54 protein-coding genes and 1 riboswitch (2 of these 55 cut by a window edge) are annotated in these 57671 nt (G+C 46.1%); of the genes, 6 read left to right on the top strand and 48 right to left on the bottom strand.

Translation table 11 applies throughout. The features are described from left to right. The 47 genes from AC3WJJ_RS20770 to AC3WJJ_RS20540 all read right to left on the bottom strand — a co-directional run. Window positions 1-1736: the 5' end (the start) of an Ig-like domain-containing domain gene (locus AC3WJJ_RS20770; protein ID WP_492543543.1), read on the bottom strand. Its footprint begins 1771 nt before the window's first position; only the first 1736 of its 3507 coding nucleotides appear in the window; the start codon lies at window positions 1734-1736; its stop codon lies beyond the left edge, outside the window. A gap of 382 nt (window positions 1737-2118) precedes the next feature. Next, window positions 2119-2463, bottom strand: a complete 345-nt coding sequence (locus tag AC3WJJ_RS20765; protein ID WP_422658596.1) for a hypothetical protein — start codon at window positions 2461-2463, stop codon at window positions 2119-2121. A gap of 228 nt (window positions 2464-2691) precedes the next feature. Continuing rightward, on the bottom strand, window positions 2692-6573 hold the full coding sequence (locus tag AC3WJJ_RS20760) for an S-layer homology domain-containing protein (RefSeq protein WP_492543542.1): 3882 nt from the start codon (window positions 6571-6573) through the stop codon (window positions 2692-2694). A gap of 202 nt (window positions 6574-6775) precedes the next feature. Then, on the bottom strand, window positions 6776-7900 hold the full coding sequence (locus AC3WJJ_RS20755) for a glycosyltransferase family 4 protein (RefSeq protein ID WP_422661563.1): 1125 nt from the start codon (window positions 7898-7900) through the stop codon (window positions 6776-6778). Between the two features lie 114 nt (window positions 7901-8014). Further along, window positions 8015-8773, bottom strand: a complete 759-nt coding sequence (locus AC3WJJ_RS20750) for a WecB/TagA/CpsF family glycosyltransferase (protein WP_492543541.1) — start codon at window positions 8771-8773, stop codon at window positions 8015-8017. Between the two features lie 4 nt (window positions 8774-8777). Continuing rightward, the gene (csaB, locus tag AC3WJJ_RS20745) at window positions 8778-9917 is read right to left on the bottom strand and encodes a polysaccharide pyruvyl transferase CsaB (RefSeq protein WP_492543625.1); all 1140 of its coding nucleotides are present in this window, start codon (window positions 9915-9917) and stop codon (window positions 8778-8780) included. After that, window positions 9893-11911 (bottom strand): DUF5693 family protein, encoded by a 2019-nt coding sequence (locus AC3WJJ_RS20740; RefSeq protein ID WP_492543540.1) that lies wholly within the window; start codon window positions 11909-11911, stop codon window positions 9893-9895. The genes csaB and AC3WJJ_RS20740 overlap by 25 nt, the downstream gene beginning before the upstream one ends. A 94-nt stretch (window positions 11912-12005) precedes the next feature. Next, window positions 12006-13724 (bottom strand): phospho-sugar mutase, encoded by a 1719-nt coding sequence (locus AC3WJJ_RS20735; protein ID WP_492543539.1) that lies wholly within the window; start codon window positions 13722-13724, stop codon window positions 12006-12008. Window positions 13725-13769: 45 nt separating this feature from the next. Beyond that, complete coding sequence (gene fabZ, locus AC3WJJ_RS20730) at window positions 13770-14201, bottom strand: 3-hydroxyacyl-ACP dehydratase FabZ (RefSeq protein WP_422658602.1); 432 nt, start codon at window positions 14199-14201, stop codon at window positions 13770-13772. 326 nt (window positions 14202-14527) lie between these two features. Then, a complete protein-coding gene (locus tag AC3WJJ_RS20725) occupies window positions 14528-14665 on the bottom strand; it encodes a DNA-directed RNA polymerase subunit beta (protein ID WP_422661564.1) in 138 nt (45 codons plus the stop codon). 75 nt (window positions 14666-14740) lie between these two features. Then, the gene (locus AC3WJJ_RS20720; protein ID WP_492543538.1) at window positions 14741-15559 is read right to left on the bottom strand and encodes a flagellar hook-basal body protein; all 819 of its coding nucleotides are present in this window, start codon (window positions 15557-15559) and stop codon (window positions 14741-14743) included. A gap of 49 nt (window positions 15560-15608) precedes the next feature. Next, entirely contained in the window at window positions 15609-16490 is an 882-nt protein-coding gene (locus AC3WJJ_RS20715) for a flagellar hook-basal body protein (RefSeq protein WP_492543537.1), read from the bottom strand. Window positions 16491-16563: 73 nt separating this feature from the next. Continuing rightward, complete coding sequence (locus AC3WJJ_RS20710; protein ID WP_422661565.1) at window positions 16564-17562, bottom strand: rod shape-determining protein; 999 nt, start codon at window positions 17560-17562, stop codon at window positions 16564-16566. 198 nt (window positions 17563-17760) lie between these two features. Continuing rightward, a complete protein-coding gene (gene spoIIID, locus AC3WJJ_RS20705; protein ID WP_054954622.1) occupies window positions 17761-18048 on the bottom strand; it encodes a sporulation transcriptional regulator SpoIIID in 288 nt (95 codons plus the stop codon). Window positions 18049-18309: 261 nt separating this feature from the next. Next, window positions 18310-19047, bottom strand: coding sequence for a peptidoglycan DD-metalloendopeptidase family protein (locus AC3WJJ_RS20700; protein ID WP_422658605.1), 738 nt, complete (start codon window positions 19045-19047; stop codon window positions 18310-18312). A gap of 59 nt (window positions 19048-19106) precedes the next feature. After that, the gene (spoIID, locus tag AC3WJJ_RS20695) at window positions 19107-20639 is read right to left on the bottom strand and encodes a stage II sporulation protein D (protein WP_492543536.1); all 1533 of its coding nucleotides are present in this window, start codon (window positions 20637-20639) and stop codon (window positions 19107-19109) included. A gap of 293 nt (window positions 20640-20932) precedes the next feature. After that, window positions 20933-22273 (bottom strand): UDP-N-acetylglucosamine 1-carboxyvinyltransferase, encoded by a 1341-nt coding sequence (murA, locus tag AC3WJJ_RS20690; RefSeq protein WP_422658607.1) that lies wholly within the window; start codon window positions 22271-22273, stop codon window positions 20933-20935. A 454-nt stretch (window positions 22274-22727) separates the two neighbouring features. Further along, window positions 22728-22985 carry a DUF1146 family protein gene (locus AC3WJJ_RS20685; protein ID WP_422658608.1) on the bottom strand — a complete coding sequence of 86 codons (258 nt, stop codon included), beginning with the start codon at window positions 22983-22985 and terminating at the stop codon, window positions 22728-22730. A 251-nt stretch (window positions 22986-23236) separates the two neighbouring features. Then, the gene (locus AC3WJJ_RS20680; RefSeq protein ID WP_422658609.1) at window positions 23237-23650 is read right to left on the bottom strand and encodes a F0F1 ATP synthase subunit epsilon; all 414 of its coding nucleotides are present in this window, start codon (window positions 23648-23650) and stop codon (window positions 23237-23239) included. 92 nt (window positions 23651-23742) lie between these two features. After that, complete coding sequence (gene atpD / locus AC3WJJ_RS20675; RefSeq protein ID WP_422658610.1) at window positions 23743-25143, bottom strand: F0F1 ATP synthase subunit beta; 1401 nt, start codon at window positions 25141-25143, stop codon at window positions 23743-23745. Between the two features lie 102 nt (window positions 25144-25245). After that, window positions 25246-26103: an ATP synthase F1 subunit gamma gene (gene atpG, locus AC3WJJ_RS20670; RefSeq protein ID WP_422658611.1), complete on the bottom strand. Its 858-nt coding sequence runs from the start codon at window positions 26101-26103 to the stop codon at window positions 25246-25248. Between the two features lie 274 nt (window positions 26104-26377). Next, window positions 26378-27892, bottom strand: a complete 1515-nt coding sequence (gene atpA, locus AC3WJJ_RS20665) for a F0F1 ATP synthase subunit alpha (protein ID WP_492543535.1) — start codon at window positions 27890-27892, stop codon at window positions 26378-26380. Between the two features lie 18 nt (window positions 27893-27910). Beyond that, the gene (locus AC3WJJ_RS20660; protein ID WP_422658613.1) at window positions 27911-28456 is read right to left on the bottom strand and encodes a F0F1 ATP synthase subunit delta; all 546 of its coding nucleotides are present in this window, start codon (window positions 28454-28456) and stop codon (window positions 27911-27913) included. Beyond that, entirely contained in the window at window positions 28453-28941 is a 489-nt protein-coding gene (gene atpF, locus AC3WJJ_RS20655) for a F0F1 ATP synthase subunit B (RefSeq protein ID WP_492543534.1), read from the bottom strand. Before atpF ends, AC3WJJ_RS20660 begins: the two co-directional genes overlap by 4 nt. Window positions 28942-29036: 95 nt before the next feature. Continuing rightward, window positions 29037-29249 (bottom strand): F0F1 ATP synthase subunit C, encoded by a 213-nt coding sequence (gene atpE, locus AC3WJJ_RS20650; protein ID WP_007128780.1) that lies wholly within the window; start codon window positions 29247-29249, stop codon window positions 29037-29039. A 97-nt stretch (window positions 29250-29346) separates the two neighbouring features. Then, window positions 29347-30093 (bottom strand): F0F1 ATP synthase subunit A, encoded by a 747-nt coding sequence (atpB, locus tag AC3WJJ_RS20645; protein ID WP_492543533.1) that lies wholly within the window; start codon window positions 30091-30093, stop codon window positions 29347-29349. A gap of 34 nt (window positions 30094-30127) precedes the next feature. Beyond that, a complete protein-coding gene (locus tag AC3WJJ_RS20640) occupies window positions 30128-30505 on the bottom strand; it encodes an ATP synthase subunit I (protein ID WP_492543532.1) in 378 nt (125 codons plus the stop codon). Continuing rightward, a complete protein-coding gene (locus AC3WJJ_RS20635) occupies window positions 30498-30731 on the bottom strand; it encodes an AtpZ/AtpI family protein (protein WP_422658618.1) in 234 nt (77 codons plus the stop codon). The genes AC3WJJ_RS20640 and AC3WJJ_RS20635 overlap by 8 nt, the downstream gene beginning before the upstream one ends. A 176-nt stretch (window positions 30732-30907) precedes the next feature. After that, entirely contained in the window at window positions 30908-32065 is a 1158-nt protein-coding gene (gene wecB, locus AC3WJJ_RS20630; RefSeq protein WP_422658619.1) for a non-hydrolyzing UDP-N-acetylglucosamine 2-epimerase, read from the bottom strand. Between the two features lie 46 nt (window positions 32066-32111). Further along, on the bottom strand, window positions 32112-32741 hold the full coding sequence (gene upp / locus AC3WJJ_RS20625; RefSeq protein ID WP_422658620.1) for a uracil phosphoribosyltransferase: 630 nt from the start codon (window positions 32739-32741) through the stop codon (window positions 32112-32114). A 300-nt stretch (window positions 32742-33041) separates the two neighbouring features. Then, complete coding sequence (gene glyA / locus AC3WJJ_RS20620; protein ID WP_492543531.1) at window positions 33042-34292, bottom strand: serine hydroxymethyltransferase; 1251 nt, start codon at window positions 34290-34292, stop codon at window positions 33042-33044. 71 nt (window positions 34293-34363) lie between these two features. Continuing rightward, window positions 34364-34951 (bottom strand): TIGR01440 family protein, encoded by a 588-nt coding sequence (locus AC3WJJ_RS20615; protein WP_492543530.1) that lies wholly within the window; start codon window positions 34949-34951, stop codon window positions 34364-34366. Between the two features lie 87 nt (window positions 34952-35038). Next, complete coding sequence (rpiB, locus tag AC3WJJ_RS20610; RefSeq protein WP_422658623.1) at window positions 35039-35494, bottom strand: ribose 5-phosphate isomerase B; 456 nt, start codon at window positions 35492-35494, stop codon at window positions 35039-35041. A gap of 152 nt (window positions 35495-35646) precedes the next feature. Beyond that, a riboswitch (ZMP/ZTP riboswitch) is annotated at window positions 35647-35729 on the bottom strand. A gap of 74 nt (window positions 35730-35803) precedes the next feature. Beyond that, the gene (locus tag AC3WJJ_RS20605; protein WP_492543529.1) at window positions 35804-36388 is read right to left on the bottom strand and encodes a low molecular weight protein arginine phosphatase; all 585 of its coding nucleotides are present in this window, start codon (window positions 36386-36388) and stop codon (window positions 35804-35806) included. A gap of 37 nt (window positions 36389-36425) precedes the next feature. Further along, on the bottom strand, window positions 36426-36986 hold the full coding sequence (locus AC3WJJ_RS20600) for a manganese efflux pump MntP (RefSeq protein WP_492543528.1): 561 nt from the start codon (window positions 36984-36986) through the stop codon (window positions 36426-36428). 75 nt (window positions 36987-37061) lie between these two features. Continuing rightward, on the bottom strand, window positions 37062-38276 hold the full coding sequence (locus AC3WJJ_RS20595) for an L-threonylcarbamoyladenylate synthase (RefSeq protein ID WP_492543527.1): 1215 nt from the start codon (window positions 38274-38276) through the stop codon (window positions 37062-37064). A gap of 354 nt (window positions 38277-38630) precedes the next feature. Continuing rightward, window positions 38631-39329: a stage II sporulation protein R gene (spoIIR, locus tag AC3WJJ_RS20590; protein ID WP_492543526.1), complete on the bottom strand. Its 699-nt coding sequence runs from the start codon at window positions 39327-39329 to the stop codon at window positions 38631-38633. A gap of 153 nt (window positions 39330-39482) precedes the next feature. Next, window positions 39483-40694, bottom strand: a complete 1212-nt coding sequence (locus AC3WJJ_RS20585; protein WP_492543525.1) for an FtsW/RodA/SpoVE family cell cycle protein — start codon at window positions 40692-40694, stop codon at window positions 39483-39485. A gap of 228 nt (window positions 40695-40922) precedes the next feature. After that, a complete protein-coding gene (locus tag AC3WJJ_RS20580) occupies window positions 40923-42110 on the bottom strand; it encodes an FtsW/RodA/SpoVE family cell cycle protein (RefSeq protein WP_492543524.1) in 1188 nt (395 codons plus the stop codon). Window positions 42111-42220: 110 nt separating this feature from the next. Then, window positions 42221-43096, bottom strand: a complete 876-nt coding sequence (gene prmC, locus AC3WJJ_RS20575) for a peptide chain release factor N(5)-glutamine methyltransferase (protein WP_422658630.1) — start codon at window positions 43094-43096, stop codon at window positions 42221-42223. A 4-nt stretch (window positions 43097-43100) separates the two neighbouring features. Then, window positions 43101-44168: a peptide chain release factor 1 gene (gene prfA, locus AC3WJJ_RS20570; RefSeq protein ID WP_422658631.1), complete on the bottom strand. Its 1068-nt coding sequence runs from the start codon at window positions 44166-44168 to the stop codon at window positions 43101-43103. 274 nt (window positions 44169-44442) lie between these two features. Then, window positions 44443-45543, bottom strand: a complete 1101-nt coding sequence (gene ychF / locus AC3WJJ_RS20565; protein WP_492543523.1) for a redox-regulated ATPase YchF — start codon at window positions 45541-45543, stop codon at window positions 44443-44445. A 96-nt stretch (window positions 45544-45639) separates the two neighbouring features. Beyond that, window positions 45640-46470, bottom strand: a complete 831-nt coding sequence (locus tag AC3WJJ_RS20560; RefSeq protein ID WP_492543522.1) for an energy-coupling factor transporter transmembrane component T family protein — start codon at window positions 46468-46470, stop codon at window positions 45640-45642. Then, window positions 46463-48169 (bottom strand): ABC transporter ATP-binding protein, encoded by a 1707-nt coding sequence (locus AC3WJJ_RS20555; RefSeq protein ID WP_492543521.1) that lies wholly within the window; start codon window positions 48167-48169, stop codon window positions 46463-46465. The genes AC3WJJ_RS20560 and AC3WJJ_RS20555 overlap by 8 nt, the downstream gene beginning before the upstream one ends. 20 nt (window positions 48170-48189) lie before the next feature. Continuing rightward, on the bottom strand, window positions 48190-48750 hold the full coding sequence (locus AC3WJJ_RS20550; protein WP_422658635.1) for an ECF-type riboflavin transporter substrate-binding protein: 561 nt from the start codon (window positions 48748-48750) through the stop codon (window positions 48190-48192). Window positions 48751-49011: 261 nt separating this feature from the next. Then, on the bottom strand, window positions 49012-50055 hold the full coding sequence (gene fni / locus AC3WJJ_RS20545; RefSeq protein ID WP_492543624.1) for a type 2 isopentenyl-diphosphate Delta-isomerase: 1044 nt from the start codon (window positions 50053-50055) through the stop codon (window positions 49012-49014). A 142-nt stretch (window positions 50056-50197) separates the two neighbouring features. After that, window positions 50198-51109 carry a MerR family transcriptional regulator gene (locus AC3WJJ_RS20540; protein ID WP_492543520.1) on the bottom strand — a complete coding sequence of 304 codons (912 nt, stop codon included), beginning with the start codon at window positions 51107-51109 and terminating at the stop codon, window positions 50198-50200. A gap of 226 nt (window positions 51110-51335) precedes the next feature. Here AC3WJJ_RS20540 and AC3WJJ_RS20535 point away from each other — a divergent pair, with 226 nt between their 5' ends. Next, window positions 51336-52802 carry a phospholipase D family protein gene (locus AC3WJJ_RS20535; RefSeq protein WP_492543519.1) on the top strand — a complete coding sequence of 489 codons (1467 nt, stop codon included), beginning with the start codon at window positions 51336-51338 and terminating at the stop codon, window positions 52800-52802. An 84-nt stretch (window positions 52803-52886) separates the two neighbouring features. Here AC3WJJ_RS20535 and cls read toward each other — a convergent pair whose 3' ends face one another. Further along, on the bottom strand, window positions 52887-54389 hold the full coding sequence (gene cls / locus AC3WJJ_RS20530; RefSeq protein ID WP_492543518.1) for a cardiolipin synthase: 1503 nt from the start codon (window positions 54387-54389) through the stop codon (window positions 52887-52889). 256 nt (window positions 54390-54645) lie between these two features. Here cls and AC3WJJ_RS20525 point away from each other — a divergent pair, with 256 nt between their 5' ends. The 5 genes from AC3WJJ_RS20525 to AC3WJJ_RS20505 form a co-directional block, all read left to right on the top strand. Then, a complete protein-coding gene (locus AC3WJJ_RS20525) occupies window positions 54646-55227 on the top strand; it encodes a TetR/AcrR family transcriptional regulator (protein ID WP_492543517.1) in 582 nt (193 codons plus the stop codon). 33 nt (window positions 55228-55260) lie between these two features. Continuing rightward, complete coding sequence (locus AC3WJJ_RS20520; protein ID WP_422658640.1) at window positions 55261-55608, top strand: DMT family transporter; 348 nt, start codon at window positions 55261-55263, stop codon at window positions 55606-55608. A gap of 3 nt (window positions 55609-55611) precedes the next feature. Next, window positions 55612-55926 carry a DMT family transporter gene (locus tag AC3WJJ_RS20515; RefSeq protein ID WP_422658641.1) on the top strand — a complete coding sequence of 105 codons (315 nt, stop codon included), beginning with the start codon at window positions 55612-55614 and terminating at the stop codon, window positions 55924-55926. Between the two features lie 111 nt (window positions 55927-56037). Further along, entirely contained in the window at window positions 56038-56991 is a 954-nt protein-coding gene (locus AC3WJJ_RS20510) for a TetR/AcrR family transcriptional regulator (RefSeq protein ID WP_492543516.1), read from the top strand. Between the two features lie 45 nt (window positions 56992-57036). Further along, window positions 57037-57671, top strand: partial view of an efflux RND transporter permease subunit gene (locus AC3WJJ_RS20505; RefSeq protein WP_492543515.1) — the 5' portion only. 2536 nt of this gene lie beyond the right edge of the window; the window shows 635 of its 3171 coding nt (coding positions 1-635); its start codon is at window positions 57037-57039; its stop codon lies off the right edge, out of view.

The following is a 57671-nucleotide window of genomic DNA, read 5'->3' as shown; positions in this document are numbered from 1 at the left end:
CGAGTTTGATCCAGCACTGGGTTAACTTGAACTTTTGAATCCGCTGCAATTGTATTACCAGAATAGTCTTTAACTCCAGTTACATACAAATCAGTAGCGTATTGAATTTTGTTAGAACCACTGAATGTGAACTTGTAAGTATCATCAGCAAGTTGAACTACAGAACCTGTATCAGCTGTTCTCTTAGTTGTTCCTTGCATCCAATAAACATTAGAAGCAACAACAGTTTCAGGGTCAACTGGCTCACTGAACTTCAATGTTACAGACTCAAACGTAGCATGCTCTACTGAAGCAATAGTAGGAGCAGTTTCATCTTTAACAACATCATAAGACAACTCTTTGCTCAAGGATTTAAATCCAGCAAAGTCCTCAACATTCGTTACTGTAACTTTGTGCGCTCCGTCAGCAAGTGGAGTGTACAATTTAACAATCACTGTGTTTCCTGCAACTTTAGTGTTACCAACCAAAGTGTTTCCATCTACCAAGAAGTTAGAAGCATTTGCTTTTTGGATAGGTTCGCTAAACACTACACGGATAGTGCTGTTACCCAAAGCCTCAACGCTATCAGCCACTGGAAGAGCAGAATCTACTGGAGTAAATTCATAATCAGTTGCACTAATAACTTTATCTCCTGCTTTTACATTATTAAAGGAAATTTTATAAGGCAATTGGTTAACAAACTCATCGGCATCTGCAGTAGCGTTTGGCAAAGCTACGGTTAAAGTAACAGATTTACCATCAGCAGAAAGTACAGCAGATTTTACATTTTTAGCATTTGTAGTATCACGTTCAGTAATAGTGTAGTTGTCTACCAACTCAGCTGTTGATTTATCAACTTCACCATCAAATGTAACAACTACTTGAGCCAGGTTACTAGCTGATACACTTTGAACCTTAGTAGCTGTAGTTACAACCCAAGTTACTTTCTCGCTGTAATCATAGTTACCATGTTTGAAAGTTACTACAGTCTCTACGTTAGCTTTCAAAGCAGTTTCAGGAGTTACTTTCACAACTTCATCATTAGCAAGTTTGAATTCAACTACTTTACCATCTTCTTTAACTTCATAAGAAACTACTTTTGGTTGTTGTTGATCGATCCAGATTGCATATGCAGTGTCAACCATTTGAGCTCTAGTTGCATTTGCTTTTGGAGCAGCATCTTTGGAGATGATGCCAGCGTTAACTGCTGCTTGAACATAACCTTTAGCCCAAGCGGATGCAGCGTTGTCGGTTTCAGCTGGTACTTCAAGTTTCATTGCACGTACCAATACTGCAGCCATTTCTTGAACGGTAATTTTACCGTTGTAGTCGAAGATCATCTTCGTAGTGTTCTTACCTTCCATCAGGCCAGCAGAGTATACTGCTTCGATGTAAGGAACAGCCCAGTTCTTAGCTGTGTAACCTTTGTCTTTGAAAGACAGTTGACCAGTGATTGGCTTAAGGCCCATCAAGCTGGATACAACTTTCGCGAACTCAGCGCGAGTCAAGTCTCTGTCCAGACCAGCGGAACCATCTTGGTAACCAGTTAGGATCTTAGCGTCTTTCAATACGTCAAACTTTTGTTGGGATGTAAGTTTTGCATCGTCACCGAATGCAACAGAAGCAAACATGGAGAATGCCATTGCTGTAGACAGTGCTACGGATAAAATTTTCTTCATAACCTTTTTTTCTCCTCCTTGAATCGTAACCTGATTATTTTCTTTAATTTGTTTAGAATGATAGCTCGTGTTACTCATTCGTCGTACACCTCCTTCCTCGAGTGTGAGCAGAAATCATATAAATGATGTCTGTGACGGGTATCACAGAAACATGTTAACAAAGAGAACATTACAAACTAGCGTAGTTTCCTATAATCCTACCTAGGTATTATACAATGAGTCCCATAGACCGTAAAGAAGATTTTTCTAATTAATAGACAAGTTTCTTCAAGCGGTACATATTGGGTGTTTCATTGTGTTCTACATCTTAAACGTTCTATAGAGGAAAAAGTTGCGGATGTTTCCAAGTTTTTTTGATTTTTTTTAAAAAAACTCAAATAATTCGCTGAAACTTCATCTAACATATCACTTTCGTGGCATTAAAACAAAAAAAGACGCCTTTCGGCGCCTTTGTCATAATCTAGCGGATCTTCATAGCAAGCTGGATAACCCGAGCACGCATTTCTGGATCTTCATTAAGCTTACTATACATCATTTCGATTTCGACTTTATTATCACGATAAGTCTTCTCATGTTTAATGGTAACGTGGGACCACTGGATTAAGGCGTTCTCTGCCAGTGTCAATTCATTAAATGCATCGTGGAAGCCTGTCTCCATTACGAGTCCTTCCATGATTTCTTGTGTAATCTCATCATGAACACCGCGAGCAAGCTCAATCTTCTTCTCCATAACCTTGGCTCTATCTTCGAATTGAGTCTTCGCCTTCATATAGTCCAACTGTGCTTTCGATAAAATCGGCTTCATAAATTCTTCTTCACCCTCTAAAAAATAGTATGTGCTCTGGTTATTGTAGCGCATTCTAAATCAAATTACAAAGAATTGTAAGCTTGATAGGATTATTGTCAATAGATAGCTAGACTTAATATAGAGAAAAATAAGAGGAGAGCCGGACCATACCGCTCTCCTCTTATACTTGATTCTAGCAAGATTTCTGCGCCACTATATAGGGGAAGCTATTCCCTTAACTTCAGCCTAACTCAGGTTCTTAGGGAAGACATTCGTACTCTTCTTCAGAAGCTCAACGGCAATTTTACCAGCTTCTGCACGAGTCAGATTGCCTTTTGGATTGAAGCTATATTGCGGTTTCTTCTGCCCAGCAGGTGTGGACGCCGAACCTTCCATGATCTTAGCTTTGGATACGGCCAGTACTGCAGGACCCGCATATTTATCAATTTTGCCTGAATCGACGAAGGCTTTAGCAAGTGAAGCTTCAAGTTTGGCATCGTTATTAGCTAGCTTGAGTTTCAGTGCACGGGCAATCATGACCGCTGCCTGTTCACGAGTTAGTGGTTGATCTGGAGCAAACACTCCATCCGTAAGACCTGCCACGATCCCTGCTCTTGCTGCTGTCTCGATGCTGTCATAATCCCATGTTGCAGACCGCGAGCCTGGTACGATGTCTACAAATGTACGATTGTCATCAGAGTTAATTGGCAGACTCAAACCTTTTACAAGAAGTGTTGTGAACTCCCCTCTCGTTGTCTGATCGTCTGTACCGAACTGTTCAAAGCGAAGGTTATTCATAAAGCCTTTCGCATAAAGACCATTCAAAATATTACGTGCCCAGTTATGGTTCGTCACGTCATTATAGCTACGACTTAATTTCATGACTTTATAATAACCGAACTCGTCGAATGGAACGCTAATGGTATGGTTCTTCATGTTGACTTCTCCACCAATGTTCTCCCATTGCCGTTTTGCGGTATATCGATAAACGGTAATTGTTGCACCTGCTTCATCTACCACATTCGAATTAAAGGACAACGTCAAAGTTCCTCGTTTCGATGGTGTAATTCTCCGCTCAGCAGGAATCTGTGGATCACCAAACAATCCTTCCACCGAATAAGGCGTCAATCCATTCGTCTTACCCGCATAAGTGGCTGTCCCCAGATCACCTTTCTCCCCGAGTCCTCCACTAATCCAGTAGACTTGTGAAATTCGTCCAAAGTTGCTGGACTGCGATGTCGACCCGAATTTAAGTAAGTATTCATCTGGTATGCTCCATGATGGAGCTCCACTATCCTCACCGGTTCCAGGGAAACCAATGATATTCCCGTAATCATTCTTCCGTTCAACGATTCCCGTTATTGGATCTGCAATACCGAACAAAAGTTTCGTATCTGGATAATATTTTGCAATTCCTCTTGTATCAGTACTCTGCATTACCGTCCCTTTAGGGAGATCAAGCAGCAATTCCTTGTTAAAGACCGTATACTTATTAGCTACTTTCGGAGCCATATATTGTGCATCTACACCAACAGTCCCTGTATAAAACACTTCGATGGTGTCTGAAATCTTGGTGCCTGCCCGATTAATTGTGATCTTGATCTTATTGGATTTATCTTGCTTCAACCCAACATAATCATATACAAAGCGATGCTCGCCTAAATCTGTACGCTTCGCTGCCGGTTCATTACCTATAATGACCTCTGTTGCACCCTCTGCTTCAATATCGAAACGAACAAAGTTCTTATTCACTACAATCTGTTTACCGACGGTAGGTTGTGGAGCAAGAATACGATATGCAGCTACTTCACGAACCAATTCTAGACGCTGGGTTGTCTTCGCCCCAGTTTCATTCAACAATTCTAATGTATACACATTCGTTCCTGGTGCACTTGCCGTAATATCATGAATTCGCATAATAAAGTCATTCTGAGTACCTGCGAAATCATACGTATACCGCTCACCATTAAATATAACTACCTCGTTCGTCGTTGTAACCGCTGGCAGGTCCACGGACAAAATGTTCTTTGTACCCTGGTTCAAGTTCAGCTTGACGGCACCACTTCCACGGAATACAAGGTCGTACGTACCTAAGCTTGTTGTAAACTTATTATCATTGTAAATAAATTCAGGTGTTAAGTTAAAGATCTGTTTCAAGAGCGGATCAGCTGCACTGAAATCTCTTGGTGGGAAGCTAGGACGATCTTTACCAAGTGCTGGCTGGAAATTCGCAATCGTCGATACATTGTTATCTACGATATAAATACGAAGTTCTTTGCGGATTTCTCTCGCTTGTCCTTTACCATCTGTGCCAATTCCCGTAAGGATAATTTTATTCTCCCCGAATACTAGCGGACCATCTTTCATAGAGATGTTCAATTGGATATCGAATTGACCACTACTTTTAGTTAACCACGTAGGGTCAAGACCCTCTGTTGTATTCGTTGATTTGACTTTCTTACCATTCACAAATACTTCAGCAAGGAAATGATTACTGTTAATTGTGTTATCGAACCCAATATATTGACCTTTAACATTCAAGTTAGTTCCATTTGCAGAATCCAGCGTATAAGTCTGTCCATCAATTAAATTCTCTATATAAATATAGTTCTTGGATGCGAATGAAATGGTAGCATCCTTGTACGCTGTTGAACCACTATAGTTAAATCGCACCGTCTGGTTGCCGTTCTTCAGTCCAACAATTCGGTACACATAACTGGTATTCGAAACATTCGTCACATAATCAATCTGAATAGAGCTTGTTCCAAGGGGAAGATAATTAGCTCTTAGACCGTTTTGAGGATCTGCAGGCTTTCCGTTCGTATTCACCAAAATATAGAAATCTCCCGAATCCACCTTAGCTCCGTTCAGTGCTTCCCCTGCCGGAATCGTTCCACTGCCCTCATATCCTTTAAGATATTTCAATCCCGTAATAACCGTCTGTCCTTTCATATACTGAAAGTCCATTCGCTTGTTTATTGTCTTAGTGCCATATGTTACGGATAACACATGCTTCTGATTAAGTAATCTCTCTCCACTCGTATCCTTGTTGAGCGCCAACTTAGGGATTTCGAATGTTACCATCCAGTAAGAAGGAGTGTTCCCCTTAACACTCGGAATGAAGAGTTCCTCCGTAAACGATGGTGTCACCTTATTATCATTGACCAATATCTCTGCACTTTCACTAAACTTTGTATTATTCGCAGTATCCTCAGGAACCAGCATCTGCACTCTTACCATCGCATTGTCTGTATCCTCTGTAAAGATTGGCTGCACTCCAAGAAGACTTTGTGGATTCTCACCTTTCGAATCCAACAAATCAAGGAGTACGATCGGATTCTTCTCATCGTAATAAAACAAAGAGTAGTTGAATGTAAGCGAGTCAGAGCCATTCTGTGCTACCAGCTTCAAGCTATTTAATCCCGGATTCAGCTTAAGCTGTGGTGAGAAGAAGCTACCATCTTGCAGTAATGATGTTGACAAGGCTGATCCATTATTGATGGATACAGTCACCTTGGTTGTATTCATCGCTTTACCCTGCAAAGTAATTTCATCTCGATTTACAACGATCTGAGCGCCTTCATTCAAATCGAGATTGTCTGATCCACCTAGTACCTGTAGCTTTTCAACATAAGGCACTTGATCAAACAAAATATAAAATGTCTCAGAACGTTCAACTTGACCCTGCTGCCCTGTAAAAGTAACTCGGTTCATACCAGGGTACAAGGTAAGGTTCGCCTTGAATCGTTGGTCCGGTCTTTCGTGATCAAGTGTAACCACGGCCGGGGCAATACGACCGGAATCCTCTATCCACTCTTTCTTATTTTGATCCCAGTTAAGTAATTGGACATTGGCTCCGAGTGTGGAGTCCGTGACCATTCTGTATGTCCCTGTAATCTCTTGCTGTGCATCAGTTACTTTGTAAACATTACCTCTGGATAATTGTTTATCTTCAGGTGTCTTTGTCAATGTTAAGTCAACCGTATTTCGTAGATCTGAAATATCCGGAGTAAAATAACTAGTAAGCTTGTCAGCTGCCGATGCCGTCGGTACAAGCCCTGCTGGTATCAACGACACAATCATAGCCACCATCATCAGCCAAACAATCGGCTTCTTCGTACGCTGCATTCGATCATCTCTCCTCAGTTAAGTCAATTACCTCTTATATCGGCACCATCCTCCCCTTATTTTAGAAGAAAACACAAAAAAACCTCACCCTTATTCGGTGAGGTTGCTTGTACACATGCTGTGTAGTGATATGAGAAAAAGTTACGATAACTGAAAACTTCATTTAATAGTAGGGTATTAAAATTATTAATACCTAAACTTGTTATTTCGTGCGGGACTCTGCGTTCGTCTTCACTCGAATCCGGTTGATGAGTCCGAGCAGTGGGCGCTTGGTCTTACCGACCAATCCAATTACCTCTGCACCGATCTGCAGGAAGAACATCATGATACAGATCACGACGAATGTGACCCAGTTCGCTTCATACATCGCAGCTGAGGACTGAATGATAGCCAGCACTCCGAAGAATGCAGCAATACCATAAATAATCAGAACCGACTGGCGATGGCTGAAACCAAGTTCGCGTAAGCAGTGGTGCAAATGCCCTTTATCTGGAGCAAAGATCGGTTTCTTCTGGATCTTCCGGCGGATGATGGCGAAGAGAGTATCCGACAAAGGCACACCGATAATGATCAGTGGCGTGATGAAGGAGACAATCGCAATCTGCTTAAATCCGAGCAAGGACAGCATGGCCAAACTGAACCCAAGGAACAGTGAGCCTGCATCCCCCATAAAGATCTTAGCCGGATGGAAGTTAAAGAATAGAAATCCGATAATTCCGCCGAGCAAGAGCAAGCAGAGCAGTGCTACTGTCGTATTCCCCATCAAGAGGGACATGACAAGAATCGTACTAATGGCAATACCGGATACACCGGCAGCCAGACCATCAAGCCCATCGATCAGGTTAATGGCATTCGTCACACCAACGATCCAGAAAATCGTTAGCGGAATGGAAATCCAGGCTTCAAGCGTCGAGTAACGGTCCTGGAAAGGTATATTAACAAAATCAACTGTAATATTAAATCCAAACACAACAACACAGGCAGCAATAATCTGCGCCAGAAATTTCACCTTAGCAGACAGTTGGAAACGGTCGTCCAATGCTCCGATCAGGACGATCATCGATCCGCCAATAAGAAAAGCTTTCATAAAGTTTGCGTCACGTGGTGACAGACTTTCAGGAATAAAAGGGAGCACGGCAATCAATCCGAGGATAAATGCCAGATAAATTCCTAATCCGCCCAGCCGGGGCATGATTCGTGTATGCACTTTACGGGCATCCGGAACGTCCACAGCGCCAACCTTTACCGCAAATTTTTTCACGAGCGGTGTCAAGAACAGAGCCAGTACCAACGACACGACAAACCCGATGATGTATATCGTTACCATGTAATCATTCAACCCCCAATATTGTCTACCGTGTTGAATTATACTCCCTTCGCTTCCGAAAACCAATGTTAATTTCCGGCGATTTACCGGATTTTACCCACAAAAAAGAGTTAATTAGCTTGTTTTCGTAACTTTTTCTTTCTCACGCAGTACTTTAACTGCGAATTTCGGGAGCGCAAGCATTCTTTTGGCCCGGGATGGCTCACGTAATAAACGATAGAACCACTCCAAACGGAGCTTTTGAAATACTTTGGGTGCCCGTTTGGACTTACCCGAAATAATATCAAAGCTGCCGCCAACACCCATCATGACAGGTACGCCGAGACGTTCTTTATATCGAGCAATCCAAGGCTCCTGCGTGTCTGCCCCACGGGCCACAAACAGCAAGTCTGGAGATACTGCTCTAATCTCTTCAATAACCTCATCATCTTGTTCTGGTCCAAAAAATCCATCACGATATCCGGCAATCACAGCTGCCGGATACTGCATTTGTAACCGCTCGGCTGCTGCCTGAATCACTTCCGGTGTCGTACCCAGCAAATAGAATTTCCATCTATAGCTTTCGCCAACCTTCATTAATTCATGTAGCATATCAAAACCGGTTACACGTTCGTTAAGCGGATCGCCACCTACGTTCGCTGCCCATACGATCCCCGTACCATCAGGAACAATTATATCTGCGTTCTGCATCATGGTCTTGTACTCCGGATTGTCGAGTGCAGTCATAACCATGATTGGATTCGCGGTAATAACCTGATGCGGTCTTCCGGATTTAACGGCTTCTGTTAGGTACGCCACCGTATCATCCATATTCAGCTTCGAGAACGGTATATCAAAAATAGAAACGGTTGGAATCTTGGTTGTCTGGTTCACTTTATCACCTTCTATTACCTAGGAATTCAACAATATGCCGGGCTGGGTTCTGAGATTCCTGCTTAAGCTGTGTGATCTGAGCACTATGCTCTTCCTTCCAAGCTGCTAAGGAGTCCAGCATTGTAATCATATGCCTTGTCAAATCTGCAGGAACCAGTGATTGGCTGCTCCCTATAGGTGCACTGTCCAGCCGCTTCAGAAAATGATCGATCTTCGGATCATACGAAATACCGATGAGAGGTACACGCTGATTGGCTGCATAGATCAAGCTGTGTAGACGCATGCCAAGAATCAAGTCACAGCGGCTTACTTCAAGAAGCATATCTTGAGGTTGCTGTTCCTCCCGGTAGAAGCTTATCTTTCCACCGTATGATGTAATATCACCCATCTTGTCCGCAATATACTGTGAAGCTTGTTCATCTTCGGGCTGATAAAACGGCAGGAACCTTAAATGAACGGGCCGCTTACGAGCTAGTTCTGTCAGTGCATCAGCTATCGCATTCAATTCCCGGCGTTCCTTATCCCAGAAACGGACCGAAATGCCGATTACAGGAAGCTCTTCTTCACCTGAAATTGAAAGATCACCAAGCTCTTCATTATTCTGCTCAGGCAAAGGCATTCCCATCACAGGATCAGGGACAATGTGAATGTCCTCTGAGCGAATGCCCATTGACTGAAGGAGCTCTCCCGATTGTATATCTCGTACCGAGATATAAGAGCATTTGCGGAACACAGACCGAATCATGGGATTAAATATCTTTCGATTCACAGGTCCCACACCTTGTGCATAGATAAAGGTTGGTTTCTTCAGCCACTGTGCAATCTTGATGATCGCCAGATAATACGGGATCGTCTTGGGGCTGGTTGCATCCTGAAGCAAGCTCCCTCCCCCGCTGATCAATCCGTCACTTTCTTGAATCGCACGTCTAACTTCACCAAGCTGCATTCGATGTACCGCACGGACACCATACATGGATGATGTCCACTCCGGATTGATAGAAAGGACAACGGGTTCAATCTTAATACCCGCTGCCTTTCCCTGCTCTTCGAGCGCAGTCAAAATTGATTTCAAAACGGCTTCATCACCGCTATTCTTAAATCCGTAATATCCGGAAATGACTATTGTCTTAGTAGAGGAGACCATCTTTTCCAGATCCTTTCCGCGAGTTGCCATACCAAGATCGCAACCAAGCCAAGAATGAGTCCGAGAACAAGACCAAGCAATCCACGGACCGCCGAAATATAGATTGGTGAATGGATATGCGTAAATGTACCGACGATTGACAATTGACCCATTGCACCGAAAATTAACAGATACGCTGCATGGCGGTATTTAAATGACAGGAACAGACCGAGCAGCATAATCGGATGAGCGAACAGGAATTCTTTATTCCGTGGACGTACACCGAAGGTGTTCTCTAAGAATGAACGGAATGCCATCTCAATCGATGATACCTGACCTGCATTTCCTGTACGGCTTAAGTAGTACATACCAGCGACACCCAGAATACCCGCAGCGATAACCATTGCAATATTAATCGGTGTCTTGAGCAGAGATGTTACGCCACTGCGTGTTGCCTTACCACCGCGATACAAGAGTACATATATCGCCGTCAGTAACATAGGCGCCATAGCCAGCAGGTTAACACCGCGGAATTGATCCAATACCAGCATGTATGTCACATTGTTCAGCAGCGCGATCACAAGCGGTACTGCTGCAAGGGATAGAATCGTTGTCTTCAAGAACAGCACGATCGCGTGCGTTAAGCGTCTTCCCGTACTGATATCTGTGAATGTACGGCTAGCGACATTCACTTTGCGAATAGCCAGAATCATAGCAACCGTAGGACCACTAATCGATGTTCCCAGTGCCAAAGCTTGTTCCATCAATTCGGCGTTCAAGACATACAGCCCCGCACTTCCAATAAGTCCAAGCACGAAGGCTGGAATAGTCAGGAACGGAATGAAGTACGATATCATCAGCGCGATAAGCGCGACCGATCCAATAAGAGCACCAATCTTGAAATAGCGCTGCATGGAGGAGTCCTTAACCTTAAACGGCTCTGCTTGTCCAATTGTAAAGCCATTTTTCTCAATATCCTTAATCGCATTTCCTGGCTCAGTCAAGCTCTCAATGAGATTGTTGATTGGATCTGTGATCGATGCTTTTGTGGAATCTCTAAGCGGTTCTGCATTCAAATAGAACATCCGGATATTCCGGTCTTTGGATGCGAGTACGAAACGATCGCTAATCACATCCACTTTCAAAGATGCATCTCTCTCACTCAGTGAATAAATACGCACAACATTATAGTCGGTGAGATAGGCGAGCTTTTCAAAGCCTTTTTGCGGCTTCTTTATATTCTCAATGGCTGTAAGACCGATGTTGTACTTATTTAGCAGTTCACCAAAGGCCTCCAAGCTCTCCATGTCTTCATTGTCATTAAAACCTTTTACGGATTCACCGTCGAATAGAACCCGTTTGACCCCGTTATCGGCAAAATAAGACATCAAACGCTCCATATATGCCTGATCATACGGTAAGCTGTCGGATAGACGCGGAACAATCGTAAAGCCACGTTCCCGAAGCATAGCAATCGTAATTGGGTCTTGAGTCATCGGCTTCAGGTATGCATTCGCTTTAGGCGTCTCCAGTATTAACCCGTCGTGATCTTTGAACGTCCATGAACGTACTGGAATATCAATTCTCTTGAAAGTTTCTTCAATGATCGGCTTAATCTGATTCTTACTCTCATCTGTATTAAAAGTGATGTACGTATAGTTATCATTCGTTGGGGTAACATTTCCTGTCAGATCGGCTACTTGCTGCCCATCGTATACTGTGATCCGCCGTGACTTGACGAATTCATCCAATGTACTTTCGAATAAAGCCATACTGCTAACACCGGCTTCCTTCAACCGGTCCAACTGTTCTGAAATAAAGTCCTGTGGATGGGCCTGATAAACCGATATATCCACCAAGTCACGATAGTCAAATACAAACTCAACATTCTTAGCCGTTGATTCAGTCTGTAAGCGGTCATAGCCAACAGGCAGAGCGGCCGCAACGCCCAGAACAACTAGAATCCACAGCCACTTACGAGCTGCCACATTCCAGTGTTTCCATTTCTGATGCACGAAAGTTCCTCCTCATTGAACTTACGGGATTCTTCCGCTGAGTAATCAATCGCGAAAGAACCCCGGTCGTTTAAATCTATACCTAATTTATCGATTAAGCATCTACTCTGGTCATGACATGACTTGCGAGCGTCTGCATCTTTTGCTGTGCGTCTTCAAGTGACTGACCCCGAACTGCAAAATACACCTTAATCTTCGGCTCAGTGCCAGATGGACGCAAACAGAACCAAGAACCGTCTGTGAGCATGTACTTCAGTACATTCTCCTTCGGTAGTCCATCAAGACCTTCTGCATAGTCAAGCACGCGCTCAACCGCAATACCGCCAACTTCTGTTGGAGGCGTACTGCGCCAATCGCTCATAATGCCTTGAATCTGAGCAATGCCATCTTTACCTTTGAGCGTACGGGACTCGAGGCTCTCCAGGAAGTACCCAAATTGCTCGTATAGCTCTTGCAATACATCATAAAGGGTCTTACCTTGACCTTTATAATAAGCAGCCGCTTCACAGATCAGCATGCTAGCAAGCACTGCATCTTTGTCGCGTGCATAATCTCCTGCAAGATAGCCGTAGCTTTCCTCATATCCGAACAGATATGTATGCTCACCGGATTGTTTGAACTGGGTCATTTTTTCACCGATATATTTAAAACCTGTGAGTGTGTTCATGACTGTTGCTCCGTAGTGCTCAGCGATAACCGCACCCATCTCACTCGTTACAATCGTCTTCACGACTGCAGCATTATCAGGTAGCTTACCCGCTTCCTTCAATTGACTGAGCAGATAATGAATCATAATCGCACCCGACTGATTACCGGATAGAACCACATATTCGCCTTGGTTGTTCTTCACCACGGCTCCCATACGGTCCGCATCAGGATCTGTTCCGATCAGAATGTCTGCAGAAACTTCTTCACCCAGCTTCATCGCAAGTGTGAATGCTTCACGCTCTTCTGGATTTGGAGACTTCACAGTAGAGAACTCTGCATCTGGCTGTTCCTGCTCAGGAACAATGTATACATGCTTAAAGCCGACAGCCTCAAGCACCTGACGAACTGGAATATTCCCTGTTCCATGCAGTGGAGTATAGACAATCTTAATATCTTCTCCTAGCTTAGAAGAAATCAGATCACGGTTCACACTAATACTTGCTACAGTGTCGATAAACGCTTGATCTTCTTTCTCGCCAAGCCAAACCAGAAGCCCTTCTGCCTCTGCTTGTTCTTGAGATAGCTTCTTCACAGCAGCAAAAGAATCTACCTCCTGGATATTCGAAATAACTTGCTCCGCTTCATCCGGTACCAACTGGCCACCTTCCGAGTTATACACCTTATAGCCGTTATACTCCGGAGGGTTGTGGCTTGCTGTGATCACAATCCCACCTGTAGCATTTAGCTCACGAACACTAAATGATAACTGAGGCGTGGACCGAAGGCGTGGATACAGCTTTGCAACAATGCCATTGCCTGCTAGTACAAGCGCCGCTTCGAGAGCAAACTCTGGTGAGAAATGACGGGAATCATGGGCAATAACGACCGAAGGCTTTCCCTCTGCAGTGCCGTGAGCATCCAGGATATAACGAGCAAGGCCTTGAGTTGCACGACCTACTGTATATTTATTGATCCGATTGCTACCCGCGCCAATGATCCCACGAAGACCACCTGTTCCGAACTCCAAGTCACGGTAGAACCGCTCTTCTAATTCTTTCTCGTCATTTCCGATTGCACGCAGTTCCTGCTTCGTCTCTTCATCTACATAAGGATCATTTAGCCAACGATCTACAGTCTCCACTGTTCTCTGACTCATTACTGCCATGATAATTTCCCCTTCCATATCCAAAAATAGTTATCGAAGTCTCTATTACTTTTTGTCTGATAGTGCGAACATAATCTCGCCTTCTGCGACCGTACGGCCATCAACCGATGCCGTTGCCTTCCCTTTACCAATCATCCCTTTAAGGCGGGTGATTTCAACTTCAAGGCGCAGAGTATCACCAGGTACAACCTGTCCGCGGAAACGGAAGCCATCAACACCTGCCAAGAAACCAAGCTTGCCACGATTGCTCTCCACATTCAGAATCGCTACGGCTCCAACCTGAGCAAGTGCTTCCACAATCAGCACACCCGGCATAACTGCGTATTCTGGAAAATGTCCAACAAAAAAAGGCTCGTTAATAGTTACATTCTTGATTCCTACGGCTCTCTTGCCGTCCTCGATTTCCACGATCTTGTCCACGAGCAGGAACGGTGGGCGATGAGGTATAATCTCTTGAATTTGTCCGATATTCAGCACAAAAAAACTCCTCTCTTATGTAAGTAACCGCTAAGCACTACCTTTGAAAAGCAACAACTCGTTTCTCAGGTGTGTTATTTCATGCCAACTCATGCATAAAATATGGCGGATACGGAAAAACTAAAGATATCCTTCATTACCTGCAGACATGAAGGTTGAGATAAGGGGCTTTCTCTATAGGCGTTCGCCTAGGAGGAGGCCCTTTTTTATTGATATGTCTAAAAAATGCGCTAGTCCATCCCATTATAACGTTTTCGTGAAAAAAAAGAAAACTCCCCCAGGGGGAGTCTTAAACCATTATTCGCTCGTTCTATACCTTACTCCATTTAAGGAGCAAAGACTAAATCGAAAACATGCTTCCAAGTACTCCACTGGAAAGCTTCCCCGATATCCTGTTTACCTAAGACGACATATCCGACTACCATTCCACCGACCAAAGCCAGTAGCAAAAAGATCGGAACCATGATTCTAAGAGCGATCTTCCACCCTGAAGTCTTACGTCGTTTAGGCTCGCTTGCTTCACTCACGGTTCATACCACCTATCCTCGCATAGTGTTGGCAAGGTTCATCATGGTGTCGCTGGAGCTCAGCGCGCGTGCAGCCAGCTGATAAGCTCGCTGGACTTCCATCATCTTCGTCATTTCGTCCGACATACTCACGTTAGACTGTTCCAAAAATCCGGATTGAACTTCAGATTTCAGCTGCGTAGGATCTGCTTGCGGTGCTTCGAATACCTGTGCTTCCGTCAGACCTGCAGCCAGCATGTATAGATTGCCATCCATCTGCACAAGTCCCTCTGGACGCTGCAATTCAGCAAGCTTCAGCGTACCTACTACAGTTCGTCCAGCAGCAGTCTCGGCCAATACCTGCCCAGCACCGTCTACAGCAACTTTGGCGTTCGCAGGTATACGAATCGGGTTATTATTTCGGTCCAGAACCTGATACCCTTGATTGTTAACCAGATTCACATAAGCTGCATTCTGCGGATCAGGTGAGACACGAAACCCACCTTCACGTGTATACGCGATACCGCCATTACCTTGCACCGCAAACATCGCATTCCCTTCAATCGCAAGATCCAGCGGGTTCCCTGTTTCCTTATGGGAGCCTTGTGCTAAATTCTCAACAATGGAGGCAAGCCTAGTACCGAAGCCCATCGTATATCCTGACGGCGTAGATCGTCCAGCCAGCGCGAAATCCTTATGATGTCCCTGCACCTGAGTCAGCACATCTTCAAATGATGTATCCTTGCTCTTATATCCAACCGTATCCACATTCGCAATATTATCAGCAATGACATCCAGTCGCTGCTGCATTGCGTTCATAGACACCATAGCACTAATCATGGAGTTATTCATACCCAAACCTCCTGTGGTGTAGACATATTGTATTGAACATATGCCTTACTTAGACTCTGCCAATCTCATTCACTGCTTTTTCGAGAGACTTATCGTAAAATTGAACGACTTTCTGGTTCGTCTCGTACGCACGAAGAGCTGCAGTTAATTCAACCATGGACTGAGAAGGGTCCACATTGGACGCTTCAATAAACCCTTGGCGAACAATTGCATTATCTCCAGCGGCTAGAAGACGAGAACCATCTCCATTCGCTGCATCTAGACGAAAAACACCATTGCCTTCTCGCACGAGCTGATGAGGCTTGTCCACCACAGTAATTCCTAATGTAACTCCTGTCGGAATACCTGCTTCACTCAAGATTTGCCCTTGCTCATCCACTGTAAGGTTACCAGACTGCCCTGTCAATACAATCGGCGTATTCCGCGCATCCAATACCTGGTATCCCGTCGACGTCAGAACATTCCCCTGATCATCAACCTGAAATTGACCATTCCTTGTGTAACGAACTTCACCATTCTCATCCTGTACTGTAAAAAAAGCTTCAGGACGATACGTAATTTCACCGTTTCCATCTATATATTTACCAGACGCATCAAAATTCACGTTCTCGCCAGTCGCCTGATCCACAAGTCCAAGCTGAGAAACAAGGGCGAAGTCTGTCGATTGGCCTGTCTCGCGAAGTGCTCCTTGCTTATACAGTGACAGACTCTCCTCTGCGAACACACCGGTATTCAGCTTACCGACCGTTCGATTCGGATTCTCTGCATTGCCACCAATCATAGATACAAGCACTTCCGGAAAGGAGCGCTGCACACTGTCTGTCTGCTTATAGCCAGCCGTATTTAAGTTCACAATATTTTGCGTAATCGTATCATGACGCCGCTGCTGTGTAACCATACCTGCTGCTGCGTTATAAAGTCCTCTTAACATGAAGGCACTCTCCTTCTCATGGACCCTTCAAAAAGCTCCACAAATTCTTTCACTACCATTCTATATCGGTAGATTAGAATTTTTTCTTAACCACTTTATCCAAATTGTCCAGCATAATTCCCGTTCCCTTAACGACACAGTGCATTGGGTCCTCTGCTACCAGTACCGGCACTCGCAGCTGTTCGGTTAACAGCTCGTCCACTCCATGAAGAAGTGCGCCGCCGCCTGTCAGAATAACTCCACGATCAATAATATCTGCCGATAGCTCTGGTGGTGTCCGCTCAAGCACTAACTTGGCTGCCAAGACGATGGATGACATCGGATCCCATAGTGCTTCCTGCACCTCCGCAGATGTAACAGTTACCGTGAGCGGAAGTCCCGATACCATATCTCGGCCTCGAATATCCATCTCCGCTTGTCGTCCACCCGGACGAACGGTTCCGATGGCTACCTTGAGGTCTTCAGCTGTACGCTCTCCGATAAGCAATTTATATTTATTCTTAATGTATTTAGTAATGGCCTCGTCGAACTTGTCCCCAGCCATTTTGATAGAAGAGGCGGTTACCACATCGCCCATGGACAGGACGGCTACGTCTGTCGTGCCGCCCCCAATGTCCACGACCATGTTACCACTAGGCTGATAAATATCCATACCGGCGCCAATAGCAGCCGCTTTAGGCTCTTCTTCCAGGAACACATCTTTCGCACCGCTTCGCTCTGCCGCTTCTCGTATCGCCTTCTGCTCCACAGACGTAATATTCGTAGGTGCGCAAATGAGGATGCGAGGACGGCTGTACCAGCTGCGTGCTCCAACGCGGTCAATAAAATACTTAAGCATCGCTTCTGTAATTTCAAAGTCGGCAATAACCCCATCCCTCAGCGGGCGGATAGCCATTATATTACCGGGTGTACGCCCTATCATGCGCCGTGCATCTTCCCCGACGGCAAGGACTCTTTTGGTGTCGCTCTCTATGGTCACTACGGAAGGTTCGTCAAGCACTACCCCCTTCCCTTTGACGTGAATAAGCACGTTCGCTGTCCCGAGATCGATTCCAATATCCTTGCTAAACATCATGAAAAGCCCCCAAAGTGTTATTTTATGGTAAGTGAATGTTGATTCCGAGCATGTCTGCCGAGGTTCGACAAATAGCAGCATAACATGATGTAAATCGGCATACGAAGTCCTTATCATTCAGTCTGATACCATCTTTTAACATATCATACTTTAGGGGAGGGATTCAATCTTCTTCTAGCGACCTAAGAACTATAATTATGATTTCGCTGTTGTGACAGGTTCACGGCTTCCGCTTCCCGTCTTTTTGTATTTGATCTTGGTGGCTTCGCCGCCTCTAAGGTGGCGGATTGACTTGTGGTATTCGAGAATATGCTTAACCTGATCCGCTAAGTCCGGGTTGATCTCCGGCAGACGTTCGGTTAAGTCCTTATGCACCGTGCTCTTCGATACGCCAAATTCTTTGGCTATCGTACGGACTGTATGCCTTGTTTCCACGATACAGCGTCCGATTTTAATGGTCCGCTCTTTGATGTAATCGTGCACGCTCCCGCCTCCCTACTGTGTGGATAGTTTGGTACAGTATATGAATGGCATGGCGGGATATTCGCGGTTTCACGGGGTGACAAGCTCCACTGTACCCATTTATTTTGAGGACATGCTAAGAAGAGACCTAATCTTTAGTGCATCTTACGGGACATCTTCGCGCCATTACCTACCCTTAAAGCCTTGAGGACAAAGAAAAAAGGCAGGATCATGGGATCCTGCCCTAGGTGCCCGAAGGGCACTGTCTATAGACTGAAAAATTTATTTCTTCGGAAGATACTCCGATGGGTTAGCCAAGTTATCGCCCTCGTACACTTCAAAGTGCAAGTGGTTACCCAGCTCTTTTTCGAACTCACTACGTCCAGCCGTTGCGATGGTATCGCCTTGCTTCACTTCTGCACCTTCCTCAACCTTCACACCGCTCAAGCTTTGATAAACGGTCTTCAGATTTCCCGGGTGGGTGATTTCTACCACCGTTCCATTCACTGGATGATCCTCTACTCGACTAACCGTTCCATCCAATGTGGCTTTTACATCAAATGGCTTGTCGTCTTTAGAAGCAAAGTCAATTCCGAGGTTCGGTGTAAAGGTATCATTGTACTGAACCATCGCTTCTTGATTCTCTTCTACTGGAGCTTCTGCATCATAGAACTTCTTCACAACACTTACATCTGCTACGTCGCCTGTTGGTAAGATCATGTTCTGCGCGTTAGCCACAACTTCAACAACATCCTCTTGTTTGCCTTCCGCTCCAGTCTTGGCATCTGTACCTTTCTCGGTACCACTTACAGCCACGTCTGTGTTAAGCGGTTTTTGGCTGGCGTCCTGGTAGACCCACACGAGGGTTAGTATAATTGCCGCTGCTGCCAGATATGCTGCCGGGAACACCCACCGTCTGGAAAACATTTTTTTCCACGAAGACGACGTTACCGCCGTTTCTCCTTGATTGGTTTTAGGAGCTTCTTCGCGGGTTTGACTGTTCTTGTTTTGTTCATTCATTTGTAATCACCTCAGTAATCATTGTTACCGGGCTCTACTCTTTTATACGTGTGTTTCTATTATTTTTTTGGAGAGAGAAGTTTTGAAGTTTCTTCAAATGAAATACCAGTATAGTAGTGTCGCAGAATCTCTTTCGCCTTAGCTCCTTCTCGCGCCATTCCCTCTGCGCCGTACTGGCTCATGCCGACCCCATGCCCGTTGCCGTAGGTCGTGATGATCACTTCCCCGTCTTTCAAACTCCAGCTAAATTGACTAGAACGAAGCGCGAGCTTCTCTCTTATTTCTCTACCTGTAAACTTCTGGCCGCCAATTCTCACTTCCTGAATTCGGTTGCCTTTCGTATAAGAGATTACTTTAATCCACGATGCCGAGTTGCCACCTGAGGAGGATACAGGTATCGCAGCATCTGATAGACCAAGTCGTTTCGAAAACTCAGCGCGCGACATCCGGACCGTAGACTTAAACTTAGGAGAGATTTGCTCATCCCAGGGGCTCTCTACACTTCGAAGATAGGGAATCTCGTTCTTCCAATAGTCCTCTGAATTTTCAGTATAACCATTACTAGTTGAGAAAAAAGAAGCCGTGATCGGCTGACCGTTATAAGTCATGACAATGCCTCTGGTTTCCTTAACGGCTCGCCGCAGCTTATCAAGTTCAGCTTGCTTCCCTTGCGCTGCCCACTCTTGCTTCAGCTTCTCTTGTGATATGTATGCCTGATGGGTAACCGTATCGGTCACATCACTCTTATCGTCCGGCACACCGCTCTTGTCGCCGGACTTCAGCCGCTGCACGATGTAGGTCCGTGCTGCAATGGCTTGGGCCTTAAGTGCCTCAAGCTGGAATTCTGCTGGCATTTCGGCGGCTACGACGCCGATAATGTAGGTTTCCAGCGGGAGGGTCTCCACAGTGTCCGTCTTCGTTAAATAGACGGACACCGTGGGCTCTTCCGCCACCTGCGGAGCGGCGGAAGGGGCGGGCGCTGGCACGGGCGCCGGCGGTGCGGGCTTGTAGTCGCCGGGGGCGACGACAAGCAGCGGCAGCGCAAGCGCGAGGGCCAGCAGGCCCGCAGCGGCCCAGGCGGCAGGGTGCACCCGCACCCGCCGGCCAGGGGCCGCTGGACGCCGCGTGGCGAAGCCGCGGCGCCCGAAGCGAGAGGGCCGCGCGCGGAACGCGCGGGCGTCTCGCGGGTTTTGGTATGGCTTCACACTACCGTTCCATTCACCGCTAAGCCGCACATCATCAGGCTTAGAACTGCCGTGTCCCTCGCTACCATGCTTTACACCGCCTGCCTCGGATGAATTAACGGCTTCTTGAGATGAATGCTCATGTTCAAGCCGTTCTCGCGGCACTTTCATTTTTTTAAAGAATTCTTCAACAACTCCTTCACCGTTCCACTCCTCTAAACCTTCTATATTAGAGTCATTAGATTCACTTTCACTATTCTCACTAGCTGGAAACTTCCACTCAATCACTTTTGCGCTGGAACCTTCTGTTTCAAACTTTTCTTCTTTATAATCTTTTGATATATAACCTTTTGAATTTTTCTTCTCTGGTGTAATGGGGATTTGTATACGAACCTTCGAATCTTTCATTCCGACTCCCTCCTTATGCAGTTTAGAACACCGGAATTAACTTAAAACTTAGTCACTCGGCTTCTATTTTCATTTTTACTAGCTGCTTATAATTATGAGAGCCTTTCATTTGATAGAACCTTTTTGAGAGAGAAAGAAGAATCTACCCCATTTCTATTCTCTAAATATATAGTAACTTAATCGCTTGCGAGCTTTAGACTCCATCGATAGTAAACAAAAAAAGGGCCCTGCCATCTGGCAGGACCCTTCTTCATATGATGTTACGTCTCGTGCAATTGCGCAAGTAGTAACACTTACACCCAAGTTGGCTGTACTTTAAACAATTTACTGTCATCGGTCTTCGAAGCTTTAGGTGCTTTCTCATAATCCTTATCCTCTGTCGAAATACGCCAGATATCTGCACCTAAACCGGATAGCTTCTCAGCCAAATGAACATATCCACGATCGATGTGGTGTGTACCACTAACCTCAGTCGTTCCTTCGGAAACAAGTCCCGCCAAGATCAGTGCAGCTCCTGCGCGCAGGTCGGTTGAACATACCTTCGCTCCAGTCAGACGAGCACCACCTGTCACAATCGCTGAACGACCTTCAACCTTAATCTCAGCATTCATCAACTGAAACTCATCCACATGCATGAAGCGGTTCTCAAACACGGTTTCTGTTACAACACTTGTGCCTTCAGAAACGAGTAGGAGTGCCATCATCTGTGATTGCATATCTGTTGGGAATCCTGGATAAGGTAAGGTCTTAACGTCTACAGCCTTCAGTGGCTTATCCGCAATAACGCGCACACCATTCTCATCAGGCTGAATCGTTACACCCATCTCTTCCATCTTGGAGATGACTGGCCCCAAGTGATCAGCAATGGCGCCTTCCACATATACATCTCCACCCGTAATCGCTGCAGCAGCCATAAAGGTTCCTGCTTCGATACGGTCTGGAATGACATTATGCTTCACACCATGCAACTTCTCAACACCTTCGATACGAATAACGCCCGTACCTGCACCGCGTACAATCGCGCCCATTCCGTTCAGGTAGTTAGCTAAATCGACAATTTCCGGCTCTTTCGCCGCATTTTCGATAGTCGTTACACCTTCTGCTAATGTGGCAGCCATCATAATATTCTCAGTGGCTCCTACGCTGGCAACATCCAGATAAATCTTCGCGCCACGCAGTCTACCGTTACTTTTAGCTTCAATATACCCCTGACCGAGGCTGATCTCGGCACCCAACGCTTCGAATCCTTTAAGATGCTGATCGATCGGTCTTGTACCGATTGCGCATCCGCCTGGGAGTGAGATACGGGTTCGGCCGCAACGAGCCAGAAGTGGTCCCATGACCAAAAAAGAGGCGCGCATTTTCCGCACCCATTCATAAGGTGCTTCACATGTGGCTATGTGCTCTGCATTTACACGTATGACTTCGTCTTGATATGTAACGCCTGCACCAAGCGACTCCAACACTTTGCTAATTGTGATTACATCGTCAAGAGGAGGCGCATCAATAATGACGCTTTCTCCCACTTCCCCTAGAAGAGAGGCAGCGATGATCGGAAGAACTGAATTTTTTGCTCCGCTGACTTTGACGCTTCCGGTCAGTCTTTTGCCACCGCGGACGATAAATTTGCTCATCATGGTTTCCCTCCGCGTCCATAATTTTCCTGTAATTTAAAATCAATATTTCGATATTACTCATTCTCTAAATGCCATCTTATCATTGTTGATTTCAACGTTACAAGCGATTATAGGACTAATTCTGTTGTCAGGAAAACATTACCTAAATTATTAGGTGTATTCCTGATCATATTTGGTAAATAACATATGGTTATGTGAAGCCCAGTCCTCAGAATAGCCTATGCAAGATTTCTGTCTTGGTGACGCAGATTATGAGCATGTGAATGTTCATGTAATCTTTAATAGTCCGTAAGTCGTGTTAACTTTACAGACCGTGTATTTATTATTCATTGTTGACATAATAAAATGCGTTTATTCGACAACTTGCGCTGAGTTATCCTAAAGAGATATAACCATTCAAACAACATTCAAAACATTTTCATAAAAATAGCTTTCACTCGTGTACATCAGTTTAAAACATATATCGAATCATTTGGCTCCACATCATATAGTCGATTAAAAATTCGGCTACAAAACGACCAAGTACCACGGCAAGCAGTAAGTGAAGCAACTTACCTTGAGGGCTTTTGGGATTGCGGATAACCAAATCTAACTTTAAGGTTTGCAATGCCCACCACGCCAGCGCTATGCAGACAAGCGAAATGATAATGGATAATAGTCCGCTAACGCCAACCGCACCAGAGACAGTGTTTGAAATATCTTGATTCATTGCTCCCTCCTCATTCTCAGGTATACCATCCCCAAAAGGACCGACCCTTCTATAATACTTGTCAGCGCGGCAAGAATCCAGTACTTTCTAATGCCATTTCCTCGGAAATAAAATATTTTGATCAGAATGTCATATAAATGATCTAATTGGCTACGTAGTCGTCCCATTCATATTATGCAATGATTGGAGTACTTATATGAATGAACACAAAAAAAGGCAGTCCAGCTTGTAACAGCGGACTGCCTTTGATTCTATTGATTATTGCCACCGGAGATTTTAATCCGGTTCATAGCCCGTTGTAGAGCTAATTCAGCACGACGGTGGTCGATTTCATCTTGTCGTTTGCCGGCTTTCAGACGCATTTCAGCACGTTCTTTTGCGGCTTCCGCACGCTCCAGATCGATCTCTTCTGCTCTCTCAGCACTCTCCGCCAAAATAACAACCTTGTCCTTGCGGACTTCCACGAAGCCCCCTTGTACTGCAAACGGGGTTCTTTCGTTTCCGATCTTCACGAACACAGGTGCTACCTGAAGTGGAGTAACAAACGGGATGTGTCCTGGTAAAATACCCAGTTCTCCTTCAACCCCGCGCACCGTAACACTATTAACCTGCTCTGAATAAACGAGTCGGTCCGGTGTTACGATCTCTAACAAAAAGGTGCTCACTTCCATCCCTCCTCACCGTTTTCCGCAGAAAACTCGCGTAGCAGGCGCCGTTCGTAAGTTACGGGACGACCCGCATATCACGGAGCGTCAGCTTACATAGTTTTTGCTTTTTCCACTGCCTCTTCGATTGTTCCAACGAATAGGAAAGCTGCTTCTGGAAGATGGTCATGCTTGCCTTCCAGAATCTCTTTGAAGCTGCGAATGGTTTCTTTAACTGGTACATAAGTACCTGGCATACCGTTAAACGCCTCCGCAACGTGGAACGGTTGGGAAAGGAAACGCTCGATACGACGAGCACGGTTAACGATAGCTTTATCGTCTTCGCTAAGCTCATCCATACCCAGGATTGCGATAATATCTTGAAGCTCATTGTAGCGAGCAAGAATTTGCTTAACGCCTTGAGCGACATTGTAATGCTCTTCACCAACAATTTCAGGTGCAAGAATCCGTGAACTTGAAGCAAGTGGATCTACCGCTGGGTAGATACCTTTCTCGGAAATCTTACGCTCCAGGTTCGTTGTTGCATCCAAGTGAGCAAATGTCGTAGCCGGAGCTGGATCCGTATAGTCATCCGCTGGTACGTAGATTGCTTGAATGGAAGTAACAGAACCTTTTTTGGTGGAAGTAATACGCTCTTGCAGACGACCCATTTCGGATGCCAGCGTTGGCTGGTAACCTACTGCGGAAGGCATCCGGCCGAGAAGGGCGGATACTTCGGAACCTGCTTGTGTGAAACGGAAGATGTTGTCTACAAACAAAAGAACGTCTTTTCCTTCCTGATCACGGAAGTACTCAGCCATAGTCAAACCTGTCAATGCTACACGAAGACGTGCGCCTGGAGGCTCGTTCATCTGTCCGAACACCATCGCTGTTTTGCTGATAACGCCGGAATCTGTCATCTCGTGGTACAAGTCATTACCTTCACGAGTACGCTCACCTACACCAGCAAATACGGAAATACCGCCGTGCTCTTGAGCGATGTTGTTGATAAGCTCTTGAATCGCAACGGTTTTACCTACACCCGCACCACCGAAAAGGCCGATTTTACCACCTTTTTGGTATGGAGCTAGCAAGTCGATAACCTTGATACCTGTTTCAAGCATTTCTGCTTGTGTGGAAAGCTCATCATAAGCTGGAGCTTCACGGTGAATCGGGTTACTAACCTCAGAAACTACAGCACCTGCATTATCGATAGGCTCACCCAGTACGTTAAATACACGACCCAGTGTAGCGGATCCTACAGGAACAGTGATAGGTGCACCCAAATCTACTGCTTCTAGACCACGAGTAAGACCGTCTGTTGACGACATCGCGATACAACGAACCAGATTGTCACCCAAATGGTTGGATACTTCCAAAGTCAGATCAATAGAACGGCCGCTTTCCAATGTGCCTTCAATTTTGATAGCGTTGAAGATCTCTGGAAGCTGACCGCGCTGAAATTCAATGTCAACTACAGCGCCTGTAATGCTGACAACGCGTCCTTTGTTCATCTTTTCGTTTTCCCTCCTACCCGTTCGCCTTATATGACGAACGATCATCGTAAAGCGGCACAACGTGCCGCGTATCTATTAACGGAATCTTGTACAATCTAATTATTGAGCGTCGGCTCCAGCCACGATCTCGGAAATCTCCTGAGTAATGGCTGCTTGACGGGCACGGTTGTAAGTCAGAGTCAGATCGCCAATCAGCTTGCTTGCGTTCTTCGTCGCAGCTCCCATTGCCGTCATTTTTGCACCTAGCTCACTAGCTTTTGCATTCAGCATCGCACTGAAAATGAGCGTTTCTGCGTACTTCGGAAGCAACACTTCCAGTACACCTTCTGGTGATGGCTCATATTCGTAGCTCGATACATTAACTCCTCCACCAATGTTCTCCATTGGCAGAAGCTGATTTACTTCCGGATCTTGAGTCAAAGCATTGACGAACTTGTTGTAGCAAATGTACAACTCATCAATTTCACCAGACTCATACTGACGAACAGCTGCATTAGCGATGGACTTAATGTCCCCGTATGTAGGACTGTCAGACAGTTCCGTCAGCTCTTCCACAACCGGGAGTTCACGGCGACGGAAATAATCACGACCCTTACGTCCGATCACGAAGATAGAGTACTCATCTTTCGACTGATGACGTTCTGCAATAATACCCGATACTTTACGCAAAATATTAGAGTTAGACGCTCCAGCAAGTCCGCGGTCCGAGGTAATAACCAAGTAACCGGTTTTCTTAACTTCACGTTTCTCCAGCATAGGATGGCTGATTCCCTTGGTTCCAGCCGCGATACTGCCTACTACTTCTTTCAGCTTTTCAGAGTAAGGAAGGGCAGCGGTTGCCTTCTCCTGTGCTCTTCTCAGCTTCGCAGCAGCAACCATCTCCATTGCTTTGGTGATCTGCTTGGTGTTCTGGATACTTTTGATCTGCCGTTTAATGTCACGTAATCCTCTTGCCATGTTTTCACCACCTCAAAACTTTGGCGAGCCAAAGTTACTTCGAAAGCATTAACCTTAAAGCTTTGGCGAAGCCAAAGCTAACTTCGTAAGCGTAAACTAAACTTTGGCGGAGCCAAAGTTACTTCGTAAGCAATAACAAAACTTTGGCGAAGCCAAAGCTAACTTTATTAGCCATAACCTAGCTTTGGCTAGACCAAAGCCTTCATCCATATGTTGAAAGAGGATGCCGAGCATTTCATTGCTCGGCTCCCCTCCTATTGCACAGCTGAGGAGCTTACACCGAAGCTGCAAAACCTTTTTTAAATTGTTCAATTGCCGCTTTAAGTGCATTCTCATTATCCGCTACCAAGTCTTTAGTATCACGGATCGATTGCAGAATTTCTGGTTTGTTGCTCTCAACAAACGACAAGAATTCTTTCTCGAAACGACGAACGTTAGAAACCTCAACATCATCAAGATGTCCTTTTACTGCTGTATACAGGCTGACAACCTGCTGTTCAACAGAAAGTGGTTGGTTAACGCCTTGTTTCAGAATTTCCATCAGCCTTGAACCACGGTTCAAACGAGCCAATGTGGATTTATCCAAGTCGGAACCGAACTGGGAGAACGCTTGAAGTTCACGGTATTGAGCCAGGTCAAGTTTCAAACCGCCCGCAACCTTCTTCATCGCTTTGATCTGTGCAGAACCACCGACACGGGATACGGAAATACCCACGTTGATCGCTGGACGTTGACCAGAGTTAAACAAGTCAGACTCCAAGAAGATCTGTCCGTCAGTAATCGAAATTACGTTCGTTGGGATGTATGCTGATACGTCGGAAGCTTGTGTTTCAATAAATGGCAATGCGGTTAATGAACCACCGCCGAGCTCATCGCTAAGCTTCGCAGCGCGCTCTAGCAAACGGGAGTGCAGGTAGAATACGTCACCTGGGTAAGCTTCCCGGCCTGGAGGACGACGAAGGAGCAAGGACAATTCACGATATGCCGCAGCTTGCTTCGACAAGTCATCATAGATAATCAAGGCATGCTCGCCTTTGTACATGAAGTATTCACCCATTGCACAGCCCGCATAAGGAGCGATGTATTGCAATGGAGATGGCTCGGAAGCCGATGCAGTTACAATGATTGTGTACTCCAAAGCACCGTGACGACGCAATGTTTCAACAACCTGTGCTACTGTGGATTGTTTCTGTCCAATGGCAACGTAAATACATTTCACGCCGTTACCTTTTTGGTTCAGAATTGTGTCGATAGCGATCGTTGTTTTACCTGTTTGACGGTCACCAATGATCAACTCACGTTGTCCGCGGCCGATTGGAACCATCGCATCAATCGCTTTGATACCTGTCTGCATTGGCTCGTGTACCGATTTACGATCGATAACACCTGGTGCGTTGCTCTCTACTGGACGGTATTCAGCAGCCGCGATCGGCCCTTTACCATCAACAGGTTGACCCAGTGGGTTTACAACGCGACCTAGCAATGCTTCACCTACAGGAACCTGCATGATGCGGCCTGTACGTTTTACTTGATCGCCTTCTTTAATGTCGGTATAAGGTCCCAAGATTACGACCCCGACGTTGCTCTCCTCAAGGTTGAGCGCCAAACCTAAGACGCCGTTAGGGAATTCTAGCAATTCCCCGGACATAGCGTTCTCTAGGCCATATACGCGAGCAATACCGTCACTTACTTGAATAACTGTTCCTACTTCGGAGACAGCAATGTCAGATTTATATTCTTCAATCTGACTTTTAATTAAAGTACTAATTTCTTCAGGTCTGATACTCAACGTTTTCACCCCTATCTACTATGCTTGTCTGTTAAAAGACTTTTCAAGACGGTCCAGCTTGCCTGACAAACTGCCATCATATAGCTTATCGCCGATAGCGACCTTAAGGCCGCCCAGCAGACTCTCGTCAACGACATTGGTCACGCGGATCTTTTGCTGTGCCAGTTGTCCGAATTCCGAAGCCACTTGTTCCTTCTCCCGATCACTTAGCGGGTATGTGGAATATACTGTGGCATCGGCCATTCCGAGGCTAGCTCCCTGAATTTTCACGTAGCTGTTCAACAGTTCAGCGAACAGTCCAGTGCGTCCTTTTTCCAGAAGCAGCTCAATTGTATTCAGAACAGGCTTCGATATCTTCCCTGCAAGTGCCTTGTTCAAGACATCCATCTTAACGGAACGGGGAACATTCGGCGTGGAAATGAATTTTTGAATGTCGGCGTCTCCCTCAATAGCAGACACGACGGCTCTCAATTCTTGTTCCACTTCCAGACCCTTCTGCTGCTCAGCCGAAACTTCGAACAGCGCCCGCGCATACCGCTTGGCTGCTACCGTTTCTTGGCTCATGGTCTGCCTCCTACCTCTTTAAGGTATTGATCAACCAATTCTTCCTGAGCCTTGTCACTCTTCACTTCACGCTCGATCAACTTGGATGCGATCTTCACAGATGCAGCACCCAGCTCGTTGCGGAGTTCTGCAACCGCTTTGTTCTTCTCGTTCTCGATGTCGCGAACAGCTTCGGATTTAAGACGTGCAGCCTCTTCTTTAGCCAATTCCATAATCTGTTCAGCTTGTTTGTCGCTAGTCTGCTTGGAACGCTCGATGATCTCATGAGCATCCTTACGAGCTTGCTCCAACGCTTGTTTCTGCTCTTCTACATAAGTAATCGCCTTCTGGCGCGTCTCAGCTGCTTCGTTCATCTGATTCATAACCAGCTCACGGCGCTGTTCCATAATGGCAAACAATTTACCGAATGCAAACTTGTTGAGCAGGAAGTACAAAATAATAAACGCAATTATAGAGATTACAATTGTCTCCCAATGAATTGCCATTAAAGTCACTCCTTTCCATTATTGCGAAGTGCATTTCCTAACAAAACGAAGGCGCGGATGGCATCGGCCCTCCCCGCCAAACCGTTGTATTGTTATTAAGAAAACATGATCAAGAACGCGATAACTGTAGCTGCCAAAGGAATAACCTCAACGATACCTACACCGATAAACATTGTAGTCTGCAATTGACCACGTGCTTCTGGTTGACGAGCGATAGATTCTACCGTTCTGCTTACGATCATACCGTTACCAAGACCTGCGCCAAGTGCGCCCAAACCTACTGCAATAGCTGCTGCCAAAAATTCCATTGTTAAATATCCTCCTTAAAATTGTGCTTTTAGTTTTAAACTATAATATATCTCTTTCGAAACCACCCTGTTTAAGGGGCTTATCCGGCCGAGTTTATTAATGCTCTTCTTCGTGAATCGTAGTCTGCGCAATGTAAACCATTGTTAAGATTGTGAAGATAAACGCTTGTAGTGCGCCAATGAAGATACTGAAACCTTGCCAAGCAGCGAGGAACGGAACCCCGAAGAATCCAATTTTCAGTATGACGGAAATCAATACTTCCCCAGCAAAAATGTTTGCGAACAAACGGATTGCCAACGCAATCGGTTTTGCCAAGTTCTCAATAATATTGAGTGGCAGGAAGATTGGGAATGGCTCGATGTAGTGCTTCAGGTAATGTTTGCGGTTCAGCTTCAGACCCAGATAGTTCATCAAGATAAATACGACAATAGCAAGACCTGCCGTAACGTTGATGTCTGCAGTTGGTGATTTCCACCACAACACTTCATGGTGTTGAACTCCCACAAGCGGTTGACCGAAAACTGTGAAGTCGTCTGGCACTGTAGTTATCACTGAAAACGGAAGTCCCAGAATGTTGGCTACGAAAATGAACAAAATGAGTGTCAATCCCAAGGATATGTATGGTTTCCCTTTTTTCAAGTCCATAGCACTTGACACAACGCCTTGTACAAATTCCACTACCCATTCCATAAAGTTTTGCAGTTTGGAAGGGTTTTCGACAGATAAATTACGAGTTGCCAGCCATGCAAGTACGAAGACTACTACTCCAGTTACAAGAAGCATGAGTACTGCTGACAAATCGATATTGAATCCGCCAAGATTAATAATCGGTGAATCGTGCATAATTTTGTTTTCACCCCTTTCCAATTAGCGCTGATCAATGATTGTTTCTCAAGCCAAATATAATGCTGACAGGAATGGTCAACAACTGGGGAATGAACAGACCGGCAATGGTTGCGCCGAGTGATACCTGCTCCAGCTTCGCTGCGATGACTACAATCAAGAATCCGGTACAAAGTCTAGTTATAAAACCAAAGCTATACCGTCTGTTGTCTTGGCTGACCGCCAATTGTGCCAGCTGCCGCACTTTAATGGAAAGGAAGCGTACGTTAAACAAACCCGCTGCCATGCCCATGATCAAGCCCGAGAGAATCGGACGATAATCAGGGGATAAAGCCCAACCCAGTAATAATGCAGACAATAGTAGTATCGTCACTCTGGAAACAGCGTTCACAATGGATGTCAAATCATTCACTTTGCGCCCCCAAAAACTTTTTAATGAGAAGAGCAATATTCAAAATCCCTACAAAGAGCCCTGCAACGGTTCCAATCGCGAGCCAATATCTGGGCCCGTCCAGCAAATCAGCCAGCCACTTCCCACCGAAAAAACCGATCAGGATGTAAACTGCCAGCAATCCTCCGGCACTACTAATGTAAAGTGCAATCAACCAAGGGGAATCTTGACTATTTGGATTTTTCATATGAACCTCTAATCCCAACTCATTTTACTTAATATAACAATGCTTTGTCAATGAATCGATAACAGCGTTTTAGCATATAAAATCAAGCATTTTGCGCAGTCCAAACTGCGCAAAATGCCGCCAGAACCGTACAGTTCAACTGTATGCTGTGATGTTTGTCACGAGAATACACATTATTATGCTTTTGTGAACATTGTGTGAAATTCTTCCGGACGCTCATTCACGACCCCAAAATGGTGCAAAATCGCATTGACAATACGTTCCGATGCCTGCCCGTCACCGTATGGATTTGCGGCTTGACTCATAGAGTCATACAACGCTTTATCCGTTAGCAGAGCTTTCGTACGTGCATATACATCCTCTTCGTGGGTACCCACCAGTTCCAGTGTTCCTGCATCGATTCCTTCCGGACGCTCTGTCGTATCACGCAGCACCAATACAGGTACGCCGAACGATGGAGCTTCCTCTTGCAGACCACCCGAATCAGTCACAATGAGGTGTGTATGCGGATAGAAATTGTGCAAATCAACGACATCCAGCGGATCGATGAGCTTAATACGTGGATGATTGCCAAGGATCTCGTGTGCCGGTTCTTTAACCGCAGGGCTTAGATGAACCGGATAGACGATCGCGATATCCTCGAACTCATCAGCAATCCGTTTGATCGCACGGAAGATGTTCCGATGTGGTTCACCCTGTGATTCCCGGCGATGTGCCGTCATCAGGATCAACCGTTTACCCGCCGCCCAGTCTAGAACAGGGTGTTTATAATCAGGTTGTACTGTGTATTTAAACACATCTGTTACCGTGTTGCCTGTGATATAAATGGTTGAATCATTCTTATTCTCTTTGCGCAAGTTCTCTGCCGACCAGTTGGTAGGAGAAAAATGAATGTCTGCAAGTATACCCGTCAGCTGGCGATTCATCTCCTCAGGGTACGGAGAAAGTTTATTCCATGTACGAAGCCCTGCTTCTACATGACCTACCTGTATTTTTTGCAAGAAAGCTGCATAGCTGGCAAGGAATGTCGTCAGCGTATCACCATGCACCAATACAATATCCGGCTTAGCTTCCCGCAGGACAGGCTCTAGTCCCTCCAGCACTCTAACGGTAATTTCATTTAAGGTCTGACGGTCTTTCATGACATCGAGGTCATAATCCGGGACAATCTTAAACACGTCCAATACCTGATCGAGCATTTGCCGATGCTGCGCTGTTACGCATACTACGGATTCAATATGCTCGGGATGACGCTGAAGTTCCAGAATGAGTGGTGCCATTTTGATGGCTTCCGGACGAACGCCGAATATGGTCATCACTTTCACTTTAGACATGTTCGGTTAACCCCCTCTTTAAAACATTCTAATATTCTCTAGATTGTTACTTCGTGCCGTAGAGACGATCTCCTGCATCACCAAGACCAGGAATGATATATCCATGCTCATCTAAGCCCTCATCAAGAGCAGCCACATAGATATCTACATCCGGATGTGCTTCCTGAACAGCTTTCACACCTTCTGGTGCTGCTACCAGGTTCATCATCTTAATCTGGGTACAACCACGCTTCTTCAGTACATCAATCGCCGCAATCGCGGATCCACCTGTTGCCAGCATAGGATCGATAACGATCAGCTCACGTTCCGTGACGTCCGTAGGAAGCTTCGTATAATATTCTACAGGCTGCAGTGTCTCAGGGTCACGGAACAAACCTACATGTCCCACTTTTGCAGCTGGAAGTAGCTTAACAACACCGTCTAGCATACCAAGACCAGCACGCAGGATCGGAATCAATCCCAGCATACGACCTGAAATAACTTTCCCTTCCGTCTCAGCTACAGGTGTCTGTACCGAAATGGATTCCAGCGGTATACTGCGAGTAATTTCATAAGCCATCAACGTTGCTACCTCGTCGACCAACTCACGAAAATCCTTTGTGTTAGTCCGCATATCGCGGATAAATGTCAGTTTGTGTTGAATTAATGGGTGATCACAAATCACCAATTTTCCCATGTCAGGTCCCTCCGGTTGGTTACAATATGTTTTTCAATATGGATATGAATTCTAGCGGGCTCCATAAATCCTATCTATTATATCATCACCAAGCTTGATTTCACACCTGCAAGCATCATGTTTCTTCTATCTAATATGGGGAAAAACATGGCAGCTTCAAATCATTAACTTATCCTAGCATACTAGGTTTTCCAGTTATCCGAGAAAAAATGCTGAAATATTATTTTCTCAAAAAAAGCCCCGCCTTCTTTTTTTGAAGACGGGGCCAATGCATGGCTAGAATAAGATGCCTACCTATTTTTAGTATTTCATCTCTGGGTAAAGAGGGTATTTCTCTGTCAATTCAGCTACTCTGCGGCTTGCTTCTGCAAGTGTAGCTTCATCTTGCGGCTGACGAAGAGTCAGGGCAATGATCTTACCGATCTCAACCATTGCTTCTTCATCCATACCACGGGATGTAATAGCTGGTGTACCGATCCGGATACCGCTTGTTACGAACGGACTTGTCGGATCGAACGGAATAGCATTTTTGTTAACTGTAATTCCAATAGAATCAAGCACCTTCTCTGCGTCCTTACCCGTAATATCGAGATTACGTGTATCAACCAGCATCAGATGGTTGTCAGTTCCACCAGAAACGATGTTCAGGCCTTCAGCCATCAGCGTATCTGCAAGTACTTTTGCATTCTTCACAACTTGTTGTGCGTACACTTTGAAGGAAGGTTCGAGCGCTTCACCCAAAGCTACAGCTTTAGATGCAATAACGTGCATAAGAGGTCCACCTTGGGAGCCTGGGAATACTGCTTTATCAATAGCAGCAGCCCAAGGCTGTTTGCAGATGATCATACCACCACGTGGGCCACGAAGTGTTTTGTGCGTAGTAGTCGTAACAAAATGAGCATGTGGAACAGGGTTCGGATGCAATCCTGCTGCAACAAGACCTGCGATATGCGCCATATCAACCATGAACAGCGCACCCACATCGTTAGCGATAGAAGCCAGCGCTTCAAAATCGATGGTACGCGGGTATGCACTTGCACCAGCAACGATTAAACGTGGACGATGTTTGAAAGCTGCTTTACGAACTTCGTTGTAATCGATAAGGAATGTATCTTCTTGCACACCATAAGCTACAAAGTTATACAACAGACCAGATGCATTCACAGGACTTCCGTGTGTCAAGTGTCCACCGTGAGCGAGGTTCATGCCGAGAACCGTATCCCCAGGCTTAAGAGCAGCCAAATATACAGCCATGTTCGCTTGAGCACCTGAGTGAGGTTGAACGTTAACATGTTCTGCACCGAACAACTCTTTAGCACGGTCGCGAGCTAGATCTTCAACGATATCAACACGCTCACAACCACCGTAGTAACGTTTACCCGGATAGCCTTCCGCGTATTTATTCGTGAGCACGGATCCTAGCGCTTCGATAACCGCTTCACTAACGATATTCTCCGAAGCGATAAGTTCAATGTTGCTGCGTTGACGTTTGAGTTCCAAATCCATTGCTTCCAGTACAGCCGGGTCTTGCTTACGCAAATTCTCCATCATCTTCGTTTCCTCCCCAAATTCAAAAAATTTATATGGTATATCATCAATCACAACATCAAACTTACTAGACCTTAATCACAAGAAGTGGAGTTCATATCTTGCTCCAACCGATAAACGGCTCGCTGCCCACCAATCAACTTCGGTCTTGTCAGTGCTGCGGTCACGCGTGCTTCCCCGATATAACGAATACTAGGCCGAAATGGTACAGCAACCGGGCGCAGATGCATTCCGATCATGGTCTCACCGATATCTATACCGGCATGTGCCGAGATGCTCTCAGCAAGGCACGGAGCAGCAAGACTTCGGTAAGCTGCGGAAGCCATGGACCCGCCCGCATGTGGAATAGGTACAGCAGCCACTTCCGTCAGTCCCAGATGTTCGAGAAGTTCTCGTTCCACCACAAGTGCACGGTTCAAGTGCTCACAGCATTGAAATGCAGTATGAAAGCCAAACTCAGCTTGCACTTCCTCAATACCATTCAATACTTGACGAGCCGTCTCAAGCGCACCACCAGTACCTATCTTGCGACCGGCAACCTCACTTGTACTTGTTCCAATAACCAGTATTTTGCCTCGTCCCAAGCCTGCAGCCTGGGCCAGCTCCCGTACAATCGTCACGGTTTGCTCTTTCAAATCATGATCATTCGAGTAATCTGTCATGTCACAGCCCCCCATGGATGCGATCGCCCTGAACACAAGCTAACGCCAGAATTAAGCAGGCATTAGCTTGCATCACCTGCGATGAGCTTAACCTTTCAGATAGCGTTCCTCAATGGCCTTGATCTTGTTAACCCTGCCAACATGCCGTTCACCCTGACTAAATTCTGTACCGAGCCAAGCTGTAACAATCTCAGCTGCCAATCCAGGACCTACCACTCGTTCTCCGAGAGCCAGCACGTTGCTGTCATTATGCTCACGGGTAGCTTTTGCCGAAAATACATCGTGCGTCAGTGCACAGCGAATGCCTGGCACCTTGTTCGCTGCAATACTCATGCCAATTCCCGTTCCACAGATCAGAATGCCGCGGTCAGCTTCTCCGGATACGACCTTCTCACATACCGGAAGTGCATAATCCGGATAATCAACCGAATCAGAGCAGCCACAACCCAAGTCTTCAACCTCATGTCCAAGACTGCGAATAACCTGCGAAATTTCCTCTCTCAAACGAATACCAGCATGATCTGTGCCTAATGCGATTTTCATATGAAAAACCCCCTTGTATGTTTCGTCTTTTGTCACCGTAATTCACAAAAACAATGTAAACCACGTGTACAACAACTTGTATCATTATAACCCAAATTGTCATTAAAAGACGAAAAAAAGAGCAGTCCGCGCACGTGAAATGTGCACCAATTGCTCTTTGCCCAGGCGACCGGCCGTATGTTTCCGATGCTCCATCGTGGTTTCATCCACTTCGTCGCCAGTTACATCGGAATCCGTGTTTTTCCACTTCATCTTAAATCAAACTCAGCAGAAAAGCAACGGATAAATGTTTATATATTCGTGCAGTTTCTACTTATTCTCATTCCCTAGCTTATCCAGCAAGCGGAACAGCGCTAAGCGAATTTCTGCTGCTGTAGCCTCGTAATCCTCCAGTGAACCACCGAATGGATCGGATATGTCAAAGCTCGGAATACGCTGTCTAAGTTCGATTAGACGCACCTTGTCCTGCTCCTGAAGTTCACCACCAAGTGATCTTGTCATCTCCATTGATGCAAGCAGACTGTCCTGCTCTTGCAGATCCCGAAGCACCTGCTCATCATTCTCAACGTACTCCTTCAGCGTATGAACCTTGTCCGCCGCATAAGGAAACTGACGAATCGCGTATTGCTTATGGGACAGCGTCAATGTCAGAATCATATCGGCCCATTCCACAAGATCTGTGCTGAGTGGTTTAGAGCTATGACATTCTTCAATCTGCTGATCCCGAAGAACCGTCCCGGCATGACTAGATATAGGCATGCCCTCTACAGCGGCAACACCTGCGGAACGCACTTCGAGCGAAATCCCTCTTCCCTCGGCAAGCTTACGCAGCATACCCTCAGCCATGGGACTACGACAGGTGTTGCCGGTGCAGACAAATAATATGTTTTTCACGGTCTCCACCTCCCAAAATTCCATTGCTGTTATTGTATCAAATTATAAACATCAAACCAAATGCCAGCAGAATAACGCCGCCTATCATTTCTCCATATTCCCCAAGCTTACTAGCTGCATGTCGTCCCAGCATAAGCCCCATAATCGACATGAGTCCCCCAATTACACCGAATGATACCACAATCAATAGGACATCTTTGACAAACATACCAAGGGAGACGCCCACAGAGAATGAGTCGATGCTGACACTAAGTGCAAACAACAGCATGCCTAGCAGCGTGGTGTGATTAACAAGCTTACCGTCTTCCTTACGAAAAGAATTCCAGATCATATGTCCACCCAGAAGCACGAGCAGCCCACCCGCTGCAAGCCCTGTAACTTGTCCAAGCAAAGAGCCGACATATCTTCCTGCAAATAACCCAATCAGCGGCATAAGCATATGGAAGAACGCAATTAGCAGACTGATATTCAGAATATGCCTCAGCCGAATACCTCTCATCCCGACGCCAATACCTAACGAAAATGCGTCCAATCCCAGTGCCACAGCCATAATTAGGATGGTCGCGAGTTGCCCTGATTGGACAGACGATTCCAACATCCGAATTTCCCCCAAGTCCCTATGGTCTTGTACACCATATGCGGACAAGGAAGGAATCATTCCGGATAGTCGTTATTATTCTACTTGCAAAATATGATGGCCTGCTGCTTTAAGAAGCCGATTCATCACTGCAGCGCCGAGACCCTTCTCCGGGCAGGACTCTGCCAGAAGAAAGGTCGCGCCCTCTTCATCGAATTGGCGAAGCCCGGCGTAAAGCCGGTGGGCCGCTTCCTCCGGTGCGGCCAAACTGCCGAGCGAGACGACGACGTCCGCGCGGTAGCGACCGATGTGCTCGTCGAATGACAGCACACCGGTCTTCTCCCCGCGCGCCTGGGCCGCGTCGAGCTCGGCCTGGATCTTGGCGGACACGGCTTCAGCCGTCCGCCCTTGCACGATGCACAGCGCACCCTTGGGTGCGTAGTGCGTGTACTTCATGCCCGGCGAGCGCGGCGCCGGGCTGTTGGCGCTCCCGGCGCGCGCAAGCGCCGGGTCGCGCTGGACGCTTGCCGCTAATACGGCAAGCTGCTCTTCCGTGACGCCGCCGGGGCGCAGCACCGTCACGGTACCGTCCTGGCTAGCCTGAACGACCGTCGACTCGACACCGACCCCGGCCGGGCCGCCGTCGAGAATGCCGTCGATGCTACCCGCCAGATCCTCAAACACATGGCTGGCCAGCGTCGGGCTTGGCCGGCCAGAGCGGTTCGCACTAGGCGCAGCGAGCGGACAGCCTGCGGCACTGATCAAGGCCAGCGCCACCTTATGGTCCGGCATGCGCACCGCTACCGTATCCAGCCCAGCCGTTACGCGCGTAGACACCGCGCCGGGCTTCACAGGCAAGACGAGCGTCAGCGGTCCCGGCCAGAAGGCCTCCATCAAACGCCGTTCGGTCTCATTCACATTCAGAACAAGGCCATCCAACTGACTCTTGTCCGATATATGCACGATAAGTGGATTATCTGAGGGCCTACCTTTTGCTTCAAAAATACGCTCCACCGCATCCGTGTTTCCTGCATCAGCACCTAGACCGTAGACCGTTTCGGTCGGGAAAGCTACCGTTCCACCCGCTGCAAGCACTCTTCCAGCTTCTTCAAGCACAAGCGCGTCCCCTTGTTCTAGGTGCAATCCAGAAGCAACTGATTCATCTTTTTCAGTATCACTCTTCGTGGAACGTCCAACAATCGTGTTCATCCTGATATCTAATTTATCATCCATGTTCATCCGCCACATTTTGGTGACACGATGAGGAGCAACCATTTCCTGTTCACTGATTCGATTCTCTTTTGGATCCATTGTCATCCCAAACTTTCTATATATTAGATCATCCAGCAGCTATATTAATCTCACATTGCCACAAGGATGGATTGCTATATCGTCATCGGTTCAGTACCCATGCACCCTTCACATCTTGCATTTAACTGACCACAAGAAAAAGCGCTTGTATCTCACAGCAACCAGCAGCCCATCATGATCGGACCCTAACGCTAAAGAGAAAGCACTCTTCTGTTAAAAAGTGTATCATATTCTACTGTGATTGACGATTCGAATTCCACCTAAAAGCCTGCACCGTATACTCTAGTATTGTCACCTTAACTATTATTACTGCGATTGTAAGAATCATTGCCAGCTAGAAAGTGCTCTATTCCTTTATGCAAATAACCCAGACACCCATTCCCACAATCCTATGAACATGTCCCACAGGAAGAACCGCACCTCTGGTTCACTTGAATTTGCATTACTTCGTTCCTCTGATGCGTTGTTGTCATCCGCTTTAGCAGAAGCCGTCCGCACTTCACCATCTACCGGCTGAGCCGCTGCATCACCACTACCTGCATCGATGAAGCATAGAGGTGGGAATAATACGCACCACCAATTCTGTCCTTTTCCTTCACCTAACGTAATCCGAACAGCCTCATATTCTCCTGCGGGATAGACTGTCCCACCATATAGCTTCGTCGGAAATGGAACGCTTCCCAGTGTCACATCATAGGCATATGTAATGCCACGCTTGGACAACTCTTGGCCAACCAACTGACGGATTTCAGGCAAATGACTTCGAGTTAAGACTTTTGCGTCCTCTAAACTTTGCGGATTGTCCAATTCAAGTACCCACTGCTGCATTTGGGCTACAACTGCATCACGGATTTCACGTTTCACAAGCTGATCGGACGGGTTATCCGAATTAGCCAAAATCCGAAGACGGATAGACTCTGCCGGGATCGGTCCTCCTGCTACTGCAGCGTCGATTCGTTGCCCTTCCCAGGCCATCACAATCATAAATAATATAGATAAGAGCATGATCATTTGTTTAACAATAATACGGAGTGTCTCGCTATGCTTTCTCATAACGCCAGCCACCTCTCAAGAATAATCTATGATGTCTATCAGTATGTCCGTGATTGAGAGAGTTAAACGTGTAAACTAGCATTTTATTAAAAAAAGATAGAGTAGAGACACAAAAAGCCCCGAAGGGCTCTTTATACGTATTGTATTGATGATTTAATGATAATCGGAAATATTCCGTGCCTGATTCGCCTTGGCAACCACTTTAAATGTGCTCGGTTCTAGCAAATCATCATCGATTTCCTGTCCATAAAACTTCACACTCATCACAACCCCAAGGCTTGCCATATTGATCACCAATGAGGTGCCCCCAAAGCTAATAAATGGCAGTGTAATACCAGTTAACGGCATCAGACCGATAAACATACCTATGTTCTCAAAAATCTGATATAAGAACATCGCCACCATTCCAACAATCAAGAATGGCCCCGCCCGGTCCCGGCACTCCAGTGCAATCAGAATCATTCGATGAATGAGAACAAAATACAATAGCAGCAAGATAGATGAGCCAACAAAGCCGAACTCCTCCGCAATCTGTGCGAAGATCGAATCGGAATATGTATAAGGTACACGGTCTGATTGGACCGACGTTCCCTGCATAAACCCTTCACCACTAAGACCACCCGATGCAATGGCAAGCTTGGCATTTTTCGTATGGTAAATCGCATCTGTCGTCGCTTTGTCCGGTACAAGCCATGGATCCAGCCGAGACATCCAGTGTGCACGAGAACCATTACCGAGATACTCCTTAATCTGATCGTGATAATGAATATAAGCCTGAGACCCACCCAAAACTACAGCTGCTACAAGCACCAAGCCAATGAGTGCATGTAGGAACTTGAGGTTACCAATCCACAACAATCCTACCAAAATCACCACATAACTGAGTGCATTTCCAAGGTCATTGATCCCCATCACAAGCACAAATGGAAGAAAGGCAAGCAGTCCGACCGGAATCACATCCCGTATAAAGGAGAGCTGAGGTTTATTTTTGCGAATCAATATATAGGTCAGAAAAATAATCAAGACCAGCTTAAACATCTCAGCTGGCTGCAGGCTAAGGGAAGTGCCGAACTTGATCCATCCCTTCGATCCGTTTATGTCTGCACCAAAAAACATAACGAACACTAATAGCGCAAGTCCAGCCAAATAGATATACAGCGCATATTTAATCAGGAGACGAAAGTCTAGTAGACTCATACAAAAGAAAGCAAGGAAACCAACGATGTAATAGGTAAGCATCTTCATATGATGACCTTCCAGTTCCGTACCAATCGTAACGCTATATATCGATGAGACGCTAATCAACATGAGCATGATCAGCACAGCCACGATAATGAAATCCATCTTTTGTATTCTCTGAAGCATATATGCCTCCTTGTGCAAACGATAGTTTACTAATTCATTGTTACATGAAATATAACAATTACTTTTACTATTGTAAGGAATTACAAGCTGAATCACAATACTTCACATTTCCAGATCCGATTTTGAATCACGTAGTGTAGGGAAAAGAAAAAAGCCCCGAAGGGCTTTCCTATTGGTCATTGATTGGATTTAAGTATTCATCTTATTTCTGGTCTTGGTAGACCCTCATTAACTTTTCTCAGCTGTCGCTGTTCGATACGTGCTTGGCTGTGGCAGATCCTCGTCGATCTCCCGTCCGTGCAGTTTCACACTCATTGCTACACCCATACTCGCCATACTGATCACGAGCGATGTACCCCCAAAACTAATAAACGGCAGTGTGATCCCCGTCAGCGGCATCAGACCGATGAACATACCGATATTCTCAAATATCTGGTACAAGAACATGGAGACAATACCCACAATAAGGAATGGACCTGCACGATCCTTACACTCCAGTGCAATCAGAATCATCCGGTGGATCAGAATAAAATACAGCAGAAGCAGTACCGATGATCCAATAAAGCCATATTCCTCCGCAATCTGTACGAATATAGAATCAGAATACGTGTAAGGTACGCGGCCCGACTGAACAGACGTTCCTTGCATGAATCCTTCTCCACTCATCCCGCCAGATGCAATCGCCAACTTGGCATTATTCGTATGCCAGCTTGCCTTAGCTGTAGCTTTATCGGGTACGAGCCACGGATCAATACGCTCCATCCAGTGCGCACGTGACCCCTCCTCCAACACAGCCTTAATATCATCATGGTAATGGATATAGGCCTGTGCTGCGCCAAACGCGGTACCTACAACAAGCACAAAACCAATGAATGCATGTGATAACTTAACATTACCAATCCAGAATAATCCCAGCAAAATGATGACATAACTCAGAGCATTACCAAGGTCATTGATGCCCATAACGAGAACAAAAGGAATGAACGCGAGTAATCCCACGGGGATGACATCCCGAATAAAGGATAGCTGCGGCTTATTCTTACGAACTAAGGCATGCGTTATGAAGATGATGAGTACAAGCTTGAACATCTCCGCTGGCTGCAAGCTAGCGAATCCGAGATTAATCCAGCCTTGTGAACCGTTTATGGTTGCACCGAAGAACATGACGAATATGAGTAATGCCAAACCACCTAAGTAAATGTACAACGCATATTTCATTAAGATACGATAGTCCAGCAAGCTAATTCCAAAAAAAGCGATAAAACCAACGATATAATAGGCGATCATTCGAATATGGGAGCCATCAAACTTGGCATCTCCCTTGGTCACACTATATATTGACGTAATGCTGATAATCATTAACATGACCAGTACGGCCACGATCACGAAGTCAATCTTCTTAAACTTCTGAAGCATATTCGGTCCCCCTGTGCTGCCTGAGCTGAGCTTCAATGCTCCCTAGCGCCCTAAAAAGGCAATTTAACATCCATACTTACTATTGTAAGAAAAAATGGGCCGAATGACAATTAGAGCGAAATTCCCAATACATGTCTATCAATTCCCGCCAAATCCGGAACTGTAATAATACGTTCCCAATGTCCCGCTGACCTTAATAAATCAGCTACTGCATCTGCTTGACCCATGCCAAGTTCAAACGCAATGATGCGTGGTGGTGCGGCGAGTAGTGAAAGCTGTTCCATCATAATCCGGTAAGGATTCAATCCGTCAGCTCCCCCATCAAGAGCCGTGCGCGGCTCATGGTCACGAACTTCCGGCTGGAGGCCTTCAATATCCTCCGCTGGAATATAAGGCGGGTTAGATACAATAATATCCGGTGCAAGGCCTGTAAAAGGCTCGAGTAAATTCCCCAGACGAAACTCCACATTCGCGCCAAGTCGTTTCGCGTTGCGCCGAGCCACCTCAAGCGCTTCCGGAGAAATATCACTCGCGAGCACACGCCAGTCCTGTGATTTCAAAGCTAGTGTCACAGCTATAACCCCACTACCCGTGCCAATATCCAGTGTCGTCAGTCCTCGTGCTGATCCAGCTTGCTCCAGCACCGCTTCGATGAGAAGTTCCGTCTCAGGACGAGGAATAAGTACAGCAGGTGTCACCTCGTAGGTGAGTCCGTAAAATTCTTGTTCACCAATAATATATTGTGCAGGGACACCATTCCCCTTCTGATTCACAGCTGCTTCCCAAGCATCACGGCGATCAGCCGGAAAAGAGTCTGGCAACGCCATATAATAAGCTGTGCCCGTTAAACCAAGCACATGCTCAAGCAGTAGCTTCGCATTATGCTGTGGCTCCATCACCCCGCAGCTTTCTAAAAAAGAAGAAGCCTCTGTGAAGGCTTCTCTTATACTACGCTCCGGTGTCGATACAAATACATGTCTCTCCAAAGCGTTATTCTCCTTTATCCATCATTTCTGCTTGCTCCGCAAGCGTAAGTGCCGAAATGATTTCCTCAATTTCTCCGTTCATCACCTGATCCAGCTTATGCAGCGTCAAACCAATGCGGTGATCTGTTACACGGCTTTGCGGGAAATTGTAAGTCCGAATACGTTCACTGCGATCTCCGGTACCTACCTTACTCTTACGCTCACCGGAGTATTTCGCTTCTTCTTCCTGACGCATCATATCATAGATACGGGTACGAAGTACTTGCAGCGCCTTCTCCTTATTGGAGTTCTGCGACTTCCCATCCTGACATGTAGCAACGATACCTGTTGGTACGTGAGTAACCCGCACGGCAGATTTCGTCGTGTTAACGGATTGTCCACCTGCACCACTCGAACAGAATGTGTCTACACGAATATCCTTATCATGGATTTCGATATCTACTTCTTCTGCTTCAGGTAATACAGCTACCGTCGAGGTAGAAGTATGAATACGGCCGCCGGATTCCGTTGTCGGAATACGCTGTACACGGTGTGCTCCACTTTCAAATTTCATTTTGCTATATGCCCCGCGGCCATTGATTAGGAAGATAACTTCCTTAAATCCACCAAGGTCATTGGAGTTCACGTCCATAAGCTCCACTTTCCAGCCCTGACTATCAGCATAACGGGTATACATCCGGTATAAGTCCGCTGCAAACAAAGCCGCCTCGTCTCCACCAGCCGCTCCGCGAATTTCCACGATAACGTTCTTATCATCATTCGGGTCCTTCGGCAAGAGCAGCACTCGAATGGTTTCCTCAAGCGATTGCTGGCGTGCGCTCAGTTCATCGATTTCCATCTTCACCATCTCGCGCATTTCATCATCCAGCTTCTCGCCCTGCATAGTCTTAGCAGCATCAAGCTCTTCCATCACATTCTTATATTCAACAAATGCCTCGTAAGCAGGCTGCAAATCGGATTGTTCTTTGGAATAATCCCTCAACTTTTTCGAGTCGCTTGCAACGTCGGGATCGCAGAGCAGCTCACTTAACTTTTCATAACGGTCCGCAAGGGATTGCAATCGGTCCAACAAGGGAATTCACCTCTCTACATGTATATTCCTGAGTATGTTCAAACAAAAGATTGTCATTTATTCACGATAGTTATTTCATTTACACCGTCATAACAGCAGTAACAAACGACTTTTTATTTTAACATGAATCAGCCCGCTTGGCTAGAAGGACAATACCCAAATCAGCATATTGATGGAAATAATTTTCTCCAACAATTAATGAACCCTCATCTCCATCCATACAATAAACGACAGACCCCCATCAAGGAAGCCTGTCGTTCTTCTACATCATACCTTATACATTGAAACGGAAGTGCATAACATCGCCGTCTTGCACCGTATAATCTTTACCTTCCAGACGAAGCTGACCACGCTCTTTCGCTCCGTTCATCGAACCCGCTGCCAGAAGGTCATCATAAGACACAACTTCCGCACGGATAAACCCACGTTCGAAGTCACTATGAATAACTCCTGCCGCTTGTGGAGCTTTCATTCCTTTGCGGATCGTCCACGCACGAACTTCCTGAACACCAGCCGTAAAGTAAGTGTAAAGCCCGAGCAAGCTGTATGCAGCTTTAATTAGTCGGTTCAGACCAGACTCTTCAAGGCCCAGCTCCTCCAGGAACATCGCCTTATCTTCGCCTTCAAGCTCTGCGATCTCCGCTTCCACTTTCGCACTGATCGGAACAACAGCAGCATTCTCAGCTGCAGCAAATTCTCTAACCTGTTGAACATAAGGATTGCTGTCTGCTCCAGCCACACCATCTTCACTCAGGTTCGCCGCATAAAGTACCGGCTTCAGTGTCAGCAAATGCAGATCACGGATAAGCAGTTTCTCATCATCGCTAAGCTCTACACTACGGGCAGGCTGATCATTGTACAGAGCTTCCTTCACGCGCTCTAGCAGTTCGACTTCCTGTGCGTACGTTTTGTTACCGCCCTTCATATTCTTCTTGGTGCGGTCAATACGCTTCTCTACACTATCGAGGTCAGCCAGAATCAGCTCCAGGTTAATCGTCTGAATGTCGCTAACTGGATTCACTTTACCGTCAACGTGGGTAATGTTCTCATCTTCAAAGCATCTTACCACGTGCACGATAGCGTCTACTTCACGGATATGAGCAAGGAACTTATTCCCGAGGCCCTCTCCCTTGCTTGCACCACGAACCAAACCTGCAATATCAACAAATTCAAATGCGGTCGGTACGGTTTTGTTCGGCTGTACCAGTTCAGTCAACTTGTCCAATCGCTCATCTGGCACTTCCACCACACCTACGTTAGGGTCAATCGTACAAAACGGATAGTTAGCCGATTCTGCCCCCGCCTGTGTAATCGCATTAAACAATGTGGATTTGCCGACGTTCGGCAGACCGACGATCCCTGCTTTTAAAGCCATTTATGTGACAACTCCTTATCGATTTCTCTAAACAATCTTATTAATTATATCAGAACATCCTTATTGTTCAAACCAAGAATATCGCTCTTACCCGCATTATGAAAAAGGATACCAGAATGCATCCCATCCACTGCTTCTCAGCCAAATTGCCAAACCGAGAATAACCAGCGCTAGTCCGATAACAACCCAGTCAGCAGCCGTCATATCTCCTCCACTATACCAAGTCCTCTTCTTACCTGCACCGAAACCCCGAAGTTCCATGGCGCTTGTGACGGAATCAATCCGATGAAGAGCGGATTGCAGAACAGGTACAACAACAGCAGAAAGGTTCGACAGACGTTTACCTAAGCTACCGTCTTCTTTTGAAATCCCCATCCCTCTAGCTTCCATGGAATGGAGCGTGCTTTTGAACTCTGCAATTAGATCCGGAATATAGCGCAGAGCAATGCTAACTGCATAAGCGATCTTATACGGAACACCTACTCGGTTAAGGCTAGCCGCAAAGGCACTTGGCATCGTCGTAAACAGACAGAGCAGCGTCATGGGTAACAGTGTCAAATATTTGGCCGACAAAGTCAGAACATAGAACAGTGTCTCCTGATTGATTACCGCATACCCAATAGGAATAACAGGCGTATCTGTACCCGTCAACCTTGTACCGAACGTTGGTGTAATGAGAAGAATAAATAACCCATTAATAATAGAGAACATTACGATCAATCCGAAGAGAAAAGCCATCTTTCGAAAAGGAACACCAGAGTATACGAGCATTGCAGCTCCCCCGGCTAACATCACAGTGAATATCCGCAGGTCCATAAACATGAATGCTACAACAGTCCATATGAGAAAGAGTACAAGCTTAACTGCTCCATCCATCCGGTGAAAGAAAGACTGCCCCGGTACATATAAACTCCCTGTTCTACTCACTAGACATCCCTCTTTTCTCATGCGACACAAAGGCCTCTACGAAGTGTTCGGGATGTTCAAGCCCGTTATCTCGTGCAAATATGGATAATGAAGTCTCCCTCAGATGGGCAGCTTCTGTAACGGTTGCATCACTTAATATGGAAGCAGGAGATCCATAAGCAATCATCCGTCCACCGCAGAGCACCGCCGCACGGTCCGCATATTCAAGGGCGAGGTACATATCATGTGTGATGAACAGAAAAGCGGTCCCCTGCTCGGCAAGCTGTGCGATAAAGTCCATGAACTCCTTGTAATGACGGTAGTCCTGCCCTGCTGTTGGCTCATCTAAAATGATGAGTTTCGGTTGTAACACCAGAATTGAAGCAATGGTCAGGCGTTTCTTCTGGCCGTAACTAAGTGCCGAAACTGGCCAGCTGCGGTATGGGTACAGACCACATACCTTAAGCACTTGTTCCACACGCATAGTAATTTCTGCAGGATCTACCTTGCGAGCTTTCAGCCCTAAGCCCACCTCTTCTATAATGAGATGCTGGCTGATCATTCGATTCGGGTTCTGCATCACATACCCGATCTCTTCACCACGACGCCGAATCGACCATTTGGCGATATTATCGCCCCGAAGCAGTATCTCTCCAGAACGTGGTTTCAGCAGACCTGTAATGACATTAGATAAGGTTGATTTCCCCGCTCCATTCGCTCCAAGCAGCGCAACCGTCTCCCCGGCACCAATGTCGAGACTCACATCCTCTAGTACAGACCTTCCGGCTTCATAACCAAAGCCTACGTGACGAAGACTCAGCAGAACTTCCCGTTCTGTGTCTTTGCGCAGAGTCCTCGCGCTATTAGCGAAGTTCTCCAATTTGTCCTGAGCACCGTCTATGTCCAGCTTACGAGGAACCGCCAGATTCGAAATGCCTTCAATAGAAATCCCTGCGTACTCCATCGCATCTACATAGAGCGGCGGACGAAGTCCATATTGACGAAGTGTACCGGAGGCAAGCAGCTCATCCGGGGTCCCCATCGAAACAATGCTTCCTTTATGCAACAGCACGATTCGGTCCACTGGCTCGAGTAACACATCCTCCACACGGTGCTCAATAATGATCACCGTCTTGGCGCTATTCTGGCGAATGCTCTCGATTAATTTCATGGCACGTTTACCCGCAGCCGGATCTAGATTAGCTAGGGGCTCATCAAAGAGGAGCACCTCGCTATCTGTTGACAGGACTCCTGCAAGCGATACGCTCTGCTTCTGTCCTCCCGACAGGTCGTGCGGGCTATCCTCGATCCGGTCCAGCATATCCACCATTTGAAGTGAGGTAATAACCGCACTTTTCATCTGTGGTCGTGGCATTTCTCGATTCTCCATGACAAACGCGGTGTCTTCTCCAACCGTAAGCCCAACAAACTGGGCATCTGAATCCTGCAAAATCGTTCCTACCGTGCGGCTTCGTCCGAAAACGCCGCCTTCCTTATAATCGGTTCCACCAACGGTAAGACTGCCGCTTACTTCCCCGTCGTACATAAAAGGAATTAGCCCATTTAGACAATGGGCTAAAGTCGATTTGCCAGAGCCGCTAGGCCCGGCGATCCATATTTTTTCCCCAGGATAGATATCAAGGGTAATATGACGGAGGGTCGGCTCCGTTTGATTTTTATAGCGAAAGCTGAAATCTTGAAATGAGATGATGGGTTGCATGGTCGTCTGTACTCCTCAGTTTATTCGTTAATCGTCAGATTGCCGGACTTCGCACTCCGTTTGGAGTAGCCTAATACGGCTGGAAGACCAAGCACTACAAATACAGCAATGTTAGCGATAGAGGCAACAGTGACTTGAAGCACCAATTTATCCGTTGGCTCTCCCATAAAGATGGCATCAAAATATCCAGAGAATAAAAGTGACAAGACAATACCCAAAACTCCATAGACGGTAAGCATACCAATCTGTTTACCTGTTACAGAGCCACTGTGTGGATCGAACTTTTTGTGCAAATAAATCAGGCCCATGAATGCCCCTGTAATACCTGACCCAAGCGCCCAGCCCCACCATACCATACCACTGCTCATGAGATCCGTCAGCACGTGACCGATCAAGCCTGCCGCGAAGGCAACCATCGGACCGAATAAGGCTCCAAAAATAGCAAGTAATGCAATGGCCGGTTTCAAAAAGGTATCCGGTCCTGCAGGAATTCCAATCATAAAGGTTGCTCCGTACAGCGCGGAACAGATTCCGATTGTCACTACGGTTCTTGTACTAAATTGAAATGCAGGTCTTTTCAAAAAAGTTCACCCTTTCCATATAACCTTTTCCTAATGATAAAAAACGAACGTTTATCGCTATAGTTACTCTTAATATAAGGTTTTTAGTACGCGTTGGCAAAAGTTTTTTTCGAAATATTACCCCTCCTTCATTCGTCGCTTAGTTCCGATAAGACTCCACTTCCATAAAACGCACATCAAAAAGGACCCTGTTCCCGTTCTGGAAAGGGTCCTCATATAGATATTTCAGCAATTATACAAGGCTTCAATCTTCATCTAAAGTCACGAATACCGCTTCACTAAACGATCTGTCTCTTTCAAAGCGGCAATATCCGCGGCTCCAATACCGAACATTGCTGTACGGAGTTCAAGCTCAACCTGAGCTAACTTCTCGTTCAGTGCTTCCTCCGAAGCGACCGCTGAGCCAAGCAGCCCACGTCCAAAACCAGCCAAGTCTGCACCGAGCGCAATCGCTTTAGCTGCATCAACCCCGGTATTTAGACCGCCACTGCCGATTAATGCAGCAGAGGGTGCATAGTCCCGTACCTCGGCAATGCAATCGGATGTCGGATGACCCCAATCTGCAAAAGCCTCCGCCGCCGCACGCCGAACTGGATCAATACTTCGGAACTTTTCTACTTGGCTCCAAGATGTACCGCCAGCTCCAGCTACATCAATGAATGCCGCCCCAGCATTTAGCAGATTTAGCGCTGTAGCCCCGTCAATCCCCCAGCCTACTTCCTTAACTCCCACAGGTACATCCATGACTTGGCATAACTCTTCAATCTTGGACATGAGTCCTCCGAATCGGGTGTTCCCTTCTGGCTGGAATACTTCCTGGAGTCCATTGAGATGCAGTACAAGCATATCTGCGCCAGCAATGTCCACCGCCCGGCGGCAATCATCCAGCCCGAAGCCGTAATTTAATTGTACAGCCCCAAGATTTGCGATAATCGGGATATTCGGTGCCATCTCCCGCACCCGAAAGGTGGGTGCCAGTTCACCACGCTCCACTGCTGCGCGTACCGATCCAACACCGAGCGCCCAACCACGCGCTTCAGCAGCGGCAGCAAGGCGCATATTAATCTCTCCTGTTGCCTTGCTCCCACCTGTCATCGAGCTAATCAGAAACGGTGTCCGGAGTTCAAATCCAAGAAATGTGGTACCCAAATTCACTTCGTCAAAATCGACTTCCGGCAGCGCGGCATGGCGAAATCGATAATTCTCAAAGCCTGTTGTCACACCCTGACCATTCACTTCTTCCTCCAGACATAAACGAACATGTTCTATTTTTCGCTCGCCTGTCGGTTTCTCTGGTAGCAACATGCCCCGGTTCACCGAATCTATTTCACTAGCTGAAGGACTACCTTGTCCGTCTACAACTCTTCTATTACCGCTCTGATTGTCCATTCTTCCCTCCAACGACTTCGTTTTTATAAGATATGTAATCTTACGATAATATCGCTAATCAAACACCCTCGCTACCGTTAATGAATCGAACCAACCAATCCTGCCATTTCTCAGGTGGTTCAGACATTACAAATTCTCGGTATGCCGTTTGACTCTTCCCTTCATATCCATGTCCCCCTAGTAAAAATTTTACGTTTGGATAATGGGAAGAAATTAATTTGACCATTGCATCAGCTTTAGGTACAAGGCGGGGATTCGATACAGACATGCACACAATGCTGATTTCTTGTGCTCCAATCACTTGCAAGACTCCGTCAATCGGCGTATTAGCACCCAGATAAAACACTTCCAAGCCGTTTCTACGTAACAGTAATGAGAACAACATCAAACCGACCTGATGATGCTCTCCTTCTGGACATAGGGCCAACACTTTGGGCAAATTAGAATGAATCGGGAACAGATGGAAAAACTGAAAAAAGCGCCTCGATACCAACTCAGTCATAAAGTGCTCCTGAGCTACCGAGGCCTGACCACTCTCCCACTCGTCTCCTACACGAACAAGAATGGGAACCAATACTTTGTAGAACATAGCATCATATCCGTAAATCGAAAATCCATAATCAATGAGCTTGTTTGCCTTTTCCCCTTGGAACTCAGATAAAGTTTCATAGATTTGTGCACATAACTGCTCATAAGATTCTTCACCAATAGGTCCTATTGCTGGAAAAGGAACAGCATTGGTGGCTGCTTCCTTCTGCAACTTTAACTGCCGAACAGCCTGTGATATGCTGCTCCCCTCATTCTCTACCTGCTCTTTCAACCATCGTAAATCATCTACATCCTCTTGGCTGTACATACGATAGCCCGATTCTGTTCGCAGTGGATTCACGGCACCGTACCGATTCTCCCAGGCCCGGATGGTAACGGCGGGCATATCCAGCATAACGGCTACCTGTTTGATGGAATACACGTAAATTCCCTGCCTTTCGGTAAATATCAGGGGAGGCCCCCAAGAATTTTATAATCCGACTCTATACAAATTAAGTACATTGATTATACATTTTTCCCAAACTTCTGTCGACCAAGCCAAGATTCATGCCTTTTAATATAAAGGCATTTCGTCACTCTGCTTCAAAAACGCATTCCGGTTGTTATATAGGACATAATACAATAACAATCAAGAAAGAAGGTTACCTATGTCACTTTGGCCTTTCTCTCGCAAGTCCTGGTTACGCTGGATAGGACTCATCATTTCTCTCCTTATTCTCTGGCTTATTGCTGTGATGATATACCAGACTCAGAAACCACTGCCCCCCGGCATATCCTATGAAAGCCCGCTCTATCAGACAGACGATGTAAAGTTTTGGACGGATATAACCTATACAGGTGCGGATGGAAAACCCGTTCACGAGCAGCAGATTTATAAACGAATTGAACAAATCATCGATGAGTCGAGGCAATTCCTCGTTATTGATATGTTTCTATTTAACGATTACACACATAAAGATCAGCAATTCCCGCCAGTGAGCAGCAAGCTGACGGAGAGATTAATTCAGCATCAAAAATCTCACCCTGAGATGGAGATCATCTTTATTACGGATGAGGTAAACACCAATTACAATTCTGCTCCAAACCCGCTTCTTGAGCGTATGAAAGCTGCAGGCATCTCTGTCGTCATGACGGATGTAGATCCCCTCAGGGACTCGACTCCTGTATATTCAGCGGTTTGGCGCACTTTTTTTCAATGGTTCGGACAGTCCGGCAAGGGAACACTTCCTAACCTGATGGCAGACAATGGCCCACCGATAACCGTCCGTTCCTATTTGAAGCTGCTTAATGTCAAGGCAAACCATCGAAAGGTTGTTGTTAGCGAAAAGACGGCTCTCGTCTCCTCGGGTAACATCCACGCTGCTAGTGCATATCATTCGAACATTGCGTTTGAAGCAAGCGGAGAGATTATCAAGGATGTACTGGCATCCGAGCAGGCTGCTGTAAACTTATCCGGAGGAATTGAGCTCCCCGAATATCAACCACAACCAACAACACATGTGAACTCAACACAGAAGCCACTCGGCATCCGGTATTTAACGGAAGGGAAGGTTTATAAGTATGTGCTTGAGAGCATTCAACAGGCTGAACCGGGCGATATCCTCTGGATGGGTATGTTCTATTTAGCGGAAAGCAAGGTCATGGACGAATTGATCAATGCTGCGAATCGGGGTGTGGATGTACGTCTTATTCTTGATCCGAATCAAAATGCTTTCGGGCGAGAAAAGATTGGTATACCGAATAGGCCAGCGGCCGCAGAGTTGCTGAAGCGATCCCAGGAGTCTATCGCGGTTAGGTGGTATAACACAGGGGAAGAACAATATCATACGAAGCTGTTATATATTGCGAAACCTCAGGATAAATCCATCATCATAGGCGGATCCACCAACTTCACCCCTCGTAATCTGAAAGACTATAACTTAGAGAACGACCTCTGGGTTGACGTACCGCAGAACCACCACCTAAAAAAACAGCTGGATGATTATTTTGAGATGCTGTGGTTTAACAATGGTGCCGAATTCACGCTTGATTTCAGCGCTTATGAAGAACCATCGACATGGATCAAGGACATCATTTTCAAGCTTCAAAAAGCAATCGGCTTTACGACCTTCTAAGATGCAATTACAAAGAACCACCGGTGGTAGTACGTGTGCTCATACGCAACATGTACTGCCAGTACCGGTGGTTCTTAAGGTTTGTTATAACAGCGGAGACATCAGGCGTGCCCCCGATTCCAGGATCCGTACGATAATGCGCTTGTTCATAAATGTATCCTGATCTATCAGACGCGTATACTGCAAATCCCGCTCAAAATCGTTAACCATCTGCTGTACACTTTCCGTCTGAACAAGCAAAGCGTTCACTTCAAAGTTCAAATGGAAGCTCCGCATATCCATATTCGCGGTTCCAATCGTCGCAATCTCACCATCCACGATCAGCAGCTTGGAGTGCAAAAATCCTTTTTCATATTCGTAAATGCGGACCCCTGCATCAAGCAAAGAAGAGAAATAGGAGTGCGAAGCCAGAAACGGAAGCCACTTGTCTGGTTTTGCCGGAAACAGAATCCGTACATCGAGTCCAGAGAGAGCAGCTACACGCAGCGCTGTTAATATATCGTCATCCGGAATGAAATAGGGGGTGGCAAGCCAGACGGATTTACGAGCGGAGACAATCATCGAAAAGAATATATTCTTTAGCGCTCTTCGTTCATTGTCAGGTCCGCTGGCGATAATCTGGACAGCTCCCTTGCGATTCTCTAGTAAATCTGGGGAATAATACGCTTGTTCGGTCAATTTCTCACCGACCACGTAGTTCCAGTCCTGCATAAAAATAACCTGCAGTGTTCTTACGGCTTCACCTCGTACAAGCATATGCGTATCACGCCAGAAGCCATACGTCTTGCTACGGCTTAAATATTCATCTCCAATGTTCAAACCGCCAATAAAACCAACGCTACCGTCAATCACGACAATCTTGCGGTGATTGCGATAGTTCACCCGGCTGGTGAAGAAGATGGTGCGCGGGCTTCCGAACACACCAACCTGGACACCCGCTTCCCTCATCTCATTCAAGAAAGCGGATGATAGCTGCAGACTACCAACGGCATCGACCATGAATCGAACAGCTACACCCTCTTTTGCCTTCTTGATCAGGATTTGCTGAATTTGCGTGCCGATCTCGTCTGCCCGGTAAATATAGTACTCCATATGGATATGGTGCCTTGCTTTCTGCAGTTCCGGAAGAAGGGCCGAAAAGGTCTCCTCCCCGTTCGTGAGCACTTTGGTTTCTGTTGAGAAAGAAATCGGAGTACGAGCCAGCTTCTGGGACAACTGGAGCAGCTGCTGATGTTCCTCGCGGAAACGTGTTAAGTCCGGCGTACTGCGCTGAAGCACTTCACTTTCATAGGCCAATATATCGCGCTGAGCCTTTTTATCATATTTTCTTCGCTTGAAATAATTCTGTCCGAACAACAAATAAAAAAGAAGCCCCACGATTGGAATGAGTGCTAATAGTAAAATCCATGCCATTGTTGCTGAAGGTCGCCTGTTCTCCATAAATATCATCAAGCTGATGGAGATCACCGTTAAAGTAGAGAACACACTGACAACCGTACCCGCCGTTTTACCGAAATAACCGAAACCGAAATAATAAAATGCAATCAAAATTGCCGTTATTATGACCGCTTGTATTCCCTTTCTCATTTCTAGTAACCCCACTTCCATATATCACGAAATTAAATAATAATCTTATGCTTATCCATCACATTCTACATGAACTCATACGTTCTTCCTACGATCCTGACTCAAAATCAGTTAATTAAGACAAAGTTGTAACCTCTATATGTCAATAATGAATATCACGATCTTTGAAAATAAATAATTTAAAATCTTCCCTTGACAATAGATTCAAAATTTGAAAAAATACAAACTAACGAACGTTAGGTAGGAGGTTTTGGTGATGAGCGCAACACAGATCATGCAAGCCGCACTTGTTCATTTTGCAAAAGACGGGTACGAAGGAGCCTCTTTGAAAAGTATCGCTGATGATTGCGGCATAAAAAAACCCTCGATATATGCTCATTTTGCAAGCAAAGAGGATTTGTTCATGCAAGTGCTAAAGGCCGTCTTCCAAAAACAAGAGGACAAGATTCAGCAGTATTTCAAAGATCATGCATCGCTCCCACTTGAAGAGTTACTGAAGGGATTATTAATACGTAAACTGCGCGACTACCATGAGGATCAAGAGGCAAAATTCTTTCTAAGGATGTCATTTTTCCCGCCTAACTCGCTTTATGACGAAGTCATGGGCATGGTCTATCCTTTTCTGGATAACCAAGAGGAGAATGTGGCTACACTGCTGGCTGCTGGCTGTCCTGTAAACGGAAAGATTATTCAGAACCCGCGGCAAGCAGCGCTCGCCTTCATCACACTGATGGACGGGATTGATGTGGAAACTCTTTACGGCGGTGAAGAGCGCTCAACTCGGCGACTGGAGCAGGCATGGCCTGTGTATTGGCTAGGTGTAACTAAGGTAACATGACATCAAGAATATAAATATAAGGAGTAATTTGCTATGAACCGCAATTGGATATATGTGCTGCTCAGCGGTCTCGTTGAAATTGTCTGGGTGATTGGATTAAAGCATTCCAGTAATGTTTGGGAATGGCTCGGAACTTTACTCGCTATATGCGCAAGCTTCTACCTCATTATCGAAGCAGCGAAACGCCTTCCGGTGGGAACGGTTTATGCAGTCTTCACAGGAATCGGGACCGCAGGTACCGTTGCTGCTGAGATGCTCTTATTCGGAGAACCTTTTAAACTTGTTAAAGTCCTTCTGATCGGTGTCTTGCTGGCGGGGGTTATCGGGCTTAAGCTCGTTACCGATGATTCGTCAGGTCAACAAGATAAGGAGGTGACTTAGCTGATGGCATGGCTCGCATTGATTTTGGCAGGAGGATTTGAAGTCACTGGTGTGATCGGCATTAAAGGTGTTTCCCAGCGGAAAGGATGGCCTTATCTCGCACTTATGGCATTATCTTTTGCCGCTAGTTTCTCTCTCCTGTCCTTCGCTATGACAACTCTCCCGATGGGAACCGCTTATGCTGTATGGACCGGTATCGGTACGGTAGGCAGTACAGTAGCAGGTATGTTCTTGTTCGGAGAGCCTAAAGAATGGCGCAGAGTTCTGTTCATCTCGATGATTTTGTGCTCTGCTGTTGGCTTGAAAGTGCTCACGTAATCTTCATAAGAAACGGTCACAACTGCTCAAGTTGTAATGGCCGTTTCTTTTTTATATAATTAATTTTGACCAGCGGGTCAACGAAAGAACTACATAGTTCTATATAGCGAGGTGAGTAACGGATTGTCGGATAAGACAGCAGAGAAGCGCAAGCAGATTATGGTGACCGCTATGCAGCTGATTTCAAAGAAAGGTTCCGCAGCAACCTCCATGCAAGAAATTGCAGAAGTATGCGGAATGTCCAAGGGAAGCCTCTACCTTCATTTTAAATCAAAAGAGGATCTGGAAAAAAGTATCTATGAATATATTGCGCTTCGAATCCGTGATGAAGTTGTTCAGGTGGATCAGGAATCTCATCTTGCTCCGAAGGAGCAGCTTCGCAAGCAGGTTGAGGTGTTACTGGTACATTTCCTCGAAGTGCGCGAATTTCTATTGAAGCAAATTCATGAGAATCCGGGATCAGGTAAACCGCCTTTCGAACATGAATGTGCTCATCAAGAAATGAATAACGCTCTTCTATGGTTTAAGAATAAGCTTCGCTCCGTTTACGGGGAAGAAATTGAGCCATATACGATGGAAATTGCCATGTTTGTTGGTGGTATGCTTGGCGCATACATACGATTCTTATTCCTCCCCGGCTTACCGCTGAATGTCGGAATTCTAACGAATCATCTCACCACCATGCTCGATGATGTAAGCGAGAGTCTGTTGTCCCGGAAACCTGCCCCTCTTGTACCTATTGAAACATGGGAGCAACTTGCAGGCATAAAGCCTGAAGAGACACGGTTCTCACGTCATCCACTCGTTGTGATCAAGTCACTTAAGATAAAGCTTAAAGAGCTTCCTCTGGAGACAGAGACACTTCACGATGCGTTAGACTCTCTAAGTCTAATGGAGAAAGAACTACTCGATATGCACCCACGCCGGGTGATACTTCGAGGTATGCTTCGAAACCTTGAAGGTATTGAGGGCATAGATGAGCTGTACAGTGAATTAAGCACAACAATCCACGGCGTTCTGGACCTCTATCTTTTCTCGGATGGACGGATTCAAGAAAAGCTGTAGATTTATAGACAAAAAGGTAATTTGGAGAGGAGAACGAACCGCCTTATGAAAGGAATTATTAACTTCTCGCTTCGGAACAAGTTCGCTGTCTGGCTGTTAACCATTATTGTTACTTTTGGTGGGTTGTACAGCGGATTGACCATGAAACAAGAGACGATTCCGAACATCAATGTCCCCTTCTTAAGTGTTACAGCAGTTTACCCAGGGGCTGCACCTGAGGGTGTCGTACAGGATGTCACGAAACCGCTGGAAACCAGACTACGAAACGTAGATGGGGTTAAGACAGTCACCTCGACTTCCATGGAGAACGCGTCTAATTTATTCATTGAATTCAATTATGGCGTGGATCTCGATAACGCAACTGCAGCCGTTCGAGAAGCACTCAACGAGGTAAAGTTGCCAGATGATGTACAGAAGCCTCAGATTTCCAAGTTCAGTTTGAATTCGATGCCTGTCGTATCGCTCAGTATCGCGAACAAAGAAGGCACTGAACTAGATGAGCTTACACGTATAACGGAGAACGATATCGTGCCTGAGCTTGAGGATCTCGAAGGTGTTGCTTCCCTTCAAGTTTCTGGTCAATTCGTTAATGAAGTAAGTATCAAGTTCGACCAGAAGAAAATGGATGAGCTTGGCCTTACGGAAGATACCGTTAAGGGAATCGTTCAAGGCTCTGCCCT

The sequence above is a fragment of the Paenibacillus sp. FW507-14B1B genome (genome assembly GCF_058781425.1).
The sequence above is the reverse complement of the archived record's forward strand: the minus strand, read 5'-3'. Positions and strand labels throughout refer to the sequence as shown.

Excerpts from the sequence above, each read along its gene's own strand:
- AC3WJJ_RS20765 (WP_422658596.1), bottom strand. The coding sequence starts at position 2,463 with ATGAAGCCGATTTTATCGAAAGCACAGTTGGACTATATGAAGGCGAAG.
- AC3WJJ_RS20760 (WP_492543542.1), bottom strand. The coding sequence starts at position 6,573 with ATGCAGCGTACGAAGAAGCCGATTGTTTGGCTGATGATGGTGGCTATG.
- AC3WJJ_RS20755 (WP_422661563.1), bottom strand. The coding sequence starts at position 7,900 with ATGGTAACGATATACATCATCGGGTTTGTCGTGTCGTTGGTACTGGCT.
- csaB (WP_492543625.1), bottom strand. The coding sequence starts at position 9,917 with ATGGTCTCCTCTACTAAGACAATAGTCATTTCCGGATATTACGGATTT.
- AC3WJJ_RS20735 (WP_492543539.1), bottom strand. The coding sequence starts at position 13,724 with ATGGCAGTAATGAGTCAGAGAACAGTGGAGACTGTAGATCGTTGGCTA.
- AC3WJJ_RS20725 (WP_422661564.1), bottom strand. The coding sequence starts at position 14,665 with ATGGTTCCGATCTTTTTGCTACTGGCTTTGGTCGGTGGAATGGTAGTC.
- AC3WJJ_RS20720 (WP_492543538.1), bottom strand. The coding sequence starts at position 15,559 with ATGAATAACTCCATGATTAGTGCTATGGTGTCTATGAACGCAATGCAG.
- AC3WJJ_RS20715 (WP_492543537.1), bottom strand. The coding sequence starts at position 16,490 with ATGTTAAGAGGACTTTATAACGCAGCAGCAGGTATGGTTACACAGCAG.
- AC3WJJ_RS20710 (WP_422661565.1), bottom strand. The coding sequence starts at position 17,562 with ATGTTTAGCAAGGATATTGGAATCGATCTCGGGACAGCGAACGTGCTT.
- AC3WJJ_RS20700 (WP_422658605.1), bottom strand. The coding sequence starts at position 19,047 with ATGAATGAACAAAACAAGAACAGTCAAACCCGCGAAGAAGCTCCTAAA.
- spoIID (WP_492543536.1), bottom strand. The coding sequence starts at position 20,639 with ATGAAAGATTCGAAGGTTCGTATACAAATCCCCATTACACCAGAGAAG.
- murA (WP_422658607.1), bottom strand. The coding sequence starts at position 22,273 with ATGAGCAAATTTATCGTCCGCGGTGGCAAAAGACTGACCGGAAGCGTC.
- AC3WJJ_RS20685 (WP_422658608.1), bottom strand. The coding sequence starts at position 22,985 with ATGAATCAAGATATTTCAAACACTGTCTCTGGTGCGGTTGGCGTTAGC.
- atpD (WP_422658610.1), bottom strand. The coding sequence starts at position 25,143 with ATGAACAAAGGACGCGTTGTCAGCATTACAGGCGCTGTAGTTGACATT.
- atpG (WP_422658611.1), bottom strand. The coding sequence starts at position 26,103 with ATGGCAAGAGGATTACGTGACATTAAACGGCAGATCAAAAGTATCCAG.
- AC3WJJ_RS20660 (WP_422658613.1), bottom strand. The coding sequence starts at position 28,456 with ATGAGCCAAGAAACGGTAGCAGCCAAGCGGTATGCGCGGGCGCTGTTC.
- atpF (WP_492543534.1), bottom strand. The coding sequence starts at position 28,941 with ATGGCAATTCATTGGGAGACAATTGTAATCTCTATAATTGCGTTTATT.
- atpE (WP_007128780.1), bottom strand. The coding sequence starts at position 29,249 with ATGGAATTTTTGGCAGCAGCTATTGCAGTAGGTTTGGGCGCACTTGGC.
- atpB (WP_492543533.1), bottom strand. The coding sequence starts at position 30,093 with ATGCACGATTCACCGATTATTAATCTTGGCGGATTCAATATCGATTTG.
- AC3WJJ_RS20635 (WP_422658618.1), bottom strand. The coding sequence starts at position 30,731 with ATGAAAAATCCAAATAGTCAAGATTCCCCTTGGTTGATTGCACTTTAC.
- wecB (WP_422658619.1), bottom strand. The coding sequence starts at position 32,065 with ATGTCTAAAGTGAAAGTGATGACCATATTCGGCGTTCGTCCGGAAGCC.
- upp (WP_422658620.1), bottom strand. The coding sequence starts at position 32,741 with ATGGGAAAATTGGTGATTTGTGATCACCCATTAATTCAACACAAACTG.
- glyA (WP_492543531.1), bottom strand. The coding sequence starts at position 34,292 with ATGATGGAGAATTTGCGTAAGCAAGACCCGGCTGTACTGGAAGCAATG.
- AC3WJJ_RS20615 (WP_492543530.1), bottom strand. The coding sequence starts at position 34,951 with ATGACAGATTACTCGAATGATCATGATTTGAAAGAGCAAACCGTGACG.
- rpiB (WP_422658623.1), bottom strand. The coding sequence starts at position 35,494 with ATGAAAATCGCATTAGGCACAGATCATGCTGGTATTCGTTTGAGAGAG.
- AC3WJJ_RS20600 (WP_492543528.1), bottom strand. The coding sequence starts at position 36,986 with ATGTTGGAATCGTCTGTCCAATCAGGGCAACTCGCGACCATCCTAATT.
- AC3WJJ_RS20595 (WP_492543527.1), bottom strand. The coding sequence starts at position 38,276 with ATGGATCCAAAAGAGAATCGAATCAGTGAACAGGAAATGGTTGCTCCT.
- spoIIR (WP_492543526.1), bottom strand. The coding sequence starts at position 39,329 with ATGAGAAAGCATAGCGAGACACTCCGTATTATTGTTAAACAAATGATC.
- AC3WJJ_RS20585 (WP_492543525.1), bottom strand. The coding sequence starts at position 40,694 with ATGCTTCAGAGAATACAAAAGATGGATTTCATTATCGTGGCTGTGCTG.
- AC3WJJ_RS20580 (WP_492543524.1), bottom strand. The coding sequence starts at position 42,110 with ATGCTTCAGAAGTTTAAGAAGATTGACTTCGTGATCGTGGCCGTACTG.
- ychF (WP_492543523.1), bottom strand. The coding sequence starts at position 45,543 with ATGGCTTTAAAAGCAGGGATCGTCGGTCTGCCGAACGTCGGCAAATCC.
- AC3WJJ_RS20555 (WP_492543521.1), bottom strand. The coding sequence starts at position 48,169 with ATGCAACCCATCATCTCATTTCAAGATTTCAGCTTTCGCTATAAAAAT.
- fni (WP_492543624.1), bottom strand. The coding sequence starts at position 50,055 with ATGTTGCTACCAGAGAAACCGACAGGCGAGCGAAAAATAGAACATGTT.
- AC3WJJ_RS20535 (WP_492543519.1), top strand. The coding sequence starts at position 51,336 with ATGTCACTTTGGCCTTTCTCTCGCAAGTCCTGGTTACGCTGGATAGGA.
- cls (WP_492543518.1), bottom strand. The coding sequence starts at position 54,389 with ATGAGAAAGGGAATACAAGCGGTCATAATAACGGCAATTTTGATTGCA.
- AC3WJJ_RS20525 (WP_492543517.1), top strand. The coding sequence starts at position 54,646 with ATGAGCGCAACACAGATCATGCAAGCCGCACTTGTTCATTTTGCAAAA.
- AC3WJJ_RS20520 (WP_422658640.1), top strand. The coding sequence starts at position 55,261 with ATGAACCGCAATTGGATATATGTGCTGCTCAGCGGTCTCGTTGAAATT.
- AC3WJJ_RS20515 (WP_422658641.1), top strand. The coding sequence starts at position 55,612 with ATGGCATGGCTCGCATTGATTTTGGCAGGAGGATTTGAAGTCACTGGT.